This is a genomic window from Rhodococcus sp. 14-2470-1a (assembly GCF_002259425.1).
Classification (GTDB): Bacteria; Actinomycetota; Actinomycetes; order Mycobacteriales; family Mycobacteriaceae; genus Rhodococcoides; species Rhodococcoides fascians_E.
Genome location: NZ_NPFZ01000023.1, coordinates 1 through 49719 on the forward strand (window position 1 = coordinate 1; position 49719 = coordinate 49719).

The 49719-nt window shown below is 65.0% G+C and carries 35 protein-coding genes; 12 read left to right on the top strand and 23 right to left on the bottom strand.

Features of this window, described 5'->3' with window-relative positions:
- The coding region (locus CH292_RS11210; RefSeq protein ID WP_143545751.1) for an FAD-dependent monooxygenase at positions 1–1342 on the bottom strand (1342 nt) is incomplete at its 3' end.
- Positions 1343–1514: 172 nt separating this feature from the next.
- On the opposite strand from CH292_RS11210, the gene recC reads away from it, so the two are divergent.
- Genes recC through recD form a run of 3 tightly spaced genes read left to right on the top strand, consistent with a single transcriptional unit; the run spans position 1515 to position 10011 of the window.
- Complete coding sequence (recC, locus tag CH292_RS11215; RefSeq protein WP_094654764.1) at positions 1515–4790, top strand: exodeoxyribonuclease V subunit gamma; 3276 nt, start codon at positions 1515–1517, stop codon at positions 4788–4790.
- Positions 4787–8116 carry a UvrD-helicase domain-containing protein gene (locus tag CH292_RS11220; RefSeq protein ID WP_094654765.1) on the top strand — a complete coding sequence of 1110 codons (3330 nt, stop codon included), beginning with the start codon at positions 4787–4789 and terminating at the stop codon, positions 8114–8116. Before recC ends, CH292_RS11220 begins: the two co-directional genes overlap by 4 nt.
- On the top strand, positions 8113–10011 hold the full coding sequence (gene recD / locus CH292_RS11225) for an exodeoxyribonuclease V subunit alpha (RefSeq protein ID WP_094654766.1): 1899 nt from the start codon (positions 8113–8115) through the stop codon (positions 10009–10011). Before CH292_RS11220 ends, recD begins: the two co-directional genes overlap by 4 nt.
- Here the strand turns inward: recD and CH292_RS11230 are convergent.
- The 6 genes from CH292_RS11230 to CH292_RS11255 all read right to left on the bottom strand — a co-directional run bounded on the left by CH292_RS11230 (position 9973) and on the right by CH292_RS11255 (position 22014).
- Positions 9973–10848 (bottom strand): hypothetical protein, encoded by an 876-nt coding sequence (locus tag CH292_RS11230; protein WP_094654767.1) that lies wholly within the window; start codon positions 10846–10848, stop codon positions 9973–9975. The two genes, recD and CH292_RS11230, sit on opposite strands and share 39 nt — an antisense overlap.
- A gap of 101 nt (positions 10849–10949) precedes the next feature.
- Positions 10950–12005 (bottom strand): hypothetical protein, encoded by a 1056-nt coding sequence (locus CH292_RS11235; RefSeq protein WP_094654768.1) that lies wholly within the window; start codon positions 12003–12005, stop codon positions 10950–10952.
- A 53-nt stretch (positions 12006–12058) separates the two neighbouring features.
- Positions 12059–13846 (bottom strand): sulfite reductase subunit alpha, encoded by a 1788-nt coding sequence (locus tag CH292_RS11240; RefSeq protein ID WP_094654769.1) that lies wholly within the window; start codon positions 13844–13846, stop codon positions 12059–12061.
- Between the two features lie 20 nt (positions 13847–13866).
- Entirely contained in the window at positions 13867–19335 is a 5469-nt protein-coding gene (locus tag CH292_RS11245) for a glutamate synthase-related protein (protein ID WP_094654770.1), read from the bottom strand.
- A 178-nt stretch (positions 19336–19513) separates the two neighbouring features.
- Complete coding sequence (locus tag CH292_RS11250) at positions 19514–20968, bottom strand: DUF2079 domain-containing protein (protein ID WP_094654771.1); 1455 nt, start codon at positions 20966–20968, stop codon at positions 19514–19516.
- A gap of 77 nt (positions 20969–21045) precedes the next feature.
- Positions 21046–22014 (bottom strand): GTP pyrophosphokinase family protein, encoded by a 969-nt coding sequence (locus tag CH292_RS11255; protein ID WP_019666676.1) that lies wholly within the window; start codon positions 22012–22014, stop codon positions 21046–21048.
- Between the two features lie 172 nt (positions 22015–22186).
- On the opposite strand from CH292_RS11255, the gene CH292_RS11260 reads away from it, so the two are divergent.
- Positions 22187–23161 carry a sigma-70 family RNA polymerase sigma factor gene (locus CH292_RS11260; protein WP_020113034.1) on the top strand — a complete coding sequence of 325 codons (975 nt, stop codon included), beginning with the start codon at positions 22187–22189 and terminating at the stop codon, positions 23159–23161.
- 38 nt (positions 23162–23199) lie between these two features.
- Here the strand turns inward: CH292_RS11260 and CH292_RS11265 are convergent, their stop codons facing one another.
- Entirely contained in the window at positions 23200–23607 is a 408-nt protein-coding gene (locus CH292_RS11265) for a VOC family protein (RefSeq protein ID WP_019666673.1), read from the bottom strand.
- Between the two features lie 186 nt (positions 23608–23793).
- Between CH292_RS11265 and CH292_RS11270 the strand changes: the two genes are divergently transcribed.
- Positions 23794–24531, top strand: coding sequence for an SDR family oxidoreductase (locus CH292_RS11270; protein ID WP_094654772.1), 738 nt, complete (start codon positions 23794–23796; stop codon positions 24529–24531).
- A gap of 94 nt (positions 24532–24625) precedes the next feature.
- Here CH292_RS11270 and CH292_RS11275 read toward each other — a convergent pair whose 3' ends face one another.
- From CH292_RS11275 to CH292_RS11310, 8 genes are all read right to left on the bottom strand, one after another.
- Positions 24626–24892, bottom strand: a complete 267-nt coding sequence (locus CH292_RS11275; protein WP_019666671.1) for a hypothetical protein — start codon at positions 24890–24892, stop codon at positions 24626–24628.
- A 409-nt stretch (positions 24893–25301) separates the two neighbouring features.
- Positions 25302–26063: an HpcH/HpaI aldolase/citrate lyase family protein gene (locus CH292_RS11280; protein WP_020113036.1), complete on the bottom strand. Its 762-nt coding sequence runs from the start codon at positions 26061–26063 to the stop codon at positions 25302–25304.
- Positions 26064–26077: 14 nt separating this feature from the next.
- On the bottom strand, positions 26078–27034 hold the full coding sequence (locus tag CH292_RS11285) for an aldo/keto reductase (protein WP_094654773.1): 957 nt from the start codon (positions 27032–27034) through the stop codon (positions 26078–26080).
- Positions 27031–27870, bottom strand: a complete 840-nt coding sequence (locus CH292_RS11290) for an ATP-binding cassette domain-containing protein (protein WP_094654774.1) — start codon at positions 27868–27870, stop codon at positions 27031–27033. The genes CH292_RS11285 and CH292_RS11290 overlap by 4 nt, the downstream gene beginning before the upstream one ends.
- Complete coding sequence (locus CH292_RS11295; RefSeq protein ID WP_020113039.1) at positions 27867–28700, bottom strand: ABC transporter ATP-binding protein; 834 nt, start codon at positions 28698–28700, stop codon at positions 27867–27869. Before CH292_RS11295 ends, CH292_RS11290 begins: the two co-directional genes overlap by 4 nt.
- Before the next feature lie 3 nt (positions 28701–28703).
- Positions 28704–29636, bottom strand: a complete 933-nt coding sequence (locus tag CH292_RS11300) for an ABC transporter permease (protein WP_037105360.1) — start codon at positions 29634–29636, stop codon at positions 28704–28706.
- Complete coding sequence (locus tag CH292_RS11305) at positions 29633–30631, bottom strand: ABC transporter permease (protein ID WP_094654775.1); 999 nt, start codon at positions 30629–30631, stop codon at positions 29633–29635. Before CH292_RS11305 ends, CH292_RS11300 begins: the two co-directional genes overlap by 4 nt.
- A 3-nt stretch (positions 30632–30634) precedes the next feature.
- Positions 30635–32212 (bottom strand): ABC transporter substrate-binding protein, encoded by a 1578-nt coding sequence (locus tag CH292_RS11310; RefSeq protein WP_094654776.1) that lies wholly within the window; start codon positions 32210–32212, stop codon positions 30635–30637.
- 200 nt (positions 32213–32412) lie between these two features.
- On the opposite strand from CH292_RS11310, the gene pdxA reads away from it, so the two are divergent.
- The 3 genes from pdxA to CH292_RS11325 are packed head-to-tail and all read left to right on the top strand — an operon-like array spanning position 32413 to position 36607.
- A complete protein-coding gene (pdxA, locus tag CH292_RS11315; protein ID WP_256978048.1) occupies positions 32413–34617 on the top strand; it encodes a 4-hydroxythreonine-4-phosphate dehydrogenase PdxA in 2205 nt (734 codons plus the stop codon).
- Between the two features lie 9 nt (positions 34618–34626).
- Positions 34627–35394: a DeoR/GlpR family DNA-binding transcription regulator gene (locus tag CH292_RS11320; protein ID WP_094654777.1), complete on the top strand. Its 768-nt coding sequence runs from the start codon at positions 34627–34629 to the stop codon at positions 35392–35394.
- A 52-nt stretch (positions 35395–35446) separates the two neighbouring features.
- Entirely contained in the window at positions 35447–36607 is a 1161-nt protein-coding gene (locus tag CH292_RS11325) for an NAD(P)/FAD-dependent oxidoreductase (protein ID WP_094654778.1), read from the top strand.
- Position 36608: 1 nt separating this feature from the next.
- Here CH292_RS11325 and CH292_RS11330 read toward each other — a convergent pair whose 3' ends face one another.
- Positions 36609–38276 carry an alpha-keto acid decarboxylase family protein gene (locus CH292_RS11330; protein ID WP_019666666.1) on the bottom strand — a complete coding sequence of 556 codons (1668 nt, stop codon included), beginning with the start codon at positions 38274–38276 and terminating at the stop codon, positions 36609–36611.
- Between the two features lie 170 nt (positions 38277–38446).
- On the opposite strand from CH292_RS11330, the gene CH292_RS11335 reads away from it, so the two are divergent.
- On the top strand, positions 38447–39538 hold the full coding sequence (locus tag CH292_RS11335; protein ID WP_019666665.1) for a hypothetical protein: 1092 nt from the start codon (positions 38447–38449) through the stop codon (positions 39536–39538).
- 12 nt (positions 39539–39550) lie between these two features.
- Here the strand turns inward: CH292_RS11335 and CH292_RS11340 are convergent, their stop codons facing one another.
- The 4 genes from CH292_RS11340 to CH292_RS11355 are packed head-to-tail and all read right to left on the bottom strand — an operon-like array spanning position 39551 to position 44492.
- Positions 39551–40984: a GntP family permease gene (locus CH292_RS11340; RefSeq protein ID WP_019666664.1), complete on the bottom strand. Its 1434-nt coding sequence runs from the start codon at positions 40982–40984 to the stop codon at positions 39551–39553.
- Positions 40981–41610, bottom strand: coding sequence for a bifunctional 4-hydroxy-2-oxoglutarate aldolase/2-dehydro-3-deoxy-phosphogluconate aldolase (locus CH292_RS11345; protein ID WP_094654779.1), 630 nt, complete (start codon positions 41608–41610; stop codon positions 40981–40983). The genes CH292_RS11340 and CH292_RS11345 overlap by 4 nt, the downstream gene beginning before the upstream one ends.
- Positions 41607–43199: an amidohydrolase family protein gene (locus CH292_RS11350; RefSeq protein ID WP_094654780.1), complete on the bottom strand. Its 1593-nt coding sequence runs from the start codon at positions 43197–43199 to the stop codon at positions 41607–41609. The genes CH292_RS11345 and CH292_RS11350 overlap by 4 nt, the downstream gene beginning before the upstream one ends.
- A gap of 9 nt (positions 43200–43208) precedes the next feature.
- A complete protein-coding gene (locus CH292_RS11355; protein WP_094654781.1) occupies positions 43209–44492 on the bottom strand; it encodes an alanine racemase in 1284 nt (427 codons plus the stop codon).
- 104 nt (positions 44493–44596) lie between these two features.
- Here CH292_RS11355 and CH292_RS11360 point away from each other — a divergent pair, with 104 nt between their 5' ends.
- The 3 genes from CH292_RS11360 to CH292_RS11370 are packed head-to-tail and all read left to right on the top strand — an operon-like array spanning position 44597 to position 46764.
- Positions 44597–45595: a sugar kinase gene (locus CH292_RS11360; protein WP_094654782.1), complete on the top strand. Its 999-nt coding sequence runs from the start codon at positions 44597–44599 to the stop codon at positions 45593–45595.
- The gene (locus CH292_RS11365) at positions 45592–46350 is read left to right on the top strand and encodes an IclR family transcriptional regulator (RefSeq protein ID WP_094654783.1); all 759 of its coding nucleotides are present in this window, start codon (positions 45592–45594) and stop codon (positions 46348–46350) included. The genes CH292_RS11360 and CH292_RS11365 overlap by 4 nt, the downstream gene beginning before the upstream one ends.
- 12 nt (positions 46351–46362) lie before the next feature.
- Positions 46363–46764, top strand: coding sequence for a RidA family protein (locus CH292_RS11370; RefSeq protein WP_019666658.1), 402 nt, complete (start codon positions 46363–46365; stop codon positions 46762–46764).
- Between the two features lie 96 nt (positions 46765–46860).
- Here the strand turns inward: CH292_RS11370 and CH292_RS11375 are convergent, their stop codons facing one another.
- Together CH292_RS11375 and CH292_RS11380 are read right to left on the bottom strand one after the other, a co-directional pair.
- Positions 46861–47985, bottom strand: a complete 1125-nt coding sequence (locus CH292_RS11375; RefSeq protein WP_094654784.1) for a hypothetical protein — start codon at positions 47983–47985, stop codon at positions 46861–46863.
- 73 nt (positions 47986–48058) lie between these two features.
- A complete protein-coding gene (locus CH292_RS11380) occupies positions 48059–49216 on the bottom strand; it encodes an alkaline phosphatase family protein (RefSeq protein WP_026348068.1) in 1158 nt (385 codons plus the stop codon).
- Positions 49217–49719 lie beyond the last annotated feature (503 nt).

Sequence of the window (49719 nt, forward strand, 5' to 3'; positions counted from 1 at the left end):
CCCCCGAGCCCCCCGAGACGTCCGACCACAGCAGCAGCGTGTGCGACACCCCGGCGAACAGATCGAACAACCGGAAGGAGAACGCGACGATGTCCCGACGCAACTCCCGAGCATCCGGAGCGCGTTCTCCCGGTTGCACCGCGGTCGACGCGTCGTCGACTACCGACACGAGAGGACCCGGCGGGTAGGAGATCAACAACTGCGCTTGCCGACGCATCGCCGTCTCGAAGGAGTTCTCACCGGCGCCGATGCCCTCGCGGGCGCTGCGGACGGTCATCCCGACGACGTCCTCACCGACAGGCCTGCGCTCCGCGTCGTAGGTGTCCGTCAGGCCGTCCGCGGCGATGCCCCGCACCGAGAGGGCTACCTTCCACGCCAGATTGTGCGCGTCCTGAATGCCGGTGTTCATGCCCTGAGCGCCGGTCGGAGGATGAATGTGCGCAGCGTCTCCGGCGACGAAGACGCGTCCCCTGCCGTACGCGTCGACGATGCGGTGGCTGATCTTGAACACGGAAGACCACCGCAGATTCCGTGCCGTCGTCGGTTCGGGCGACAACCGGTCCAACACCGCCTGGATGTGGTGGAGTTCGGGCGCCGGCCCATCGGTGAAGCCGTGCACGATGCCGTCGCCGGCACTGGGCGCGGCCGTGAGCTCCTCCGGCACGAACATCGACATCCGGTAACGACCGTGGCCGGGAAGTGGGATCGCCACCAGCAGATCGTCGACGGTTCCGTCCTCGGTCCGGTGTGAGCTCCTGACCCCGTATCCCGGTGGTAGCGACCAGTCGACCTCGATGTCGCCCAGCATGTAGCCCTCCGCGAACGCCCCACCCTCGAACGTCAGTCCCAGCTGCTTGCGCACCGCGCTGTGGGCCCCGTCGCAGCCGATCAAGTACTGCACGTCCGCCGTCGATCCGTCGGTCAGGGTCGCAGCGACGCGCTGCTCGTCCTGCTCGAACGACGCCAGCCCGACGCCCCGCTCGACCACAGTCCCCAGCCCGGCGAGATGCTCGGCGAGAATGCGTTCGGTTTCGTACTGGGGGAGTCCGGCGAACCAGTACGGAACATCCGGCGGCAACGTCAGCTCGATTCGGCCGACCTCGACACCTCCGTCGAACGCGATCTGACCCCGCATCGGCACCGAAGCATCGAGGATCGCACCGGAAACGCCCATGTTCTCGAACACCTCCAGCGTGCGCGGCTGAATACCAACGGCTTTCGCGTACTGCGGCGGAGTCGACGCGGAATCGACGATGCGGCAGTCGATACCTCGCCTACGCAGCTCTATCGCCGCGGTCAGCCCGATGGGTCCCGCTCCGGCAATCAGCACATCTGCACTCACGTGTACGCCCTCTCCGTCGACCCGATGTCGCCGAGTATCGGCCGCAGCCCGGTCGCGTCGGATCTGCTCGGATCTATTTCATGCTTTACGGATGACTCGCGGGTCGCATTCGGTGTCGGTCGGCTCGAGTAGGGTCAAGTCAGATTTCCGCCGCCGGCGACGAGCAAAGGGAGTGACGTTGACGCTGCTGATCCATCGTGCGACACGCACGAGTGTTCTCGCGTCCGCTCTGGCCGATGTTCTGGCCACGCCGTTGTCGGATCCGTTCGCGGCCGAGGTCGTCTCCGTCCCCGCACGTGGTGTCGAGCGGTGGTTGACGCAGCGGCTGTCGGGTTCCCTCGGCGGTGACGGGGGCGACGGCGTTGCCGCCAACATCGAGTTCCCCTCTCCGGCAAAGCTCGTCGACGAAGCCCTGGCAGATGCTGCGGGCTTCGACCCGGTGGACGACGCGTGGTCGACGGATCGAGTTCTCTGGGCGACCCTCGCGGTCCTCGACGAGTCGATGGACCAGCCGTGGTGCGCGGTGGTGGCGCACCACCTCGGGCACGGTGCCGACGACCATCGCGCCGGACGTCGGTGGTCCACGGCGGCCCATCTGGCGGGTCTGTTTCGCACCTACGGAGCGGACCGGCCGCTCATGCTCGTCGACTGGCAGCGCGGCGTCGACAGTGACGGACTCGGTGGCGACCTGCCGGAGGATCTGCGCTGGCAAGCCGAGCTGTGGCGCGCGGTCCGTGAACGTATCGGCACGCCGAGTCCGGCGGAACGGCTCTCGGAAAGCTGTGACGTCGTGCGGAGCCGTCCCGATCTTCTCCGGCTTCCGGACCGATTGTCGATCTTCGGCGCTACTCGTCTGACGACCGATCAACTGCAGGTGGTCGCAGCCATTTCAGAGCATCGAGACGTGCACTTCTGGCTTCCGCATCCCAGTCGTGCGCTGTGGGACGAGAGGGCGCGGTCGAATTCCATCGTCAAGCGTGCGGACGACCGATCGATCCTGACGATCGATCACCCGCTGCTCGCCAGCCTGTCCCGGGACGTCCGAGAGCTCCAGTCGAGACTCCTTGCTCTGGACGCCAGGATCGTCGATCGTGCCGAGGAAGAATCCTTCGAAGTACCCACCCTGCTCGGACGTGTCCAAGCCGATATCGAAGCTGCACGCGCGCCGGTGCATTCGGCGACACCCGACGGAACCATCGCCGTGCACGCGTGCCATGGCGCGGCCAGGCAGGTGGAGGTCCTCCGCGAGGTGTTGCTCCACGCCTTCGAGGAGGATCCGACACTCGAACCGCGTGACGTGGTGGTGATGTGTCCGGACGTCGAGACCTACGCACCGTTGATCAGAGCGACGTTCGGACTGGGTTCGCTGGATCATCCCGGGCACTCGCTCAGGGTGCGCCTCGCCGACCGCAGTCTCCGTCAGACCAACCCGATGCTGTCCGTCGTGGCGACAGTGCTCGATCTCGCCGTCGGGCGGATCACCGCGAGCGAAGTTCTCGACTTGCTTGCCGCCGAACCCGTTCGACGGCAGTTCTCGCTCACCGACGACGATCTGGAACGACTCCGCGAGTGGACGCAGGTGGCTGGCGCACGTTGGGGCCTGAACTCCCGGCAGCGACGCGACGTCGGCTTGGACGACTTCACCGAGAACACGTTCTTCGCCGCCGTCGACCGACTGCTCCTGGGAGTATCGGCCGACGAAACCGCGCACCACTGGCTCGGACGTGCCCTGCCCGTCGACGACGTCGACGGCAGCGACATCGATCTGACCGGGCGTCTGGCGGAATTCATCGACCGCCTTGCCAGCGTCGTACGCGACATGCAGGGAACCTCCACCACGTCCGAGTGGCGTCGTGCCCTGGTTCGAGCACTCGACCTCCTCGCCGACGTGGCACCGGCCGACGCGTGGCAGCGAGCGCAGGCACTGCGTGAGATCGCGGCCGCCACACGTCACGGCGATGCGGCACCGCTCCGGCTCGCCGACGTCCGGGCCATGCTCGCCCGAGCGCTCGCAGGCCGCCCGTCTCGAACGAATTTCAGGACGGGCGAGCTGACGGTGTGCACCATGGTTCCGATGCGTTCGGTTCCGCATCGGGTGGTAGTACTTCTCGGCCTCGACGACGAAGTGTTCCCCCGCACAGGCGGCATGGACGGGGACGACGTGCTCGCCAGGGATCCAGCACCTGGTGAACGGGACGTCCGCAGCGAGGACCGTCAGTTGCTGCTCGACGCGGTGATGTCCGCCGGGCAGAAATTGTTGCTGTTCTACACCGGCGCCGACCCCGTGAACGGATCCACCAAACCTCCGGCGATACCGCTGAGCGAGCTGCTCGACGTCGTACGCACCACCGCAGGCGCCGACGTGGTCCGCCGACATCCGTTGCAGCCGTTCGATGCGCGAAACTTCGATGCCGAGAATCCGTTCAGCTTCGACGCCGTGTCGTTGAAGGGTGCGCTCGCCGCCCAGAAGGACAGCGTCCCCGCCGACGAGTTCCTGCCGAGTCGCCTGCCGGCCCGCACGCCGACCGATGTCGCGCTCGCCGACCTGGTGTCGTTCTTCGAGAACCCGATTGCGGGTTTCCTGAAGCAACGCCTCGGTGTGCGGATTCCCGAGACCGACGACGACATCGCCGATTCGCTCGACATCACCCTCGACGGCCTTCAGCGGTGGGAAGTCGGGGACCGGATGTTGAACGAGATGCTCTCCGGTACCGAGCTGGACGACTTCCGTGCGGCGGAAATGCGTCGTGGAACGTTGCCGCCCTTCGAATTCGGAGCCCGGTCCCTGAGAGACATCGTCACCGGCGTCGACACTCTCTACGAGGCCTCGCGAGAGATACACCTCGTTCCTCCCCGCGTGGTGGACATCTCGGTGGACCTCGGCGGTGGACGCAGGCTCACCGGGACGGTCACCGGAATTCACGGTGACGTCATCGCGCGCACGTCGTACTCCAAGCTCGCTCCCAAGCACCGGATCGCTGCGTGGATCAGACTTCTGGCCGTTGCTGCGCAGGACGGTTCGCGTCCCTGGCTGGCCGTGACGACAGGCCGCGGGATGGGATATCACCCGATGCGATCGACGATGAACGCGCCGACCGACGCTCTCGCGGTGTTGGCGGAGTTGGTTGCGCTGCGCGACACGGGCCTCGACGCACCACTGCCGATCGGGCCCATCGCGTCGTCGGTCTACGCGGAGAGGAGAACGGCGGGACTGCCTGCCGAGGACGCGTGGAAGGACGCGAGCGACAAATGGTCCGACAGGTTCGGTGACCACACCGACCGCAGTATCGCGTACGTACTGGGCCCCTCCGCGCCCCTCGCGGCTCTGACCCGAGGCCACTGGAACGAGTTCCCCTCCGGAGCAGGCGCCGAGAAGACGGTGTTCGAATCGCTCGCCGGGGTGGTCTGGCGCCCACTGCTGGCGAACGAGGAGGTACGGCGACCATGACGGACTTCGATCTCTACGGTCCGCTTCCCACGGGCACCACGGTGCTGGAAGCCAGTGCGGGCACCGGAAAGACGTACGCCATAGTCGGATTGGCCACGCGCTACGTCGCCGAGGGCCTGTGCGACATCTCGCAACTGCTGCTCGTCACGTTCTCCCGAGCCGCCACGCGGGAACTGCGTGATCGAACCCGCGCGCGGTTCGCCTCGGTGGCAGCACAACTCGCGTTGCCCGGTCCGCACGACGACGGCCTGGTGGCCTTTCTGGCCGACACCACCGACGAGGAAGTTCTGGCGAGACGGCAGCGTCTGCTGCAGGCACTGTCCGAGTTCGACTCCGGCACCATTGCGACGACGCACAGCTTCTGCCAGCGGATGCTCGACAGTCTGGGCATCGCGGGGGAGAACGAGCCGGACGCCGTGCTGGTGGAGAACGTCGAGGACCTGACGATGGAGGTCGTCGACGACACCTTCCTTCGTCGCTACGCCAAGGTCGCGGACCGTGATCCGCCGATGACGCTCACGGAGGCACGCGAGCTTGCGCGAAAGGCAATCGCCGACAGGCAGTCTGTCCTGGCACCCGAGACGGATGTCGATCCTGCCGTCGGACATCGAGTGTCGTTCGCCGAGGAGGTACGCACCGAGGTCGGCCGACGCAAGCGGATCGCAGGAATCCGAGACTTCGACGATCTGCTGGAGCTACTGCACGGGGTCTTGGCGGATCCTGAGCTCGGCGAATTCGCGTGCGCACGTGTCCGTGAACAGTTTCAGGTCGTCCTCGTGGACGAATTCCAGGACACCGACCCGTGGCAGTGGGGAATCCTGGCCCGCGCCTTCCACGGAAACTCGACGCTGCTTCTCGTCGGAGACCCGAAACAAGCGATCTATGCGTTCCGCGGCGCCGAGGTGTTCAGTTACCTGGACGCGGTGTCCGTTGCCGATCACCGGCTCGAGCTGACCACCAACTGGCGAAGCGACGCGGGCCTGCTCGCGGCACTGGAACACGTGTACGGCGGCGCTGCGCTGGGCCACGAGGGCATCGTCGCTCACCGGGTCGGCGCCACGCACGAGTACTCCAGGCTCAGCCACGGCGAGCCGCTCCAGGTGAGGTACCTCCCACGCACGGGTGCGGGCCCGTTGAACCGGTCCGGATTCCCTGCTGTCGACAGAGTGCGAGGCATCGTCGCCGCCGATCTCGCCGCGGACATCGCCGAGTTGATCGCCGGCGGCACGACCATTCGACTGAACGGCGTGGAACGGCAGGTCGAACCAGGAGACATCGCGGTCCTCGTCCGATACAACGCGCAAGTTCCGCTCGTTCGTGACGCTCTCGATCGGGTAGGCGTTCCGTCGGTGCTGACCGGGGGATCCTCGGTGTTCGAAACGCCCGCGGCAACGCAGTGGCTGTGGCTGCTTCAAGCGATGGAACAACCTCACCGAGCCGATCGCGTCCGGATGGCTGCGCTCACACCGTTGCTGGGTCGTACGGCAGAGCAGCTCGACGCCGGTGCCGACGACATCGTCGCCGGGCTGAGCAGCAGCTTGCGAGAATACGGAAACCTCTTCGGTCGAGCGGGATTCGCGGCCATGTTCGAGAAGCTGAGCGGAGACACGGCATTGGAGGCGCGCCTCCTGGCACTCGATTCGGGGGAGCGCGCGCTGACCGACATTCGCCACGTCGCGCAGCTGTTGAACAAGGCGGCCGTCGAAGACCTGCTCGGCGCAACCGAACTCGTCCGGTGGCTGACCGAGCGCATCAGCCATCCGCATGCGGTGAACACCGGTGAACGCAGCCGCCGACTGGACAGCGAGGCTGCAGCAGTGCAGATCGCAACGATCCACGCGACCAAGGGACTGGAGTTTCCGGTCGTGTACGTGCCGTTCGCGTGGCACGCGACATCCCCGCAGAAACCCGCGACGCTCGTCTACCACGACGACGAACACCGACGAGTCCTCGACGTCGGTGGTGGGCGCGGTCAGGGGTGGGGTGCGAGAAAGACTCTGTCCGACAAGGAACAGGCAGGCGAGGAGCTACGCCTGTTGTACGTGGCGCTCACGAGAGCCCAGTGCCGAGTCGTCTTGTGGTGGGCGCCTGCGATCACGACGGCGGGGTCGCCCCTGCACCGAGTGCTGTTCGGCCGGATGCCGGGAACGGCAGAACTGGAGCCGAGACCGAAGGTGCTCGACGACGCTGCAGCCGCGAACCGGCTCGAATCGTGGGCAGGCGCTGCGAATGGATCGGTCGCCGTCGAACCGGCCGTGCGCCGAGATTCACGAGCGCCGGTCGACTCGGCGCCGCGTCGGAAGCAGGTGCTCGACGCTGCGGTGTTCGGGCGCTCGCTCGACATGCTCTGGCGCCGGACGTCGTACTCCGCCATGACTGCAGCGGCCCACGACGGGCCGGGAGTGCGCAGCGAGCCCGAGCAACCGGGGATCGAAGACGAACCCGACGAGCCTGCATCGGGTCCCGTAGTGGTGCCCGACGACGACATGCATGGCATCCCGTCCCCGATGAACGGTTTGCCCGCCGGAGCGGCGTTCGGAACCCTGGTGCACGAGATTCTCGAGCATCTGGACACGTCCGCCGACGACGTGGAGGCCGAGCTGCTGAGCCGATGCACCGACGCAATCGAGGAGAACGTCGCGGACATCGAGCCGCAGGCGCTGGCCGACGCGTTGCTGCCTGTGCTGCGCACACCCCTGGGGTTCGGAACCCTGGAGGACATCGGACCGCCGGATCACTTGGCGGAGCTGAACTTCGAACTGCCTCTCGCGGGCGGTGACAACCCGACCGCGCAGGTCGTGACCATCCGGGGCATCGCTCGGCTCCTTCGCAGCCATCTGCCCGCGGACGACGTCCTGGCCTCGTATGCCGACCGTCTCGATGCCCTCGAATCACCGCCGCTGCGAGGGTATCTGACCGGAAGCATCGACTCGGTCCTGCGTGTTCACGAAGCAGACCGGACGCGCTACGTCGTCGTCGACTACAAGACAAACAGAATCACCAGTGGAGACCTCACCGTCGAACACTTCACCCGCGAGCGTATGGCCCAGGAGATGATGCGCTCGCACTACCCGCTGCAGGCATTGCTGTATGCCGTTGCCCTGCACAGGTATTTGCGCTGGCGCCAACCGAATTACGACCCCCACACCCACCTCGGCGGTGTGCAGTATCTTTTCGTGCGCGGCATGGCAGGCCCGCAGACACCGGCCGGTTGCGGAGTCTTCGATTGGTACCCGCCACCGGCACTGGTCACCGACGTGTCCGATCTTCTCGCGGGACACGATTCGAGATCCGGTCGATCAGGTCGAACAGGAGGTTCGTCGTGACCGATGCGTCGTTGGTGAAGCGAGCGGACGGGCTGCTGAAGACGTTCAACGAGGTCGGCGTTCTGGCTCCGGCCGATGTTCACGTCGCCCTCCGGCTCGGTGCGCTCGGCGGAGAATCCGATCCGAATGTTCTGTTCGCCGCTGCTCTTGCGGTCCGGGCTGTGCGGTCGGGGTCGGTGTGTCTGGATCTGCGGAGGTTGAGGGACGTGACCGTCGACGAGGAGTCCGACGTCGACCTCGGTTCGTTGCCGTGGCCGGAGCTCGGGGATGTGTTGGCTGCGTTGCGGGCCAGTCCGTTGGTGACGGGAGGAGATCGCGGGCCGTTGGTCCCACTGCGTCTCGTCGACACCGACGACGGTGAACTGCTGTACCTGGATCGGTATCACCTGCAGGAGCGCACGATTCGGACGGTTCTGGAGACACGCGAATCGTCGAGGCCCGATGTGGACGTCGACGAGGTGAGGTCGCTGCTGCACGAGCTGTTCCTCGACGAGAACGGGCAGCCGACGATGGCCCCGGATCGGCAGAGGATCGCGGCGGCACTGGCTGCCACACAGTGGACAACAGTCATCGCGGGTGGCCCCGGCACGGGCAAGACGCACACGGTGGCCCGGGTGCTGGCGATGTTCTCTCGACAGTTCGGTCCGGGGATTCGGATCGGCCTCGCTGCTCCCACCGGCAAAGCGGCGGCGCGGCTCCAGGAATCGGTGACCGAACAGTCTGCAGCCCTCGGGCTTCCGCCGGGAATCACTGCCATGACGGTGCACCGGTTGCTGGGTTGGCAGCGGGGGAGCAAGAGCAGGTTTCGTCACAACGCAACCAATCGCCTGCCGTACGACGTCATCGTCGTCGACGAGACGTCGATGGTGTCGCTGACCATGATGTGCAGGCTGCTCGAAGCCGTTCGTCCGGAGACCCGGCTCGTGCTCGTCGGTGACCCGGATCAGCTGACGTCCGTCGATGCCGGTGCCGTCCTCGCGGACCTGGTGGCGCGTCCGATCCGAAGCATTGCTGCTGCCGACGGCGGACATTCGGACGGACGGCACGCCTCGCCGCTGACCGCGTTGATCGAGGACGACCTCGACGCCGTCAGCGATCCGCACGAGGCCGCGTTGTCGGCGAAGGAACGGGCCCGTCTGGCAGGCGGGGTCGTGCGGTTGAGCCGAGGCCGACGGTTCGGCGGTGCCATCGCGGAACTTGCCGTCGCTGTTCGCGACGGGCGAGCGGACGACGCAATCGCGTTGCTGAAGGACAGACCGGACGAGCTCTCCTTTCATGCACCGTCGGAGCTGTCCGAACTCCAGGCGGACGTTCTGTCCACCGCCGCGTCGGTGACGGACGCAGCCCGCGCCGGTGACGGATCCACGGCATTGGCGGAGCTGGAATCGCATCGGCTTCTGTGCGCACACCGTCAGGGCCCGTACGGGGTGCAGACGTGGGCGCGCCGAGCAATGGACTGGGTGGGCGAGTCGTCCGGCACCTTTCTCGATCCGTCGCGCTGGTACCCGGGCCAGCCGTTGCTCGTCACCGCGAACGACCACGACGCACGCATCTACAACGGCGACACAGGAGTGGTGATCGATACCGGAGGGGGCGCGTTGATGGCCGCGTTCCAGCGGGGACGCACGCCTCTGTTGGTGCATCCGAATGTGCTGTCGTCGGTGCAGACGGTGTACGCGATGACCATTCACCGCAGCCAGGGCAGCCAGTACGACACCGTGTCCGTGCTGTTGCCCGCGGAAGCCTCGTCACTGCTGACGCGTGAACTGCTGTACACGGCTATCACGCGAGCACGGAAACATGTGCGGATCATCGGTACCGAGGACGCATTGCGCGCCGGCGTGGAACGTCAGGTGCTACGAGCCAGCGGACTTCGCCGGACGATCGTCGAGTGACGACGCGGAGCCGAGGTGGCGACGCAGACTGACTGCGGTGTCCGACCACGACCGCGCCTGTTGTTCCCAGATGCGCGCCCGAGCCAGCGTACCCCGGCGACGGAGCTCGAACGCCCGAGCGGTTGCCCGGTCGGCGTGCACGCCCGCAGTGGCAGCCAGTTCGTCCAACCGGTCGGCGCCGCAGAGGGACGCCACCGTCACGCTGTCCAACGGACCGCCGGCGAGCTCGCAGAACGTGTGCAGTGATCGGAGGCCCTCTGGCACTTCGGCGGACGCCTGTCGTTCGGCGGATGCTGCCGCGACGGGGTGTGGCTCGTGAGCAAGCGCTACCGGTCCGCCGGCGCCGTCGGCCAGACCGACCGTCCACGCACTGAGGAACGACGGATGAGGCACGTCCCACACTTCGCGGAACGTGGCAACCGCGACCGTGGCCAGCAGATCCGCCTCGTCCCGCGGTCCGTCGACGGTGAAGTCCATCACCGTGCCGTCGAGCATCGGCTTCCCGGCCTCCGACCAGCCGAGACCGTGCAGGCGCCGATCGGCGGCCGTCATGTCGACGTCGTCGGGGTACAGGTAGGACGGCAACGACGCGACGCCGACGATGACGTCCCCGTCGATCGCCACGAGGTCCACATACGGCCGCTGGCCTCGTTGTCCATGAGATGCCTGGGCCGAGGTGATGGTGACGTAGCTTCCCGTGGGCATCGCCGCGACATGAGCGGTGAGGTTCTTCTCGAACCGCTGCCACGCACCCGCGACATCGGCATCGAACATCCCGGCATCGAAAGCACCGGCATCGAACGGACCGTGCTCGATACTACCCTGCTCGGTAGACACATGCGCTCCTTCGTCGAACGGGATTCTCGAAGTTTCACCCGGCTGTAACCGCCGCCCTCGAAAGATATCGGCTGGGTCCGACAAAGTCGGTGAGGCACGAGTCAGAGAGAGTGAACGATCTCCTCCCACACGCCTGCTACCACGGAGTCCGTCGCGCCGGTCTGGGTGAACAGCACGGGGCAGTGGCCTCGTCGGTCGTAGAGTTCGATGGACGCTGTCGGGCCGCGTACGCCGGAGGTGACGGTGGCCCAGCATTCGGTGACGTGGGTCAGGTCCACCATCATCCGGCACAGTCCGGACGCGAGTGTCAGGTTGCCGCCGGTCATGCGTGCGGCGATGAGATGATCGTGATGTATCTGCATGCATCCCGCGCCCGCGGTGACCATCGTCATGGGAAGTTCGAGGTAGGCGAGGTGCTCGAGCGCGCCCGCGATTGCCGTCGCATCGATCTGCCGCGTGCCGAGCGAGGCCAACGCCGGAAGCGCAGCCTGCCGGGCCACGCCGCCGTCGGCGAGGATCGAGTCGAACTGTTGAATCTGGTCGGCGCCCTCCCACTCGGCGAGAGCGTCCGCGTCGGAGACAGGGGTGCGGGGTCGTGGCACCACCGCGTACGACGGCCGCGTGCGCACCGATCTCAGTGCCTCGAACGCCAACCTGTCCGATCGGGGCGTCAGATAGCTTGCGTGCGCCGCGAACCCGGTGGTGTCGAATATCCTCAAGGTCGGAGGGAGGTACTGATCGGGGTCGGTGGCAACCGCGGCGTGGAGACGAGACATGTTCATACGCAGCGAGATTCGATTTTTCGCAGTTCGGATCGGTCCGCCGATCTCGGTGGGGACGTCGTAATGACCGACGTCGTTCATCACCGCCGGTCCCGAGACCGTGATGGCCACGGTCTCGTCGAGCAGGGGCAAGAACTCGGCAACGCCTGCGGCGCCGCCGCCGATCTGCTCGCCCGAGAAGTCCGGCTTGGTCAGCAGTGCGTCAAGGTCACTGATGGCGGCCGAGTCGCCCGTGTCGGTGGGTGCTGCAGCCGCGCAACGGCATTCACTGTGGCGGCCGCAGGGTCTGCGTGAGCCGCTGGGCAGAGCCGGCGGGCCGGGGGTGGATGTGGGATCGTCGGACCGATCCCCATCCGAACTGGATGGAGCGGACATGGTGATACTCCTGAGGAAGTACTGCTGTGACGATTTTTTCGGCCCGCGAGGGGTCAGTAGACGTCGCGCAGGTAGCGCTTGGCGCGCTTGAGCTCGGACACGTAGTCCTCGGCCTGATCCGCGGAGTGTCCCCCGTGTTCGGCAATGACGTCGTGCAGCGCGGCGTCGACGTCCTTGGCCATACGAGTGGCGTCACCGCACACGTAGAAGTGACCGCCCTCCTCCAGCCACGCGTACAGCTCCTTGCCGTTCTCTCGCATGCGGTTCTGCACGTAGACCTTCTCGGTCTGATCGCGCGAGAAAGCCAGGTCGAGACGGGACAACACGCCGTCGCGAGACAGCGCGTTCAATTCGTCCTCGTAGATGAAATCCGACGCGCGGTGCTGATCACCGAAGAAGAGCCAGTTGCGGCCCGATGCGTTGCGCGCGCGCCGTTCGTGAAGGAACGCACGGAACGGCGCGATACCGGTACCGGGTCCGACCATGATGACCGGCGCGTCGTCGTCCGACGGCAGCCGGAACGATTTGTTCGCGGAGAGAAACACCCCCGCGCCGTCGCCCTCTCCGACACGGTCCGCGAGAAACGTCGAGCACACCCCGCCTCGGTCACGTTCTGCGGAGCGATACCGAACGCTGGCGACCGTCAGGTGGACGGTGCCTTCGTGGGCCAGCGGCGACGACGAGATCGAGTAGACACGATGCTGCAACGGGCGGAGCAGTTCGAGAAGCTCGGCGGGCTCGATCGTCAGCGCCGGATCGAGCGCAAGCACGTCGAGGACGTCTTTACCCCAGGTCCAGGCGTCGAGAGACTCGCGGTCGCCCGTCTGGAGGACGTGCTGGAGTTCGTCGTCGCCCGATCGTTCGGCGACGGCCTCGATGAGGTCCATCGACGGCACGCCGATCTCGTAGGAATGCGTCAAGAGTTCGTCGAGACGCTGCTCGGAGCCCTTGACCGTGACTGTCGTGTCCGGGTCGACGCTGAGCCGCCCGATCAGTGCGTCGACGAGTTCCGGGTGGTTGACCGGCTTGACGCCCAGTCCGTCGCCTGCCTCGTACGTCAGGCCGCTGTCGCCCAGCGAGAACGCGTAGTGACGGACCTCCTTCGACGACTGCGGCCCGGAGAGAACGCGATTGGCGAGGACGGTGGCGCGGTACGGGTTCTTCCGGTTCCACGGTGACCGCTTGGAGGCACTTTTCGCGGGCTTCGCTGCAGGTGCTTCGGGCTGTGCAGATGCAGGAGCCGCGCCGCCGTCGACCGATGCGATGGAGGGGACTGCGCCGGCCAGCCATGCTGCGGCCGCGTCCTCGTATTCGACGTCGCAATCCAGACGGTCGGCCGTCCGGGTCGCCCCGAGTGCTTCCAGTCGTGAGTCGATGTCTCGTCCCGCCTTACAGTATCCGTCGTAGCTCGTGTCGCCCAGTGCGAGGACCGCGAAGTACAGCCCTTCCAGTCTAGGTGCACTGTCGGCGGCAACAGCATCCCAGAATAGCTGGGCGTTGTCCGGCATCTCGCCTTCGCCGTATGTAGATGTCACAACGATCAGGCGACGCATGGCCGCCAACGCGTTCATGTCCACAGCGTCCAGTGACGCGACATGAGGGTCGAGCCCGTGCTGTCGGGCCAGGTCGGCGGCGTCCTGAGCGAGCGCTTCGGCGTTTCCGGTCTGGCTGCCGTACAGAATCTGGAGCGGGACCGCAGCGGCTACCGAGGCAGTGTCCGGCTGCACGGCGGAACCGGTGGGCATCGCCAGTCGTGAGTGGAGTCCCGCCAGGAAACCGGACAACCAGGCACGCTGATCTCCGGTGAACGGCGCGTCCTCGGGAATGTAGGGAATGAGCACTGAACTTTCCGTCTCTCTCGTCAGGACACCAGGTCGGGGACGGAACGCACGGCGAACAATTCGTCGAAGTTCGGTAGCGATCCGAGCTTGGCGCGGTTCTTGGCGTCCTGGTAGATGATCCAGCCGTAGGTGGCCGGGCTGTCGGAACCGCGCACGTTTCTCGCGGTCAGGGCCTGCTTGTAGTCGTCGACGCGCTTGTGACCGACGAGGGCCGCCAACTGCTCGTCCTCGTACCCACCCAGCACGTCTTTCGCGTACGCGGTCAGCCGGTGAACGAGCGCGAAGTCCTCGGTCAGCACGAGGTTTCGTGCTGCCTTGTGCACGGCCGGGTCGTCGATCGCGCTGGAACCGGGCACTCGGGTGAGCGCGACCTCGTGCGCGTAGTGCATCACCGTGTACTGGTTCAACAGCGCGTACACGGTGTCGGTATCGGTTTCGCCGTATCCCGGCACCGATCCGCCGAGCACCGGAGTGCCCTCTCGCAGGCTGAGCTTGTAGGACCGGACCTGCTGGGTTGCCAGCGAGCCCGCGAGCTCGTCGAGCAGCTCCTTCCGGGTTTTCGCGGCAAGGATCGCGTCGCTGTCCTGGTAGAGCAGCAGCGCCCGCGGCATCGCGTAGACGAAGCGATGCTGCTCCACCTCCCAGTTCTGCAGCAACCGTGTCGCGGAGGCCGACCCGGTGGCCTCGACGTGCCACTCGAGCAGCATTCGAACGGCGACGGTGTGAATGGCTGCCTGCTCGTCGTCCGCCGTGATGGATCCGAGGATCACCGAGTCGGCACTCGCACGGAGAGGCAACAGACGGTTCGGGTCGTACTGATAGAAGAATCCGCCGCTCATGCCGTTGCAGACACCCTTGCCGAACCCGCCGAGATTCAGAATGGCGCCGCCGGTCATGTACTCGGCCGCGAAGTCACCCACGCCTTCGACGACGGCGGTGGCTCCGGAGTTCCGCACGCCGAAGCGGTCGCCCGATTCACCTTCCACGAATGCGCGTCCACCGGTCGCGCCGAAGAGCGCGAAGTTTCCGATGAGAACGTTGCCGCCCGCTTCGGGTGATCCGCCGCCGGGCGAGCGGACGATCACCGTGCCGCCGTTCATGGACTTGCCGACTCCGTCGTTGCAGGTGCCGGTGTGATCCATGACGACTCCGTCGTTGCAGAAGGCGGCGAACGAGAGGCCCGCCGCGCCGTACGTGGACACCAGGGCCGTGCCCGGCGCCAGGTATCGCCGGCCGCGGTCGTCGACGAGCACCGAGGGCATGGCGTCGGTCACCGACGTCGGGAGTTCGTGGTTGAGAAGGCGTTCGATGTCGATGGACAGTTGCCCGCCGACGCTCTTGTTCAGGTTGCCCAGGTGCGTTCGGCCGCCGGGCGCGACCGTGCGTGCGCGGTCGTCGATCAGGGCGGTGCGGACTTCGGCCATCAGCATGTCGTCGATGCCGTATTCGCGTTCGAGGTAGACGGGGTCGGTGACGACGGATTCGCGAACGACGGTCAGCATCGAGTGCAGGTCCAGCGCACCCACCGTTGCCGCATGGTCGACGAGGTGCAGAAGATCGGTGCGGCCGCGGGCGTGCCGCAACGACGGCATACCCAGCTCGGCGAGCAACTCTCGGACTTCGTGCGCGATGTTGAGCAGGTACTGCGCCATCGATCGAGGGTCACCGTCGAACACCTCGGGATTGGTCGTCAATCCTGCTGGGCACTTGACGTTGCAATTCTTCGCCATGACGCAGCCCATCATCATCAGCGCCGTGGTGCCGAACTCGAAGCTGTCGCCACCGAGCAGCGCCGAGGTGACGACGTCACGACCGGTCTGGTGGGCTCCCGAACATCGGAGGATCACTTTCTGGCGAAGTCCGTTGGCGCACAGAGCCTGGTGCACTTCCGCGAGGCCGATCTCCGCGGCGCGTCCGGCGTACTTCAGGCTCGTGACGGACGCCGCCCCGGTTCCGCCGGTGTTGCCGGCGATGTTGATGACGTCCGCACCTGCTTTCGCCACGCCGACGGCGATGGTGCCGATCCCCTCGGACGAGACGAGCTTCACGATCACGCGTACGCGCGCGGCCTTGCAGTCGTGGATCAACTGCGCGAGGTCCTCGATCGAATACGTGTCGTGATGCGGTGGGGGAGATACAAGTTCGACGCCGGGTGTGCCGCTGCGGGCCGCGGCGATGTCGACGGTGACCTTGGGGGCAGGCAGCTGTCCGCCCTCGCCGGGTTTGGCGCCCTGACCGATCTTGATCTCGATTTCCTCGAGCATCGGATCGGCCAGATAGCCGGCCCAGATGCCGAAGCGTCCCGAGGCGAATTGTTTGATGCGAGAGGCGCGGACGGTCCCGTAGCGCGACAGATGCTCTCCGCCTTCGCCGCTGTTGGACATCGCGCCGACCATGTTGGTTCCGTGCGCGACGGCTTCGTGCGCATTGGCGTTGAGAGCCCCGTGACTCATCGCGCCCGACGCGAGCAACGGTGTGATCGCACTTGCCTTCTGCACCTCGGACAAGGGGATCGACGCAGGCGCCGCACCCAGTTTTCCGAGGAACAGCGACGCTCGGCCGCGGGAGGTCACGATCACCGTGTCCCCGTCGATGCGACTCGTGGCCTCGTCGCCGAAGAGAAGACCGAGACCATCACCGAGCAGATGCGCACGCGCCGGGTTGGTACGCGCAGGGTCGGTACGCAGCGTCAGTGCGAACTCGGTGTCCGACACGGCGTCGACCTGCAGGCCGCGGACGACAATGCCCGTGTTGCCCTCGATGTCGAAGCGGCCGAGCTCGAGCGCGAACTCCTGCGCCGACGAACAGTCCGACACGTCGGCCGGCGTGGCCAACACGTCGCGCAGTGCTGCCGGTCGACGCGAGCGCTCGTCGTGCATCGACCGTACGAACGACCGGTAGTCGCCCGTCACCTCGAACGCGTCGATCTGTTCGTCGGTCAACCGGTCGAAACTCGTCGACGCGTACGCCTCGGCGCCGAGACCGAACGCGTCACCCAGCCTGGTGATGGTCAGCAGCCGCAGTGCATCGGTCTGCGTCGCATCGGCTTCGGTACCGGCGAAGGCGATCTTCTCCTTGGTCATGTCGACGAATCCACGAACCGACGTGGCCCCGAACGAATGGCCTGCGCCGTCGGCGCGTTCCTTGAACAACCCCAGGTTCGGCAGGTCGCTCTCGCTCGCCGCGCTACGGGCGTGGGCATGCCAGTGCGCGACACCCGCGGCGATCGCGCGGAACCCGACGCCGCCCACCGGGGACTTCATGTTCGGGAACCACTGCGACAGAACGGGATCCGATGTGTCGAGGAAGTTCGGTTCGAAGAACTCACCGCCGATGTAGCTCTCCACGGTGCACAGTCCGACGCGTCCCATCGTCTTCATCAACGACTTCTCGGCCGCCTTCACGAACTTGGCGAACGCCACGTCCGGGTCGGCACCGAACTTGTCCTCGGCTCGCAACCGCACCGTCAGTGGATGAACCGCGGCAGCGCCGAACCCCAGCACGAGTGCGACATGGTGAGACGAGGAGATCTGGCCGCTCTCCACCACCAGCGACACCCGTAATCGGACACCCGCTGCGATCAACCGTTCGTTGACGAACGCCACGACGGCAATCACCGGGAGTGCAGCGTTGTCCCGAGTGATGTCTCGGTCGCTGAGCACGGCGATACCGCCGTCACGGGCGAACCGAACGACCGAATCGGCCAGCGAATTCACGGCCTCCACGAGCGCGCGTTCGTTGGCCTCGCTGTCGGTGTCGATCGACCGGTACGTCATGTCGAACCGTGCGACCGGGGTATGCGGCTGTTCGGTGATCCGGCGCAGATCCGTGTGCGAGAGCAGGGGACTGGGCACGACGACCTGGCGGGAAACGGGGCCGCCGACATTGGGTTTCGGCCCCAGTGACACCCGAAGCGTCATTCCGTCGGCCTCGCGAATGCTGTCGAGCGGAGGGTTGGTCACCTGCGCGAATCGCTGCGAGAAGTACTTCGCCATCCCGCCTTCGCGGTCGGTGAGAGCGTTGATCGCGTTGCCGTATCCCATCGCCGAGACGCGTTCGACGCCGCTCGCCAGCATCGGATCCATCAGGAACTTGAAGCTCTCCTGATCCAGCGAATACGCGACGTAACGCTGATGACGTTCCAGATCGCCCGCATAGGCGTCGGCGACGGAGTCGGCGGCGTCCAGATCGTCGATGCCGACGCGCGCGGCTGCGAGCAGAGCGGTGTAATCGCGATCGGCAGCGAGCTTTTCGAAGGCTTCGCGGGTGTAGTAGGTGTGCTTGTCGCGGTGATCGAAGTAGATCATTCCGCCGGCTTCGACGCGACCACGATGCGTGATGGTCTCGGGTGGGAACCGAACCTGGCCGGCTTCGGAGAAGGCGCACAGGTAGTCGTTCGTTTCCACCGTCCGGAGGGGACGAAGTCCCAAGCGGTCCAGACGTGCGCCGATCACCGTGCCGTCGCCGAACACCACCGCAGCCGGTCCGTCGTTCTTCTCCTCGTACAGCGAGAAGTACTCGAACATCGCTCGGACCCGAGGCGAGAGCGTGTAGTCGTTCTCCCACGCCGGAGGCATCATCGACACGACGGCCGTGACCAGTTCCACGTTGTCCTCGACGACGCGGGCCTGCACGGTCTGGTCCAGGCGGCAACTGTCGGACTGGCCGGGCGGGCGCACGATGGCGCGACGCTTGGCGCTTGCCACCGCTGCTTCCGCGAGGCGATTCTTCTTGTCGGTGTTCAACTCTCCGTTGTGCGCCATGAACCGGAACGGCTGCGCCATGGTCGGATGTGGATCGGTGTTGGTGGAGAACCGGGTGTGGAAGAAGATCGTGTGGACCGAATGCTCCGGGTCGACGAGGTCGCAGAAATAGGGAATGACCTCGTCGGAGTTCAGCCGACCTTTGAGTACCTGCGTCCGGGCGCTGAGCGACAGCGGATACAGCCCGGCCAGTGTCGGGGTGGTGTACGCGATCGATTCGATGTGCAGCAGTGCCTCGTGAATCAGCCGATCGATGGCTGCGGGTTCGGGCCGGGGCCGAGGTACCTCCCAGATCCACTGACGAACGGGGCGTTGATATTTCACGGCCGCGGGACGAATGGCGTCGTTGTTCACCGGAACATCGCGGACAGTGAGCGGGGTGAATCCGCGATCGATCATGGCGCGGTGGATCAGTTCGACCGCTCGTGCATGCTGCGACTCGTCGTCGGGGAGAAAGAAGTTGCCTACTGCGAATCGGCCGAGTTCGAGAGTCGGACGGTCGGTGACGCGTCGAAAGAAGTCGACGGACAGGTCGAGGGACACACCGCCACCGTCGCCGACACCCTCGGCGGACATGCCGCCTCGGTGCGGCACCGAGCACAGCGCCTCACGGGCCTTGATCAGCACGTCGTGGGACTGAACGCCGTCCTTGCGCGTGATGAAGCCGACCCCGCAGCTGTCGGAATCCAGCGACGGATCGTACAGACCGATGGACTTCTCGTGCATCTATCGACCCTCTCCCTGTCCGGGCGCAGGCGGGCGAAGAGTCGGATCCGCCGTGCGCAGAATCGACGGCGTGACGCCGTCAGGGCAGGGCGTCGCTGCTTCGATGAAGCGGCACCCGGAGAGGCCAGACTACTAAGATAAGGCTAGCCTTTGTCAATTCGCCTGGACAGCTCGATCATCACGGCCGCTCGAACGCTTCGATTCCGGCATCGACGAATCGAAGTACGTAGCCCGACGCCACCGCGTCGGCGACCGCCTTGTCGTCGCCCGCACCGTCCGTCGGCCATCCGGCAGGATCGCTGCGGTTGACGACGATCCAGTCCGGTGCCTCGGTATTCGTCGCGCGTTGCGGAAACACGGAGACGTCGTGTGTGGCGACGAACTGTGGAACCAGATTGTTCGACGCCGCGATCGTCCGATCTGCGGGAATGGCGTCGGAGATGGCGTGGGACGCGGTCACCTGTGGATCGGTCGACCACCCGTCGGCTGTCGCCAGGCGAGCCATGGGAAGAAACGGAAGGGCGACGATCGCGAACGCAGCCACGGCCGTGAAGATCGTGCGTTGCCCGCGCTCGGTGAGTTGCTCGTGCCTGCGGCACCGCACGACGGCGTCGATCAGGGCCGCGAAGACGACGACCATCAGGACCGCGTTGTAATGGAATATCGGCTTCCAGAAGTTGGTGTTGTCGCTGAGGAATCGCCACGCGACGGTGGGGACCGCGACCAGCAGGAGCGGCGAGCGCAGCGCAACGAACGCGGTCACGGCAAGGAGGAGGAAGGCAGTCGCTGCGCGTGAGTCACCTGCGACGACACCGTGGGCGGTATCGGCAATGCCCGACCCGAGGGGAGGCAGCTTCGATCCCTGACCGTACGAGTCGTCGGCACTGAGCAGCGGGATGATCACCTTGACGGCGAGGACGACCCAGCCGAGGCCCCAGACGGCTGTGAGAGCTCCGAGCGCGCGGGTGCGTCCGGTGGTCCAGAATGCGACCAGACCGCCGATGACGGCAACCGTCAGACCCATGTCCTCCTTGACGAACACCAGCGGGAGCGCCCACACCAAGGCCGGTAGCCATCGACGATTGCCCAGGGCGACGAGAGACATGGCCATCAGTGGCACGGCGAACGCGATTTCGTGGAAGTCGAAGTTCAGGGCGGCCTGCACACCCCAGGACAGGCCGTAGGCGAACGCCACTGCGATGCCTGTCGCCGTGCCGAACTCACGGACCGCCCACCTGGACAGCGGAACGACTGCCAGCGCGAACAGAACCGCCTGCGCGATCAGCAACGTCTCCGGCGACGGGAACAGGCGATACACCGGTGCCAGCAGTGCGGTGATCGGGGAGAAGTGGTCGCCCAGGGTGTTGTAACCGGTGCCCAGGAGATCGGACGTCGGCGCCCGAAACTCGGCGTACGACGAGATCTGTTGCACGAAGATTCCGAGATCGAATCCGGACGTGCGGAGCTGTCGGTGGCCGAGCACGGACAACAGCGAGTACAGCGTCGCGAGTACCGCGAACGCCGTCACCGGGACGACGACGTCGGCTGTGGGCCGTGCACGCCGGATTCGCGTGTCCCGGGGTTCCTCGACCGATTCGGCCGCAGTGGGCGGGGAGATCTCGGTTGCAGTCACAGGAAATGCTGTCTACCCGACATTTCTTGGATCAACCTGAGAAGTGCAGGTGACAGCGCTCGGGCACGGTCGTTCGGTCACACTCGCCGTTTGCGCGGACGATTCGACGGGGGTTGAGAGGACAAGTGGTAGTACAGAGCGTCGGCGGTGTCCTCCACGACGACCTCCACGACGTCACCGACTTCGAGATAGTCGTCGACGGCAATGCGGTCCTTGGCGCCGATCACCGCCTTGACCGAACGCGCGGGGATGAGTCCCCGGCGACCGTCCGGTCCGACGGCCAACGCATACCTCGGACCGGTACGGGTGACTCGAGCAGAGATGATGGCCGAGTCCCTCGGGACCGGTTCGACGACGGCGCCCTTCGCGACGGCCGTCTGCGAATCGAGCTGCGCCGCGAGGTCGTCCGCCATCAAGTCGACCTGGAGGAGAAGCTCTGCCATCTGCCGGGCGTACTCGGTGTGCGCCTCCGTCGGCTTGAGAGCCTCACCTGGCTTGTACATGTCCTCGTGGGTGAGTTCACCCCAGGCGTCCTGCAGCCTCGTCTTGACCTGGACTTCGACGTTCACGATCAGATCACCCTGGTGGGTGGCGACGCGGATGACCAGAATCGCGTGGTAGGCGCGGTATCCACTCGGTTTGGGGAACGCGACGTAGTCGGTCGGGTTCCGGGCGAAGCGCACCGAGCATTCCGGGTCGGTGCACGCGCGCTCCAACGCGTCCACGAAGGCGTGAAGATCCCGCGGGCTCTTGCACAGAACCTTGATGCCGATCAGATCCGGCAGGGATTCCACGACCTCGTCGATGGTCCTCGGCTCGACGATCCGGCCTTCCGTGATCTTCCGCCGCAGTTTGTCGGCTGCCCGCACCGGATCCTTGATTCGGGCGGTCTGCGCATTGAGCCGATCTCGGTCGACGTTGTCGAGGATCTCGTCCGCGATGGTCTCCAGAAAATTCTGGGCCGTCACCAGCGCGGCCTGCCATGCCCGACGACGTTCGGCGTAGGCCTCGTCGACCAGGTCGTCGATGTTCGTCGACGCTGTCACCGTCCGCGCCTCCGATCATGCCCCACGGGCTTTCCACACTTTATCTGCTTCGACAGGGGAACGAGCCGACCGACGCCGTCGTCGGCGCGCCCTGCGTGATCGGCCGCGTCGGCACAACTATTCGTCCGATCGGTCGGGCGTTCGTCGGACTGTGGGATTAGTCTCTTCACTCATGACGGCCACGGTCGCAGAGGGCGACGCATTCGTAGCGCAGTTCGATCCGTATCGTCGTGAGTTGCTCGCTCATTGCTACCGCATGACGGGCTCGATCCACGACGCCGAGGATCTCGTGCAGGAAACGTACATCCGCGCGTGGAAGGGCTACTCCAAGTTCGAGGGGCGCTCGTCGATGCGGACCTGGCTGTATCGCATCGCCACCAACACCTGCCTCACGGCGCTCGACGGCAAGTCCAAGCGTCCGCTGCCGACGGGGCTCGGTGCACCGAGTTCGGACCCCACCGACGACCTGGTGGCGACGCACGAAATTGCGTGGCTCGAGCCCATCGCGGATTCCGAGCTCGCGGATTCGGACGATCCCGCATCGATCGTCGTCGGCAGGGACACCATCAGACTGGCGTTCATCGCTGCCCTGCAGCACCTCTCGGCACGTCAACGAGCAGCATTGCTGATGCGTGAGGTGCTGCAGTGGAAGGCGTCCGAAGTAGCGGAAGCCCTGGCGACCACCACGACCGCGGTGAACAGTCTGCTTCAACGCGCACGAGCGCAACTCGACGAGGTCATGCCGTCGGAAAACGATGTCGTCGAGCCGGCAGCCGCCGAGACCAGGGAATTGCTGGCCAAGTACGTCGACAGTTTCGAACGCTACGACATCGACCAGCTCGTGACTCTGTTCACCCAGGACGCAGTGTGGGAGATGCCGCCGTTCGAAGGGTGGTACCAAGGGGCCGAGAACATTGGCACCCTCATCCGTGGAAACTGTCCGGCGCAGCGAGCGGGCGATATGCGGATGGTCGCGACGTCGGCCAACGGTCAGCCCGCCTACGGGCTGTACATGCGAAACGAGGACGGAATCCACCTGCCGTTCCAACTACACGTCGTCGACATCGAGGCGGGCAGAGTGGGCCACGTGGCGTGCTTCTTCGACCTGACTCTGTTCGAGAAATTCGGTCTACCCGAGCGCCTCTGACCGGGAGGTCGAGATAGCCCCACCTGGCCCGTCCCCGACTATTCGGACGGCACGGCGCTGGGGTCCATCCACATGACTTCCCACACGTGGTTGTCGAGATCACGGAACGCACGCCCGTACATGAACCCGTGATCCTGAGGCTCCATCCAACTCGACCCTCCGGCGGTGATCGCCGCGTCGACGAGTGAGTCGACCTCGTCGCGACTGTCGGCGCTGATACACATCAGAACCTCTCGCGACTGCGTCGTGTCGGTGATCGCGTCGGAGATGAAGTCCTTGAAGCGAGGTTCCGCCAGGAACATCACCGTCGCCTGCTCGCTCACGACCATCGATACACAGTTCTCGTCACTGAACACGTCGTTGAACTCGAAGCCCAGTCCGCCGAAGAAAGCGCGGGTGGCAGTGACGTCCTTGACGGGCATGTTGGCGAACAGCATTCGGGACATTGGGGTCTCCATTCATTCGGCGTGGAAGTCTCGTGTGTATCGACAACGGACGAATCGTGAATTCATCGCGGATCCGACATCGACTTTCTACCGCATTCGGGGGGACGACTCGCCTGTAGCAAGATGGGAACACGTCATGCAAGCCGGAAGCGGCGCGTCGACGCTGTTCGAACAAGAGGAGAGTTCATGGATTTGGGTCTGTCGGGTAAAGCGTTCGTCGTCACCGGAGGAACCGAAGGGCTGGGATTCGCGTCCGCGCGTGAGCTGCTTCGTGAGGGAGCGAAGGTGACGGTGGCCTCCCGGTCACAGACCAAGGTCGACGAGGCAGTGACCGAACTGGGCGCGCACCGACCCAACGCGGTGCACGGAATGGTCGCCGACAACGGCCATCCCGCGAGCGCACAGTTGCTCGTCGAGTCGGCCATCGCGCACTGGGGCAAGCTGGACGGTATCGTCGTGAGTGTCGGTGGACCTCCGCCGAGCACCGCCCTCGATGCCGCCGACGAGGATTGGACTGCGTCGTTCGAGTCCGTGTTCCTCGGGGCGGTGCGACTGGCCCGCGAAGCGGCGAAGGTCATGACCGACGGAAGTGCCATCGTGTTCGTGCTGTCGACATCGGTGAAGTCGCCGTTGACGGGCCTCGGCGTGTCCAACGGACTGCGCCCCGGCTTGGCGATGGTGGCCAAGGACATCGCCGACGAGCTCGGGCCACGAGGAATCAGGGTCGTGAGCGTCCTTCCCGGGCGATTCGACACGTCCCGGGGCGGCGCCGTGTCCGACGACGCGTTGGCTCGGATCCCGCTCGGTCGTATCGGCGATCCGGAGGAGTTCGGACGTACCGTCGCGTTCCTGGCGTCGCCGGCCGCGTCGTACATCACCGGCTCGACGGTCACTGTCGACGGCGGTGCCGTGCGCGCGCTCTAGTCGGTCCGGTCACCCTGACCGCACAGACGACGAGGCCCCGAGCAGCAGTGCTGCTCGGGGCCTCGTGGCAAACAAGGAGGGGGATGTAACGGTTCTAGCGGGTCACCGAGGCGATGCGGGCGAGCATCCGCGACAGGGCCGAACCGTCGGAACCCAGCTCGTCGAAAGTCGACGTGGTGGTCGATACGGCTGCGTCGCTTGTGGCTGCAGCCAGTTTGCGCACCAGTTCGGTGCGGAGCTCGATAGCGCCCAGGATATCGGCGTCGAGCGTCTCGACCTGCTCGTGGAGCTGGTCGATCTGTACGTCGTGCGTTGGTGCTTCGTCGGCGCTGATAGCGAGCGAATCGATCTGCAAAGTCACATCGTCTCCTTTTGTTCGCGTCCTGAGGAATGATTCGTTTCGCTCCTCGGAACTGTTACACGGTCGCTCTATGTGTCAACGATGTTTCGTGGCCCCTACCAAGATGCCCAGTCTTGTGGGCTGGGCCAACCATCTGAAGCTGTGATGCTGCCAACAATCCGCAGCCACCCGGTGCCTGCCATCCGTCGGAGCAACACCGCGAGCGAGCGCGGTGTTCCTGACTGCGGCGGCCGATGTTCGTCCCACATTGAGTCTTCGTAGCCGTGAGCATTGCGTACTGGATGAATTTTGCGATGAGCGCCGATTTCCACGTCCACGGCTGGTCACACACGAGCGCCCCCGGTGCCACGAAGTTGTGTCACCGGGGGCGAAGCGCCATGTCGATGTGGTCGGTCAGCGGCGTGCTCGGTCAGCCGCGGGCGGCCTTCAGATGATCGGCGGACACAGCTTTGAGATGTGTCAGGTCCGACGCGACGGTCGCCAGTGTGTACCCCTCGTCCAAGCGCTTGGCTGCCACAGCGCCGGACGGTGTGTGGATGCCGGCCGTGATGCCTGCTGCGGCCGCGGCTCGGCACACCCGAACGAGCGCAGCCTCGAACTGCTCGTCCACGGAGGCGTCGGTCGGTGACGATCCACCCACCGCGAGTCGCAGATCGGACGGGCCGACGTAGACACCGTCGAGACCTGGAACGGCACAGATCTCCTCGACGTTGGCCAGGCCCTGAGGCGTCTCGATCATCGCCAGCACAACGGTGTCACGGTCGGCATCGGCAGGGTTGGGTCCGATTCGAAGCTGCGAGCGCATCGGACCGTAGGACCGAATGCCGGTCGGGGGATACGTTGCCGCCGAGACCGCCGCCGCCGCGTCTGCTGCCGTGTCGACGAGCGGAACGATGACGCCCGCCGCACCTGCGTCCAGCGCACGCCCGATGACCGTCGCGTTGTTCGCTTCGACCCTGATCAGTCCGGCGGGGCCGTTGGCTGCATCGATGGCGGTGAGCCCGGCGAGCATTCCGGAGTATCCGATCAATCCGTGCTGCAGGTCGAGTGCGATGTAGTCCCAGCCGACATGGGCGAGCCACTCCGTGGAGACCGGGCTGTCGATGACGGACCAGTAGCCGAGGATGCGCTCCCGGTTTCTGACGCGAGCGGCGAATTCCTGTGCAGACATGTGTAGAGGGCCTTTCAGCGGTTGTAGTTCGGCATCGGTCCACGCAGCGCGGAGCCGACGTCGTCACACGCATCCACGACGTCGGAGCCGAGTGGGCCTTTCGCGATCGCGGCGATGTTCGACTGCAGGTGCTCGACCTTGGATCCACCCAGCAGGATGGGGCCTGCGGCAGGCTTGGACGCCAGCCACCGCAGGGCAAGTTCGGTCAGCGGCACGCCCGCGTCGCCGGCGATCGCGGTGAGCTGCGCGACAGCGTCGAAAATTGCTGTGTTCCAGTACCGTTCGCGGTACATGGCAGCCAGGCGTGAGTCTCCGAATCGGCCGTCGGTCGGTGTCGCGTCCAGGGAATGTTTGCCGGTGAGCAACCCGCCACCGAGCGGGTTGTACACCATCGTGATCAATCCGGTCACGTCGGCGAACTCGACGTATTCCTCTTCGATCCTCCGGGCGAGGAGGTTGTACAGCTGCTGCGCAACCATCGGCCGCGGCGCGCCGACCTCGTCGGCTACCCGATTTGCCTCGGCAATCTGCCACGCCGCGAAGTTCGAGACGCCCAGAGCACGAATCTTGCCCTCCTGCACCAGTTCGGCGACGGTTGCCAAGGTGTCGGCGATCGGTGTCGCGCGATCCGGCTGGTGCAGATAGAACAGGTCGACGTAGTCCGTCTTCAGTCGAGCCAGGCTTGCCTCCACGCTCAGACGAAGACCCTTCGGTGACAACGGGCTGTTGTCCCCGGCGTCAGGGTTGGGCATTCCCGCTTTCGTCGCGAGGGTCACCCGATCGCGACGTGTTGCGAGCAGGTCCGCCAGTATCCGCTCGGACTCACCTCCTGCGTACCCGTTCGCGGTGTCGATGTGGGTGATGCCTGCGTCGACTGCTGCATCGAACATCTTCGCAGAACCGGCGGCGTCGACCGTGTCGCCGAACGTCATGGTGCCCAGTACGAGTGGGGAAATGTCGAGCGAGGTCATACAGGAGCTCCTACGGAAGGGGTGGACAGGCGAGACACGATGTGACGAGGCTTGATTCCGACCATTGTCGCCGGGTCGAGGGCAGCTGCGCGCAGCGCCCGGGTGTAGGGCTCCTTGGGGCGTGCGAGCACCTCCTCGGTGTCGCCTCCTTCGACGATGCGGCCCTTGCTCATCACGACGACGGTTTCACTGATCTCGCGGACGACACCCAGATTGTGCGAGATGAAGACGTAGGTGAGGCCGGTGTCCTGCTGGATTTCCCGCAACAGGTTCAGAACCTGCGCCTGCACGGACACATCGAGGGCGCTCGTCGCCTCGTCGCACACCAGAATTTCCGGCCCGGACGCGAGTGCGCGGGCGATGCCGATGCGTTGACGTTGGCCACCCGAGAATTCGACCGGTCGACGGTTCAGTGCAGTGCTCGGCAGGCCTACCTGGTCGATGAGTCTCGCGGCCTTCCTGGCTCGATCGGACTTGCGACGAATTCCTTTCAGCCGCAGTGGTTCACCGACGATGTCCACTGCGGTCAGGTGAGGATCGAGGGATCCGTACGGATCCTGGAACACCATCTGTACGCGAGATCGGAACGGGCGCAGGGACTTCTCGGACAGTCCGGCGATGTCCGTTCCGTCGATGACGATGCGGCCCGAGGTGGGGGTGAGCAGACGGACGATGGATTTCGCGATCGTCGACTTTCCGCAGCCCGATTCACCGACAACGGCTAGCGTCTTGCCTTTGTCGACCGCGAAGCTCACCGAATCGACAGCTCGGAACACGCCGTCGGCGACGGGGTACTCGACGACGAGATTCTCCACCGACAGCAATGGAGTGGTCATACCGTTACCTCGACTCGTTCTGGTTGGCCGGCACTCTGGTTCCACGTCCCGAGGTGCGGGATCGCGTCGAGCAGCTTCTTGGTGTACGGATTCCGGGGCGCTCCGACGAGTTCTTCCGCGCCGCCGTCCTCGACGAAGACACCGCTCTTCATGACGTAGATGCGGTCCGACACCAACCGTGCCACACCGAGATCGTGGGTGATGACCAGCATCCCGATGCCGGTTCGTTCCTGCAGCTCCATCAGCAGGTCGAGAATGCTGGCCTGCACCGTGACATCGAGGGCGCTGGTGGGCTCGTCGGCGACGATCAATTCCGGGCTCGACGCAAGAGCACTGGCGATCAGCACACGCTGAAGCATGCCGCCCGACATCTGATGGGGATACTTGCCCAACTGGATTTTCGGGTCGGGGATGCGAACCTGTTCGAGGAGCTCGATGCAGCGCGCGGTCTGCTTGGACTTTCCCGTCACGCCGCTGTGCCGGACAGCTTCCTTCAATTGGTTGCCGATGGTGTGAACCGGGGACAGCGCCGTCATCGGATCCTGCGGAATCAGTGCAATGTGCTTCCCGCGAATCTTGCTCAGCTGCTTGTCCTTACCGAGGATCTCGGTGTCCTTGAAGGTCACCGATCCTGACATCACCGCGAGATCCGACGGCAACAGCCCCAGCAGGCCCATTGCCGTCGTCGACTTGCCGGAGCCGGATTCACCGATGATCGTGACCGTTTCACCGGCGTCGATGCAGAACGACACACCGTCGACGGCCCGGATGACACCCTTGTCGGTAACGAGTTCGATCTGGAGTTCGTCGACCTTCAATAGGTTTCCCATGACTTATGCGCCTTTCTTGAAGCGAGGGAAAATGCCGAATCTGCCGGATCCCGCGGGGCGGTCGCGGAGACCGTCGCCGAGGAGGTTCACCCCGACCACGAGGATCACGATCATCAGTCCCGTGAAGGTGACGATCCACCACGAGGTGGTGATGTAGTCCTGCCCGTCGGAGATGATGCGGCCCCACGTGGCGAACGGTCGCTGCGGGCCTGCGCCGAGGTAGGACAACGAGCTCTCGAGCAGGACCGCCTGGGCGAGGAGCAGCAATACGACGAGCGAGGCCTGCTTGATGATGTTGGGGACCACGTGGCGGAGCAGGATCGCGGTGCGGCTCAGCCCGAGGACGCGAGCTGCGGCGACGTAGGGCTTCTCGCGTTCGACCAGAACGAGCGATCGCGTGAGCCTGGCGACCTCGGGCCACTGTGCGATCGCGATCACGAAGGTGATGACCGGGATCGAGGGGCCGAAGAGTGCAACGACGAGGAGCAGCATCATCAGAAGGGGCAGCGAGAGCTGCGCTTCGAGCAACCGGGAGATGACGGCGTCGACCCAGCCGCCGAAGTACCCGGCTGCGCTGCCGGCAACGACGCCGATGATCCCGGAGACGACGACGGCGAGGATGCCGATCGTCAGCGACACCTGGCCTCCGAAGAGAATGCGCGACAGTAGATCTCGACCGAGCTGATCGGTACCCAGAAGGTGACCGTCGGTCAACGGTGGGAGCCGACGCTGGACCAGATTGGTCTGATTGGGGTCGTCGAGGGGGAGTAGGCCGGCGAGTGCGACGGGCAGAATGACCAGCAACGACAAGGCCGTGCCGGCCCAGATCTTGACGCGGCTGTCGCGTCGGCGTCGAGTTGCGCCCGCGCGGGCGAAGTCGGCTGCGGTGACAGCGCTCGGGCGCTTGTTCACCGGAGGTTCCAGCACTGCGGTCATTTGCTTACGCCCTTTCCGAGGCGGACCCGAGGATCGAGGAGTGGGTAGCAGAGGTCGACGAGCAACTGCACCAGAACGGCGAGGATCGCAGTGACGAGTACGGTCGCCTGGATGAGCGGATAGTCACGTGTTTCGAGCGCGCGGACGACGAGGGAACCGACACCGGGCCACGCGAAGACGACTTCCACGACGACGACACCGTTGAGCATGCCTGCGAACCGAGTCCCCAGAGCGGTGACGACGGGGATCGCAGAGTTGCGCATCGCGTAGCGCCACGTGAGTTCGCGTTCGGAGATGCCGCGCGATCGCGCGACCGTGATGTACGGCGACGCATAGGCATTGACCATCTCTCGGCGAACCATCCGCGAGATCAACGCGATCTGCAGGATGGAGATCGTCACCGTGGGCAGGATGAGCGACCACCATGTGGTGAAACCGGCTGCCGGAAGAACAGGAACGAGAACCGCGAACAACGTCACGAGCATCAGCCCGCTCCAGAATTCCGGCATCGACTGTCCTGCAACGGTGACGGCATTGGCTCCGAGCTCGCGGCGGGTGTCGGCGTGCTTGGCCATCCACACACCGAGTGGAATCGACAGCACTGCGGTCAGCAGGATCGCAGCGACGGCCAGAGTGATCGTGTACGGCAGGCGGTCGAAGACGACCTCGAGAGCAGGAGCCTGGAAGGAGTACGACGTGCCGAACTGCAAGTGCAGCAGATCCCACAGGTAGATGAGGTACTGCTGGAACACGGACTTGTCGAGTCCCATGTCCGAGCGGATCTGTGCGAGATCCTCGGTGGAAGCAAGAGGGCCGGCGAGTGCGTAGGCGGGGTCGCCTGGTGCCATCCGGATGAGAACGAAGACGGTGGTGAGCGTCAGGAAGATAGTGAGAACGCTCTGCGCGAGGCGCTTGAGAACGTAGCGAGCCGTCGCATTCTTCGCCGCTCGGCCGATCACCGGGGCCTGCTTCTTCTTCTCGAGTGTCAGGGTCATGACTCAGGCCTCCAGTCGGACTGAGCCGAGGTCGTAGGAGTTGATGGGCGTCAGCGCTACGTTCTGCACGCGGGTCCGCTTGGCCAGCAGCGCGTTCGGAACGAAGCTCCACAGGCACGGCCACGTGTTCCAGATGTCCTGCTGGGCATCGGCGAGCAGTGATGCGCGACGCACTGGATCGGGTTCGCTCGACGCAAGTTCGATCTTCTCGGTGATCTCGGGAAAGACGTACCCGTGGTAGGTGTCGCGGGTTGCTTCCTTCTCCGCCGTGCCGGCGTACATGCCCTGGATGGTGGTCAGTGCAAGCCCGGTCTGGTTGCCGTACCCGTTGCCGAGTACGTCCCAGTCGCCGACCTTGCCCTGACGCCACGAGCTGATGTCGCCCCCGGGTTCGAATTGCTGAAGCTTCACCCGCACGCCGATGTCGGTCATCATCTGCGTGACCGACTCCATGAGGGAAACGTCGTTGGTGAATTCTCCTGTCTCCCAGATGAACGTCAATTCGAGGTCGGTGACCCCCTCGGCGTCGAGCATCTGCCGTGCCTTCGCCGGATCGAACGTGTACTGGCCTGTCTCGACTGCACCGGACAATGTGCTGGGCGCTGCACCTGTTGCTTGAACGGCGGAGCCGATCAGAACGTCGCGAGCGAGCGATTCCCCGTCGATCGCGTAGGTCAGAGCCTCGCGTACCCGCGCGTTCGCGAGTGGGTGATCTGCGGGCTTTCGGAAATTGAAGAACAGCTGATTGATACGCGTGCTCGGCACCGTCTCGATCTGGACACCGGGGAGGGATGCGAGCTGTTCGGCCGAATCGGGGCTGATCGAGTCGATGACGTCGACCTCACCGCTACGCAGCGCGACGACGCGGGCTGCCTCTTCTGGAATGAATCGCACGCGAACCTGTTGCACGCTGGGCGCCTCGCCCCAGTAGAACTCGTTTGCCACCAGGGTGTATTCACCGGTGCCGCGGTTCGATTCGGTCACCACGAACGGTCCGGTGCCGATTCCGGACTGCAGTTCGTTGGGCTCGTTGGCGGATGCGGGCGTGATGAGGATATTGGACATGAGGCTGTCCAGGACGGGCAGAGGAGCGATGGTCCTGAGGATGAACGTGCGGTCGTCGACAGGTACGACTGTCGGCCACTCGGGGAACTGAGGTGCCACGAACGAGCCGCTGACCTGTTGGTACATCTCCATGGCGACGGAGATGTCCTCGATTCTCACCGGAGTCCCGTCCGAGTACTTGACGCCTTCACGAAGGCGAACCGTCCACTCGGTGGGGGACGTGGCGTCGAATCGGTCGGCGAGAACGAGCTGTGGCGTCAAGTCGTCGCCGATACGGGTCAGTCCTTGGCGGACGCCGCGCTGTGCTGTGACCGCGGCGTCGAACTGGTTGAGTTTGTTGTCCAGGCTCACCAGTGAGCGGTTGAGCCCGAGGACGAGGGTGTCCTGCGACGGTTTCCCGGTCGGGCCTGCGCACGCGACGGTTGAACCGAGCAGCGTCACGCCTCCGGCCATGCCGGCGTACTGCAGAAAGTTCCGCCGCGACACGGACGGCATCCGCAAACGAGATGGGGTCATCGGTGACCTTGACCTTTCGAACTGGCAAAACGCGAGGAAGCGTGCACGCGGTGAGGTGTTCTTACCGCAGGCGACGCTTGTAACTCAGCTCACAATGGCACTCTTGCGCGTTTCGCGCAAGACCCGTAGCTTTTGTTGCGTAGTTCGCGCATGTTTTCACGAAAGCGTGCATACTCGGAACATCGACGAAAGGACGGATCGTGGGGATCGACTCGCTGGTGATACTCGCCGACGACCTGTCCGGCGCGGCCGAGTCGGCAGCCGGCTTCCTGGCCTCGGACGTGTCTCTCGGCTTGGGTGTTCCCTCGCCGAACGAGGTGACCTCTCGAATCACCGTCGTCGACCTGCATACTCGCAAGCTCGACCGCGCCGACGCCGCGCGAGCCGTCGAAGACTCGCTCGCCTGCTTTCCTGGGGCGCGCGTGGTCAAGAAGATCGACTCCCTGCTGAGAGGCAACATCGAGGCCGAGGTCGGCGCACTCGCAGCCGACGGATCTGCGGTCGTCGTCGTGGCAGCATTCCCAGCAATCGGGCGGACCGTCGTCGACGGCGTCGTACACGTTCAGGACGTCCCGCTGCATCGGACTGCACTGTGGCATGCCGAACGGGATTCGCCTCCTACGTCCGTGGCCGCTGCCCTGGGGAACATCTCTCCGACGGGTGTCTCTCTCGAGCAGGTTCGTGGGGCCGGACTGGCGGACGTGCTCTCCGACCTCGTGGCGCTGGGCCGCGTACCTGTGTGCGATGCAGAAACCGATGCGGACATCGACGCCGTTGTCGCCGCGTCGCAGTCGATCACCGGTGTCCGGCTGGTGGGAACGGCGGCGCTCATGGCGTCGGTGGCACGCGCCACCTCGGTGAGTGCACACACGCACCCCACCGCGGATCACGATTTCGCCGGGAGGAGCGTGCTCGTCGTCGTCGGAACCGCCGATCTCGTTGCAGTCGAACAGGTTCGTGCCCTGGAGAATGCGGGAGTCCCGCACGTTCACCTGGATGCGAGGGCGTTGGTCGCAGGCACGATCGACGTGGAACCGATCTTCGACGCGCTGGATTCAGGCACCGCGATAGTGACCGTCTCGGGCCCCGTCACACCGGCCGATGCAGCTGCAGTGGTCGCCGGTCTCGCGCAGTTGGTTGCCCGGGTCGAGCGCGATCGGAAATCCGACCTCGTTCTCACCGGAGGCGAAACCGCTCGAACCGTTCTCGACCGGCTGGGAGTGCGCAGGTTGACCCCGGTCTGCGAAATCGAGACCGGCGCAGTACTTTCCCTGACACCTGCCGGCCGCCGGGTCATCACACGGCCGGGCAGTTTCGGAGGCGTCGACAGCCTCCGTGTTCTCGCAGACTCGTTACGTTCTTCCAGCACCGACAGCAAGGAATCTTTCATGTCAGAATCGACCCCACTTCCACTCGTCGCCGTCACGATGGGCGACGGCGCAGGCGTCGGACCCGAAGTGATCGTGCCGGCGCTCCTCGACGCCAAGACGATCTCGTGGTGCCGACCGGTTGTCATCGGTGACGCCAAGCGCCTGTTGTCGGCCGCGGAGGTACTGGGTCTCGATGTCGACATCGCTGTAGTCGAGACCATTGCGGATGCGGAGTTCACCCCCGGGCGCATCAACGTGATCGACCTCGACCTGTTGCCCGACGACCTGGCTTGGGGCGAGCTCTCCGCAATCGCCGGTGACGCCGCATACCAATACATTCGGGTTGCCAGCGAGTTGGCGGTGCGCGGAGAGGTCCAGGCTATCTGCACCGCCCCACTCAACAAGGAGGCGTTGCACGCGGCCGGACACATCTACCCGGGCCACACCGAACTGCTTGCACATCTGACCGGCACCGAGGAGGTGTCGATGATGCTGTCGACCCCGAAGCTCAAGGTCATCCACGTCACCACGCATATCGGTCTGCTCGACGCCGTGGCGAAAATCGAGCCGGGACTCGTGGAACGCACTATTCGTCGCGGGTACGAAGCGCTCGTTCGGACGGGGAACGCCAGCCCCAAGATCGGTGTGTGCGGCATCAATCCGCACGCGGGTGAGAACGGTCTGTTCGGCTACGGCGAAGAAGACCTGAAGATCGTTCCCGCGGTCGAGAAGCTCAAGGTGAACGGTATCGATGCAGTCGGTCCGCTACCCGCCGACACGGCATTCTTCCTGGCCGGACGCGGCGACTACGACCTCATTGTCGCGATGTACCACGACCAAGGGCACGGGCCGGTCAAGGTTCTGGGAATCGAGGCGGGAGTGAACATCACCGTCGGGCTCCCGGTGATCCGTACGTCCGTCGATCACGGGACCGCTTTCGACATTGCGGGCAAGGGGATCGCGGAGGCCGGTAGTATGGTCGAAGCTTTGCGGCAGGCTGCCGAACTCGCAACCAGCACAACTGTTCTGAAGTAAGGGGAGCGCGTGGCGGTACGGGAGTCGGAGGCACGGCGCTCGGAGATCGTGCGTATGGCCCAGACGTCGGGGCTGGCAAGCGTCGAGGAATTGTCCGCGCAGTTCGGCGTGACGGCGTCGACCATACGGCGTGATCTGAGTCAGCTCACCGCGCAGGGGCTCATGGCGAGAACCTACGGCGGCGCGATCGCACTGAATCCACATCCCGAGTCATCGCTTCGCCAGCGATCTCTCGAAGGATTCGAAGCCAAGCGCGCGATCGCAGAGTGGGCAGCCGGACAGATATGCCCGGGCGAAACTGTCCTGCTCGACGCCGGTACGACGGTGGGCACCATGGGTGAGTTCCTTCGTGACGCGGAAGATCTGACAGTGATCGCGGCAGGACTCACTGCCCTCGAGGCCTTGGCCGACGCCGATTCCGTACGGGTCGAATGCCTCGGAGGCACGTTGCGGCATCTGAGCCAGGGATTCGTCGGACCGATCGCAGAGGCGTCGTTGCAGCGAGTCTCCTTCGACCGAGCGTTTCTCGGCGCGGACGCGGTGACGGCAGAGTTCGGAATCTGTGAGGCCGAACTGGTCCAGACACGGCTGAAGGAACTGATGATGGAGCGCGCCGGACGTACGTATGTACTTGCGCACTCGGCCAAGCTGGGGCAGAAGCCGTTCCACGCCTGGGCGCCCATTCCTCCCGGTACGACCCTCGTCACGGATTCGGCCGCGACTCGGGAGCAGATCGAGCCGTTCGAGAGGGCATCGATCGACGTCGTGGTTGTCTGACGTGCATCCGGGGTAGACGACCTGAAGAGTTGTCTACTGCAAGGAGTGCGTTGTGCGCTACGACTATCTGATCGTCGGCGGCGGAATGGTCGCCGACAACGCTGCACGTGGAATTCGAAAGCTGGACAAGACGGGTTCCATCGGAATTCTGGGCGCCGACAGCGACGAGCCCTACACCAGGCCCGCGCTGTCGAAGAAGCTGTGGACCGACAAGGATTTCGGCCGTGACCAGGTCCCGCTGAACACGGCGTCGGACACCGGCGCGGAGATACACACCACCACTCGGGTGGTGTCCGTCAATCGCGCGAAGCGGACCGTCGCCACCGATTCGGGTGACGAATTCGAGTACGGCGAACTGCTGCTGGCAACGGGAGGCGCGCCCAGGCAGATCGACCTCGCGCCGAGTCCTCGGGTGATCTACTTCCGGACGTTCGCCGATTACCGGGCGCTCCGTGAGCAGTTGCAGACGGCGTCACACATCGCCGTGGTCGGCGGTGGGTACATCGGCGCCGAGATCGCGTCGGCCCTGGTTCAGAACGGCGTCGAGGTCACGTTGGTGACGTCCGACGACAAGGTCGGTGCGCACATGTTCCCGGACGCCCTGGCAACGGCGTTCGATCAGGGCTTTGTCGACCACGGTGTGACGGTGCGCCGAGGAGTGAAGGTGACCTCGGGCGCCGAGGCGTCGGCGCGGGTTCAGCTACAACTCGACGACGGGTCCGCTCTCGAAGCCGATGCGGTGGTGTTCGGGCTCGGTGTCACCCCGAACTCCGACCTCGCCGAGGCAGCGGGGCTGAAAACCGACAACGGCATCGTCGTCGACGAGTTCTTGCGGACCGACGACGAGCACATTTACGCGGCGGGCGACGTTGCGAACTACCCCGATGCGATCCTGGGTCGTCGACGCATCGAGCACGTCGACAACGCCAACGAGATGGGTAAGGCGGTCGGTCGAATCATGGCGGGCGGCACCGACCCGTACACCTACACCCCGTACTTCTACTCCGACGTGTTCGACGACGGATATCAGGCCGTCGGCACGGTGTCGACATCGTTGAAGACGGTGGAGGACTGGAAAACCAAGCCCAGCGAGGGCATCGTCTACTACGTCGACGAGTCCGATGCCGTGAAAGGTGTGCTGTTCTGGAACGTCTGGGAAGGCCTGGACGACGGGAAACAGCTCATCGCCGACGCGTCGGCCCCGCCCGTGTGAATCAGGACTTGTTCGCCGCGCTCGCTGCCGTCGCCAGCTGAGTCAACAGTGGAGGCACGTCCATCCGCGGTACGACGGCCTCGATCACGACCATCCGGTCTCGTTGTGCCGCTGCGTCGTTCAGTGCATCGCGGAGTTCGCCGACTGTCGTGACCCGCCGAACGATGGGCTCGGTACCGACGCCGAGCGCGGCGGGGATCGCTGTCCAATCCCAGGACACGATGTCGTTGTACTCGGCCGTCTCACCGTGAATGGCGCGCTCGACGGTGTAGCCGTCGTTGTTGACCACGATGATGACGGGGGCGAGCTTCTCGCGTGCGAGTGTGCCGATTTCCTGGACCGTCAGCTGCGCGGCGCCGTCGCCGATCAACAGAACCGTGCGGCGGTTCGGTTCTGCCAGAGCGGCGCCGAGCGTAGCCGGGAGCGTGTATCCGATCGATGCCCACAGCGGCTGTCCGATGAACGTCACTCCAGCCGGCAGTCGGTGCGACGCCATGCCGTAGAACGACGTCCCCTGGTCGGCGAGAACGATGTTTCCGTCCTCGAGCGCGCCGGAGACCGTGTTCCACAATGTGTGCTGAGTCAGCGCCGTCGAGGTATCGTGCACTTCCGGTGCCGAGTTGTGCTGTGTCCGTGCCTTCGTCGGTGCCGAGTGCGCGCGAGACCGAAGGATGTCGGTCAGGGCTCCGAGCGCCGCGTGCAGTTCCAGCGGTGCATACACCTGCCCGCCGACCGAGGACTGATGAACCGCCACATCGATGTTGCGTTTCGGGTCGATCTGCTGACTGAAGAATCCGCTCACCATGTCGGTGAACTGGACGCCCGCCGTGACCAGCACGTCGGCATCCTCGACCCCTGCGCGAACGGATTCATCGCTGGCCGCACCGGCATAGATGCCGAGGAAGTTGGACGAGCTCTCGTCGACGAGGCTCTTGCCCCACATCAGCGTCGCGTAGGGGATGTCGTCGGCCGCGAGCAGCGCGTCGAGCTGGGGTACCGCTCCGAGCCGGTGGACCTGCAAGTCGGCCAGGACCGTCACCTGCCGGTCGTCGATCACTGCTGCGGCGGCGGCGGTGAACGCCTCGAGCGCGGCAGGACTGGTCGCGTCGTCGTAGGAGCGCAGCGGCGCCGACGGCGGGAAAGTGGGCACGCGCGCGACGTCGGTCGAGAGCAGGATGTAGCCGGGCCGCCGTTGCTGACGAACCTCCATCAGCACACGGTCGATTTCCAGTGTGGCTGTCGCCGGAGTCAGATTCGCTTGTGCACACGTGATTTCGCGGCTCATGCGCAGAAAGTGCTCGAAATCTCCGTCGCCGAGCGAATGGTGAACCAGGCGTCGTGCAGCCTGAGCGTCCTTGGACGGCGCACCGACGATGTGGACGACGGGAACATGCTCGGCATAGCTGCCGGCCACTGCGTTCAGAGCGGAGAGCTCACCGACACCGAAAGTGGTGACCAGCGCGGACATTCCGCGGAGTCGTCCGTACCCGTCCGCCGCATAACCTGCGTTCAACTCGTTGGCGTTGCCCACCCATCTCAGGGTCTCGTGAGACTCGACGTGGTCGAGAAATTCGAGGTTGAAGTCGCCCGGTACACCGAACACTTCGGTGACGCCCAGCTCGGCCAGTCGATCCAGTAGATAGTCGCCGACGGTATAGGTCTCGCTCATGGAATTTTCACGTCCTTGTCCGTGCCTTGTGGGCACCTAGGTCATCGAGAACGCCTGGTAAGGCCCTCGCCGAGAAACTGTACCGACGGCCTCGGTGTGACGGGGCTCCCGCCGCATCGATCGAAGAATTCTGGAACAGTGGATATCGACACACGGCAGAGGAGTCCAGAATGCCCGCACACCCGGAGATCGGAACCGAGCGCGAACGCGTCGAGGAACGAGTGCGGCGCTGGTGCGAGAACGCACGGCTCGAGGGCCGCCGTCCGTTGTTGTCCGACGCCTCCGCCTTGGCGATAGCGTCCGGAAGGCTCGACGAGGCGACGCGCGAGGTGCTGTCGGCCAGGCGTCGAGCAGGTAGGTCGATGCCGAGCGTCGGCGGGTTCGGTGCGGTGCGTGTGCTGGCGGACGAGCGTGATCGCTGGTTGTCGAAGGACACGAAGAACAAGCCTGGGTCGGCGATGGTGTACCGCCTGCGCGCCGCAGAACTGGCGAAACGACTGGACCACCTGCGGGCGGAGTTCACGCTCTCCAGCACGCACTACGCGCACGGCGTGCGGGCGGTCCGTCGGGATCGACGTGACGGTCTGCACCTCGATCTCGACCAGCGTGACCTGCTGTTCGACGCGACGATGCACACCCCTGTTCCTCGACGCGAACAGGGAACGACGCTGGAACGCACCGGGTTGGCTTTGCTCGAGACCGCGGCGGAACGAATGTCCGAGGCGGCCAGGAACACGCGGTTCGCCGAGCTCGGGGACAAGGCAGCGAGCGTGGTCGTCGACTACGCGGACCGACGGGACGACGCGTTCCTGGACAAATTCGAAGCCCTGTTGTTCCTCGCCGGTCACTCGGTGGACCGAATCCACACCTCACCGGCGTGGCGGTCCGATCATTTTCTCGTCCAGCGCACGCAACTCGACCTGATCGACGAGCTGACCCAGATTTCCGTCGACGTGCATTCGTTGCGGGGGATCGGTGACGAACTCGACGGCATCGCCGCGATGATGTTCGACGACGCCACCCGCGCCCAAGTGTCGACCAGGCGTACTGCCCTCGGCACCGTGTGGTCTCAGCTCATCGACCGTGTCGCAGCGCTGGTGCGCGTCGCGGATCTCGTGACCCACGCGGAGGGCGACCTGCGGACCATGGACGTGATGCAGAAAGCGCAGAGCCTCGACAGCAGAATCGATGCACTCGTGGCTCGCGCGGGCCAGCGCGAACTGTCCGCCGACAACACTCACTTCGTCGGCGACCAGTTCTAGCGCCGCGACGGGTCAGGCGATGATGGCGAAGAGCACTGCCGCCACCGCGAAACTGACCACCGACAGAATCGTTTCCAACACTGTCCATGTCTGCAGTGTCTGCTTGACCGTCATGTTGAAGAACTTCGCGATGATCCAGAAGCCACCGTCGTTGACGTGACTGAGAATGATGGAGCCCGCTGCGATCGACATCGCGACGAGCGCGGTGGCCATCGGTGAGTAGTCCTGCGCCGCAACGAGAGGTCCGACGATTCCGCCGGTCGTCACGATCGCGACGGTGGCTGAGCCCTGAGCGATACGCAGCGCGCAGCTGATGACGTACGCGAGGACGATGATCGGCAACCCGGCGGCGGCCATGGCGTCGGCGAGGGCGGTGCCGATTCCCGTGGCCGAGATGACCTTTCCGAAGAAGGCGCCTGCACCGACCACCAGAAGCAACATGCCGACCGGACGCAGGGATTCTCCGGTCAACGTGCTCAGTTCCTGGACCGTCGAACCGCGTCGGATCCCCAGAACGTAGAACGCGATCAACACGGCGATGAGCAGTGCGACGGCCGGTGTGCCGAGGAAAGTCAGCACCTCGAGCAGATTGCCCGGGTCGAGGAGGATGCTGCCGAACGTGGCGCCGAGGATGAGGACGAGCGGGACCGCGATGATCGCACCGATGAGTCCGACCGACGGGGGAGTGGTGACGACGGGACGCTTGGTCGCGACGCCGATGCCGCCCGTCGGCTCGGCGTCGTCGCCTTCGTTCACGAAGTCCTCGGGCACATCGACGATGACGCGTTTGCCGATCCAGTTGCCCCAGACGAGGCCTGCAGCGATGAATCCCGGTATACCGCAGACGAATCCCATGAGGATGAGCCAGCCGAGGTTGACCTCGAGCAGTCCGCCGAGAGCGACCGGTCCGGGGTGAGGCGGTAGGAATGCGTGGGTCATCGAGAGGCCGGCGAGCATCGGAAGTGCGTACAGCACCAACGATTTACCGCCCTGGCGAGCTGCAACGTAGACCAACGGCGCGAGAACGAAGATGCCGATGTCGAAGAACACCGGGATGCCGAAGATGAGACCCAGCAGGCCCATCGCGATCGGCGCACCGCGGTCCCCGAACACCCCGAGGAGCTTGGAGGTCAAAGCCTGCGCTCCACCGGATCGTTCGAGGATGGCGCCCAGTACGGTGCCGAGTCCGATGATGACCGCGATGTGCCCGAGAATGCCACCGAACCCGGTTTCCAGTAGTGACTCGTTGCTCTTTATCGCTGTACCCACGATTTCCGACACCGGCAGGCCTGCCGCCAGAGCGAGACCGAGTCCGACGATCAGCAGGGCTACGAACGGTTCGAGCTTGACCCTGATGATGACGAAGAGAAGTACGGCGATGGCCAGGCCACACAGTACGAGAAGGCCAGGGGTGGATGTCCTGAGCCAGTCGACGGCGGTACTCATGAAGTGCCTTTCGGTGAAAGAGAAGTGACGAAACGTTGTGCGCGTTCGGCGATACCGTCCCAGTCGTCGGATGCGACGGCCGCGGGCGAGACGACGTCTGTTCCTGCAGTGACGGCGACTGCGCCGACCGCGAGGAAGTCCGCGGCATTGGAGGCGTTGACGCCGCCGGACGGGACGAGCTTGGCGTCCGGCAATGGCCCGAGCAGGTCTTTGAAGTGCGCGGGACCGAGGGCTCGTGCCGGGAAGATCTTCACGGCCGCAGCGCCCATGTCGATCGCGTCCATCACCTCGCTGGGAGTCAGAGCGCCCATCATCAGCGGAACATCGCGTGCCGAGGCGACCTCGGCGACGGCCGGTCGGAGCCCGGGGGTGACGAGGAATTGCGCGCCGGAGTCGATCGCTGCCCGGGCCTGTTCGGACGTCAGGACTGTGCCGGCTCCGATCACCGCACCCGCGTCGGCGGCCACACGCAGCAGGTCGAGCACGCCAGGCGTCGTGAACGTCAGCTCGACGGCGCGGATACCGCCCCTGGCCAGGGCGTCGGCGAGTGCCTGCGGATCGGAGATCGAGGGCGCTCGCACCACGGCGAGGGCACGGTCGTCGAGGATGGTCTGCAGTGCGTTCATCGTTGCGCTCTCAAAGAATGTCCGGCGAGAATGCCGGTGGGTTGTCCGTCGTCGATGGCGAGTCGGCCGTTTACGATCACATGGCCGATACCGACAGCCTGTTGCTTCGGCTGCTCGAAAGTCGCTGTGTCGCGGACTGTATCGGGATCGAAGAGAACCAGGTCCGCAGCGTTGCCGACCGCGATGGTTCCTCGGTCGGTGAGTCCGAGCCGCTCCGCCGGTCGTCCGGTCAAGTGGTTGACGCAGTCCTCCAGGTCGAGGAGCTTCTCCTCGCGCACGTAGTGGCCCAGGTAGCGCGGAAATGTTCCCCACGCCCGTGGATGGGGGCGTTCGCCGACGAGAATGGCGTCGCTTCCGCCCATGTGCCGAGGATGCGCCATGATCGCGCGCACGTTCTCCTCGTGCCCGACATGCTGCAGAATCGTCGTCGCCAGTTGGTCGCGTACGAGGATGTCGAAGAACGAGTCCACCGGTGATTCGCCCCGTTCGGCGGCGATGTCCACCATCGTCTTGCCCACCAGCGAGTCCAGTTCCGAATTCGCGACACCACTGATCTGAATGGTCTCCCACTCGACCGTCACACCGTGGCAGCCGTCGGATCCGTTCACGTTCACGTCCTCGGTGATGCGAGCGCGCATCTCCGGGTCGCCGAAACGGGCAAGCGCCTGATCCGGCCCACCGGACATGGCCCAGCTCGGAAGCAATGCGGACAGCGTCGTGGCTCCGGGCAGGTACGGGTAGGTGTCCAGCGTGACGTCGCAGCCGTCGGCGATGGCAGAATCCACCTTGTCGAGGAATTCGCCCGCCCGGCCGCGGTTCACGCCGAAGTTCATGGTCGCGTGGGTGAGGTGCAGCGCGCATCCGGTCGCCCGCGCAAGATCCAGCATCTCCTGATACGCCTCCAGCGCACCTGCGCCGTACGATCGCGTGTGCGGAGCGTAGAAGCCTCCGAAATCGGCGACGACCTCGCACAATGCGCGGAGTTCGCTTGTATCGGCGTACATCCCGGGTGTGTACGTCAACCCGCTCGACATCCCGACGGCACCCTCGCTCAGGCCCTGGGCAAGCAGTTCCTGCATGTGGGAGATCTCGCGAGGCGTCGCCGGACGCTGATCGCCGCCGACGGCCAGATACCGGAGCGTGCCCTGAGGTACGAGGTACGCCGCGTTCGGTGTGATGCCCTGATCGAGCCGCGTCAGGTACTCGGCCACCGACCGCCAGGAAAAATCGAGGTCCGACGGGTTGCCGTTCCAGCCGGCGATCTGACGACGTACGACGTCGAGGGTGGCGTCGTCGATCGGGGCGTAGGCGATACCGTCCTGGCCGATGACCTCGGTGGTCACGCCCTGACTGATTTTCGGGAAATGCCCTGGATCGGTCAGCAACCGAAGATCGGAATGTGCGTGCATGTCGATGAAGCCGGGGGCGAGCACATGCCCTGCCTCGGCCTCGATGATCCTGTCCGCGACGGTCGTGACGCCGGGTTCGGTGATGGCCGCGATGATGCCCCCGTCGACGAGGACGTCACGACGCACGCGCGGTGATCCGGTTCCGTCGACGACGTCGGCTCCGCGAATCAGCAATGTCATTCGTGGCTCCTAGAAGAAGGTGTGGACGAGGTCGACGACGCGCGGATCGTCGCTGCCTGCATCGTCGACGAGAGGGATCAGCCGCCATTTGTCGAAGGCTGTGCACGGATGCGAAAGACCCAGGCGAACAACGCTTCCGATCGGAGCCGCGCTGGCGCCCGGGGCGAACCGCAGGAAGGCGTGCTGGTCGTTGAGGGCGGTGATCTCGCCGTCGACCGACTGCGGAGTGGGCAAGCCCTCGTCGTAGGGGAGGTCCCGCTTGCCGGCATCGAGGAGCGCGAGGCCCGGCTCCGGGCGCGACACGACGCGCGCCCAGCCGTGCATCGCAGCTTCGAGTGGATGGTCCGAACGGCTCGGGATCATCGGTGAGATCTGTGAGTAGAACCCGTCGTCGTGGATGATGTATGCCCCCGACCGGAGCACCACCGTGGTCGCGACGCCGCGTGCGCCGTCCTCGTCGGCCAGTGGCGCCAGGTGCGCGGCCACGATGTCCTGATACGCGCTTCCGCCCGCGGTGACCACGGCGTGCTCGTCGTAGAGACCTGCTGCGTCGAGTTCTCGATGGAGAGTTGCGACGGCGTCGAGGTAGTGGGCGACGGCCTTCAGGCCGGCCTCGGACCGATCGTGGCTGAGTGCGCCCTCGTATCCTCCGACACCCGCGAGTGCCAGACGAGGCGACGCGGCGACGGCGTCGGCGACCGCACGAGCTTCGTCGATCGTGCGCGCTCCGGTTCTGCCGTGCTCGCCGCCCAGCTCGACGACGACGTGGACCGGCCTGGTTGCGCCTGCGTCGGACAGGGCTGCGTTCATTGCCTCGACGGTGCCGAGTCCGTCTGCCCAGCAGTAGAATTCGAACTCGGGATGTTCGACGAGTTCCCGTGCCAGCCAGGCGAGACCGACAGGGTCGACGAGGGCGTTGGCCAGCATGATGCGTTGGACGCCGAACGTCCTCGCCAACTGCACCTGCCAGATGGTCGCCAATGTGATTGCCCACGAACCGGAATCGAGCTGGCGTTTCCAGAGAGCCGGAGCCATCGTCGTCTTGCCGTGCGGCGCGAGTTTCACACCCGCCTCGGCAGCCCAGGCGGCCATCACCTCGATGTTGTGGTTGATTCGTTTGTCGTCGAGCGTCAACAGCGGCGTCTGGAAGGACGTCGCCGATGGTGCTTCTCGGACGAACTCCTCGATCGAACGTCCCCAGGCGTGGGGTGGAACCGATTTGTGTTCGGGTCCGATCTTTCGCGCTCGTAGGGCGTTGACGGCGTGCGTGTCGATCAAGGTGGAGACCTCCAAGCGGGTGCGCGTTGCGTAATATGCAACGGCTGTTGCGCAAAATGTTTGTGATTAGTAGTGTGCATCCAACAGGGGCCGGCCCGCAAGCATTCGAAGGAGATCTCTTGCTTTCATCGCCTCGCGCGGTATGCGTCGGAGAAGGACTCGTGGTTCTCGTTGCCGAGCCCGGCGCCCTCGAAGACTCGGATTCGTTTCGACGTTCGGCAGGCGGAGCCGAAGCCAACGTGGCACGCGTCCTCGTCCAGCTGGGTGTGTCCACGTCCTGGTTGTCACGGGTCGGAGACGATGGATTCGGCCGATACCTGCTACGTCAACTCGGCGAATCAGGTGTCGATGTATCTGCCGTGTCGGTCGACCCTGCACGTCCGACGGGGATCTACGTCAAGGAACGCGGAGCCGGCACCGGCGTCGGACACGATCTGCCGCGCGGCGAGAGTCGCATGACGTACTTCCGGACAGGATCGGCTGCCAGCGCTCTGTCTGCCGAAGACCTGGTTCCCACCGTGATCGAGGGGGCCGCCATCGTCCACCTCTCCGGAATCACCGTCGCGTTGTCGGCCTCGGCCGAGTCGATGTCGAAAGCACTGCTGGCGTCCGCGGCGACCGTCAGCTTCGACCTGAACTTTCGGCCCGCGCTGTGGGGCTCGAGAATCTCCGACGCGTCCTCCGTGCTGGCTGACCATGTCCGCGGCAGCGACGTGGTGCTGATGGGTGCCGACGAGGCGCACGAGGTCTTCGGGATCAACGATCCCGCAGCGTTGCGCGCGGAGTTCCCGGAACCGCGTCACCTGGTGGTCAAGAACGACGCGCACGTCGTGACCGCGTTCGACGGATCGTCGCGCGTCGACGTTCCTGCCCTCACACTCGACGTCGTGGAAAAAATCGGCGCGGGCGACGCGTTCGCAGGCGGATTTCTTGCCGGTTTGCTGACCGGGCACTCGGCTGTGGACAGGGTCCGGCTCGGTCACCTCTGCGCGGCAGGAGCCTTGACCGCACACGGTGACGCGGCCGAAGTCGCTGATCCCTCTCGGCTCGCCGCGGCGCTGGCCCTCCCCGACGCGGAGTGGAACTCGGCACGATTCGCTGATCTGGTGGCGCAATGAGCCAAAGCCTGTCCCGAGCATTGACCATCCTCGGCCTCCTGGGGGAGGAGACGAGGTCGCTCGACCAACTAGCCCGAGAACTGGACGTGCACAAGACAACCGTGCTGCGACTGCTGCGCACGATGGAGTCGGACCGCTTCGTCCAGCACGACGCCGACCACCGATACGTGCTCGGGTCACGATTCTTCGAACTCGCCAACCGCGCACTCGAACAGAGGGATGTGCGCACGGTAGCGAGGCCGCACCTCGCTGCGCTCAACGCCGCAACCGGACAGACGATCCACCTGGCAACCCTCGAGGGTGGCGAGGCGGTGTACATCGACAAATTCGATGCGACGCAGAGCGTCCGGATGTACTCGCGTATCGGAAGACCCGCCCCGTTGCACTGCACGGCCGTGGGAAAGGTGCTGGTCTCCGCACTCCCACGTGCCGAGCAGCGGCAGATCGCGCAACGCATCGAATACGCGCGGTTCACCGACCGGACCATAGATTCCGCCGAGCGGTACCTCGCTGAACTGGACCTCGTAGCCGAGCAGGGCTACGCCGAGGACCACGAGGAACACGAGACGTTCGTCAACTGCGTGGGTGTACCGATCCTCGACGGCACCGGACGAACCGTTGCGGCAGTGTCGATGTCGGTACCGGACATGCTCCTCGACCACGGACAAGTCCTCGGGAAACTACCCGAAATTCTGGCTGTCGCCGAGTCCATTTCGGCCGATCTCGGCTGGAAGCCGACCGAGAAGACCTCGTAGGAAAGGAAAGTAATGAGCGAGAAGATCGCAGTTCGAACCGATGGGGCACCGGCACCCGCACACACGTTCTCCCAAGGGGTGCGTAAGGGCCCGTTCGTGCAGGTCTCCGGCCAGGGACCGGTCGATCCGAAGACCAGCGAGTACCTGTACCCGGGCGACGTCGCCGCCCAGACCACGAGAACGCTCGAGAACGTGCGCGCGATCGTCGAAGCGAGCGGCGCAACGTTCGACGACGTCGTCATGCTTCGCGTCTACCTCACCAAGCGCGAGGACTTCGCCATCATGAACGACGCATACGGCGAGTTCGTCCAGAAGTACACCACCGGAGATGTCCTGCCCAGTCGGACAACGGTATTCACCGGTTTACCTCGCGAAGAGATGCTCGTCGAGATCGACGCCGTCGCGATCGTCTGACGCCGGGTCCGACAACCGGCCGGGCTCCTCTCGTGTCATGGCGGCATTCGCCGTGGGGAGCACGGCCGGGCGACGGATGCACGCCAACCGGCGAGCTCAGACGTTGTCGAGATTCTTGATCGCCGCCAGCGCGCTGCGCAGTGCTCGGACAACTCGGTCCCACGGAACCGCCTCCAGCGCACACTCCTCGGCCGCCGCGGATTCTCCACGGAGCATGGCTTCCTGCGCGTACTCGCGCCAAGACTCTGCCTGTTCGGTGCAGAACGCCTCGAAACGTCCGATCTTCGCGCGGTCAGGTCCGCAGACCGACACGATGTCGTCGGCGTCGACCTTCCCACCGGACTCCGCATCCATCTCCAGCAACGTCATCAGTTGCGGCGGAAGCTCCTCGTCGCTGGGGTCCGCGGACCCGTCGACCTGTTCGGTCGCGTCGTGGGTGGGAACAACACCCCCGACGTGATCGGCGAACTCCTCGTCGACCGTCGCCGCGAACTTCGCCAGGCGGCCTGCGGCATTCACCACGTGCTGTGGGAGGAACGGATCGGCGTCGATCGTGCACGCGACATGGACACGGTCCTCGACCAACAAGAACTTCAGCCGCGGATGCCGGCGATTGAGATCCGCGACGACCTCCGCAGCCCGTGTTCGCCCGGCAATACGCTCGACGACGAGCGCATGAATGCGGATCTCGTCTACGCCCGCAGCAGTGACGTATGCGATGACCGGCCCGATGGCGATGCTGACGACTCCGTCGGGCGTGACCGACACCCGATCCCCGAAGGTCTCCAGCAACGGACCCGCCACATCCGGGGGGCAAGCCGACTCGTCGGGTGTCGGTGCGGTCGGTGCCTTCGCCCCAGGCCGGAAGAGGAACGAGGGATGCGGGATGTTCCACGCGCATCGGATCTGCTCGACGACCGTCGAACACAACCGGTCGACCCACGCGGCGCCGTCCTCGACGACGAAAATTCCGTCGGCCTCGGCCGGTTGCCAGGGAGGCGGGGGAGAACCGAGCCCCGACGATGCACACACGAGCGTCCCCTCCGCTGTCAGGCGAAGAAGCATTGCTCGCCGCGGTGAGCCCTCGGGCTCGAAGTCCGGAGATATCGACAGCTCCGCACCTGGTTCCAGCGACGCCAGATGATCAGCCAGTTCGGTCGTGAACCTCGTCCAGTCGGACTGCGTTGCAGCGTCAAGGTCTGGACCGTTGTGCTTCGGCATGCTTCTCCCCGTTCCACCAAACTTCGAACATTCGATCGAACAGAAGTTATCGCGGGGTACCGACAAGAACCGGTCAGCGGCGGCTGTCCGCTCGGACGACCGTCGCTGGAACGAGTAGCTCGGCAGGCGTCAGCGACCCGTGGTGCCCCTCGAGTGCCGACGCGTTCGCTTCCGCCTGCGTTCTCACCACGGCCGATTCGTCCTGCGCGAGGGCCAGCAGGTCTCCGATTCGTTCGGCGGACGCAGTGGACACCGCCGGGCCGAACCACCCTCGCGACAGTGCGTCCTCGCGGGTGACGACGAGGAAGTGCTCCCCGAGTGACTCCTGCCAGGTCACCTGCACGTCACTACTACTTCCGGTCCGTGTGTAGAGGTATCGCATCCGGGGTTCTCCGCCCAGGAGCCTGACGCCGTCCCTCAGCTCCGGGGTCGAGTCGTAGTCGAACCTCCGGTCGATGCCAACCATTCCGTGGTCGGCGACGACGATCAGCGCGCCGTCGGGAGGAAGACCGTCGGCGATCGACTCGGCGAGTAGGTCGACATGGCGAAGATGCAGGCGCCATGCGTGCGACTTCGGTCCTCGGACGTGGCCCACCAGGTCGAGGTCACCGTGATAGGCGTAGACCAGCGTCGGGCCGGGAGCATCGAGTGCGTCGAGTGTTCCGGCCGCGAGATCGGCAAGGGAAACCGAGTTGCGGAACTGCGCGCCGCGAAGAGAAGCACGAGTCAGTCCTGAGCTCGCCTGCATCGACGGACCGACGTGAACGACGCGAACACCGTCGTCACGCGCACGTTCGAACGCGGTCGGTAGCGGTTGGAAGTGCTCCGGAACCACATCGGCCGGTAGCCCCTCGGACGCGGACGTCCCGTGGAGTTTCCACTGAAGACTGTTCATGAGGCGTTTGTGGCCCGGAAGCGCGACGAGATATCCGACGACACCGTGCTCTCCGGGAGTGAGCCCCGTGCCAAGTGAGCTGAGGCTCGTCGCCGTCGTGCTCGGAAATCCTGCGGTGATCGATCGGGTGGTGTGTGCAGTGAGGAAGGGTGCGTCGTCCGAATGATCGGCAAGTTGTTCGCTGCCGAGTCCATCGACCATCAGGACACACGCTCGTCGGACACCGTGGAGATCGAGACCGAGTCTGTCGGCAGACGAACTGCCCGTCAGATGCGCGACCACGGACGGCACTACATCGGACAGGGACCCCGTTCCATAGCGCGGCGAAAGCAGCATGACGCAACCGTATGCGCCGCGCCGGCACCGCGCAGCCTCTGTTGTTAACTCGTACAAGCGCCTGACCAGGCGATTTGCGAAGGAGTTCTTCTTGGCGTAACTTTTGTCGAGTCAGAGCGACACGGACACCGACCCGGACCGAAAGGTGCGGGACACGAGGTTGGACGCAGATCGAACTGGCAGCCCCTTGCGAGGTAAGAGTTTACATCGTGAGGGACATGAGCGTGTAAGCCCCGAAGTCGAAGCGAAAGCTGACGTAACGGTGTGTGCGTGTTCTTTGAGAACTCAACAGTGTGTCGATGAATGTCAGTGCCGAATGTTTTAGGCGCTCATGCCTTTCGGGGTGTGGGTGTGACATCTTCTTGCTTCATTCTTCCCGTCTGGGGTGAGAAGATTTTTGGTAATGCTAGTTGAGTTTTTTTGCTAGTGATGTGGACTTGATGTCATTTGACTGATTCACGATCTTCGGATTGTTGTTTCTAGAGTCTTTTACGGAGAGTTTG

What these genes read in the sequence shown, in the direction of transcription:
- CH292_RS11220 (WP_094654765.1), top strand. Translation starts at nt 4,787, where the DNA reads ATGACGGACTTCGATCTCTACGGTCCGCTTCCCACGGGCACCACGGTG.
- CH292_RS11235 (WP_094654768.1), bottom strand. Translation starts at nt 12,005, where the DNA reads ATGTCCGCTCCATCCAGTTCGGATGGGGATCGGTCCGACGATCCCACA.
- CH292_RS11245 (WP_094654770.1), bottom strand. Translation starts at nt 19,335, where the DNA reads ATGCACGAGAAGTCCATCGGTCTGTACGATCCGTCGCTGGATTCCGAC.
- CH292_RS11260 (WP_020113034.1), top strand. Translation starts at nt 22,187, where the DNA reads ATGACGGCCACGGTCGCAGAGGGCGACGCATTCGTAGCGCAGTTCGAT.
- CH292_RS11265 (WP_019666673.1), bottom strand. Translation starts at nt 23,607, where the DNA reads ATGTCCCGAATGCTGTTCGCCAACATGCCCGTCAAGGACGTCACTGCC.
- CH292_RS11270 (WP_094654772.1), top strand. Translation starts at nt 23,794, where the DNA reads ATGGATTTGGGTCTGTCGGGTAAAGCGTTCGTCGTCACCGGAGGAACC.
- CH292_RS11280 (WP_020113036.1), bottom strand. Translation starts at nt 26,063, where the DNA reads ATGTCTGCACAGGAATTCGCCGCTCGCGTCAGAAACCGGGAGCGCATC.
- CH292_RS11285 (WP_094654773.1), bottom strand. Translation starts at nt 27,034, where the DNA reads ATGACCTCGCTCGACATTTCCCCACTCGTACTGGGCACCATGACGTTC.
- CH292_RS11290 (WP_094654774.1), bottom strand. Translation starts at nt 27,870, where the DNA reads ATGACCACTCCATTGCTGTCGGTGGAGAATCTCGTCGTCGAGTACCCC.
- CH292_RS11295 (WP_020113039.1), bottom strand. Translation starts at nt 28,700, where the DNA reads ATGGGAAACCTATTGAAGGTCGACGAACTCCAGATCGAACTCGTTACC.
- CH292_RS11300 (WP_037105360.1), bottom strand. Translation starts at nt 29,636, where the DNA reads ATGACCGCAGTGCTGGAACCTCCGGTGAACAAGCGCCCGAGCGCTGTC.
- CH292_RS11305 (WP_094654775.1), bottom strand. Translation starts at nt 30,631, where the DNA reads ATGACCCTGACACTCGAGAAGAAGAAGCAGGCCCCGGTGATCGGCCGA.
- CH292_RS11310 (WP_094654776.1), bottom strand. Translation starts at nt 32,212, where the DNA reads ATGACCCCATCTCGTTTGCGGATGCCGTCCGTGTCGCGGCGGAACTTT.
- CH292_RS11330 (WP_019666666.1), bottom strand. Translation starts at nt 38,276, where the DNA reads ATGAGCGAGACCTATACCGTCGGCGACTATCTACTGGATCGACTGGCC.
- CH292_RS11335 (WP_019666665.1), top strand. Translation starts at nt 38,447, where the DNA reads ATGCCCGCACACCCGGAGATCGGAACCGAGCGCGAACGCGTCGAGGAA.
- CH292_RS11340 (WP_019666664.1), bottom strand. Translation starts at nt 40,984, where the DNA reads ATGAGTACCGCCGTCGACTGGCTCAGGACATCCACCCCTGGCCTTCTC.
- CH292_RS11345 (WP_094654779.1), bottom strand. Translation starts at nt 41,610, where the DNA reads ATGAACGCACTGCAGACCATCCTCGACGACCGTGCCCTCGCCGTGGTG.
- CH292_RS11350 (WP_094654780.1), bottom strand. Translation starts at nt 43,199, where the DNA reads ATGACATTGCTGATTCGCGGAGCCGACGTCGTCGACGGAACCGGATCA.
- CH292_RS11365 (WP_094654783.1), top strand. Translation starts at nt 45,592, where the DNA reads ATGAGCCAAAGCCTGTCCCGAGCATTGACCATCCTCGGCCTCCTGGGG.
- CH292_RS11370 (WP_019666658.1), top strand. Translation starts at nt 46,363, where the DNA reads ATGAGCGAGAAGATCGCAGTTCGAACCGATGGGGCACCGGCACCCGCA.
- CH292_RS11375 (WP_094654784.1), bottom strand. Translation starts at nt 47,985, where the DNA reads ATGCCGAAGCACAACGGTCCAGACCTTGACGCTGCAACGCAGTCCGAC.
- CH292_RS11380 (WP_026348068.1), bottom strand. Translation starts at nt 49,216, where the DNA reads ATGCTGCTTTCGCCGCGCTATGGAACGGGGTCCCTGTCCGATGTAGTG.